63 protein-coding genes and 1 tRNA gene (1 of these 64 cut by a window edge) are annotated in these 57,208 nt (G+C 35.4%); 35 read left to right on the top strand and 29 right to left on the bottom strand.

Translation table 11 applies throughout. The features are described from left to right. The 5 genes from mfd to pth form a co-directional block, all read left to right on the top strand. Positions 1-456, top strand: the 3' portion of a protein-coding gene (mfd, locus tag BLT30_RS00325) for a transcription-repair coupling factor (RefSeq protein WP_089870427.1). It extends 2,892 nt beyond the left edge of the window; 456 of the gene's 3,348 nt are visible here — the last part of the coding sequence; its start codon lies beyond the left edge, outside the window; its stop codon occupies positions 454-456. 33 nt (positions 457-489) lie between these two features. Continuing rightward, positions 490-732: a hypothetical protein gene (locus tag BLT30_RS00320; RefSeq protein WP_089870426.1), complete on the top strand. Its 243-nt coding sequence runs from the start codon at positions 490-492 to the stop codon at positions 730-732. A gap of 217 nt (positions 733-949) precedes the next feature. Then, complete coding sequence (locus BLT30_RS00315) at positions 950-1,831, top strand: hypothetical protein (protein ID WP_139166543.1); 882 nt, start codon at positions 950-952, stop codon at positions 1,829-1,831. 59 nt (positions 1,832-1,890) lie between these two features. Then, positions 1,891-2,766 carry a hypothetical protein gene (locus tag BLT30_RS00310; protein ID WP_089870422.1) on the top strand — a complete coding sequence of 292 codons (876 nt, stop codon included), beginning with the start codon at positions 1,891-1,893 and terminating at the stop codon, positions 2,764-2,766. Between the two features lie 11 nt (positions 2,767-2,777). Then, a complete protein-coding gene (pth, locus tag BLT30_RS00305; protein ID WP_089870420.1) occupies positions 2,778-3,341 on the top strand; it encodes an aminoacyl-tRNA hydrolase in 564 nt (187 codons plus the stop codon). 13 nt (positions 3,342-3,354) lie between these two features. On the opposite strand, the gene BLT30_RS00300 is transcribed toward pth, so the two are convergent. From BLT30_RS00300 to BLT30_RS00280, 5 genes are all read right to left on the bottom strand, one after another. Then, positions 3,355-4,185 (bottom strand): T9SS type A sorting domain-containing protein, encoded by an 831-nt coding sequence (locus BLT30_RS00300; protein WP_089870418.1) that lies wholly within the window; start codon positions 4,183-4,185, stop codon positions 3,355-3,357. Positions 4,186-4,391: 206 nt separating this feature from the next. Further along, positions 4,392-5,027 (bottom strand): carbonic anhydrase family protein, encoded by a 636-nt coding sequence (locus BLT30_RS00295; RefSeq protein ID WP_089870416.1) that lies wholly within the window; start codon positions 5,025-5,027, stop codon positions 4,392-4,394. Positions 5,028-5,083: 56 nt separating this feature from the next. Continuing rightward, positions 5,084-6,679, bottom strand: a complete 1,596-nt coding sequence (locus BLT30_RS00290) for a SulP family inorganic anion transporter (protein WP_089870414.1) — start codon at positions 6,677-6,679, stop codon at positions 5,084-5,086. Between the two features lie 135 nt (positions 6,680-6,814). After that, the gene (locus tag BLT30_RS00285; protein WP_089872808.1) at positions 6,815-7,114 is read right to left on the bottom strand and encodes a hypothetical protein; all 300 of its coding nucleotides are present in this window, start codon (positions 7,112-7,114) and stop codon (positions 6,815-6,817) included. 17 nt (positions 7,115-7,131) lie between these two features. Then, positions 7,132-7,794, bottom strand: a complete 663-nt coding sequence (locus BLT30_RS00280) for a carbonic anhydrase (RefSeq protein ID WP_089870412.1) — start codon at positions 7,792-7,794, stop codon at positions 7,132-7,134. Positions 7,795-8,164: 370 nt separating this feature from the next. Between BLT30_RS00280 and BLT30_RS00275 the strand changes: the two genes are divergently transcribed. The 3 genes from BLT30_RS00275 (at position 8,165) to BLT30_RS00265 (ending at position 11,820) form a co-directional block, all read left to right on the top strand. After that, the gene (locus BLT30_RS00275) at positions 8,165-8,803 is read left to right on the top strand and encodes a DUF4271 domain-containing protein (protein ID WP_089870410.1); all 639 of its coding nucleotides are present in this window, start codon (positions 8,165-8,167) and stop codon (positions 8,801-8,803) included. 20 nt (positions 8,804-8,823) lie between these two features. After that, positions 8,824-9,564 (top strand): uroporphyrinogen-III synthase, encoded by a 741-nt coding sequence (locus BLT30_RS00270; protein ID WP_089870408.1) that lies wholly within the window; start codon positions 8,824-8,826, stop codon positions 9,562-9,564. A 219-nt stretch (positions 9,565-9,783) separates the two neighbouring features. Next, complete coding sequence (locus tag BLT30_RS00265) at positions 9,784-11,820, top strand: S9 family peptidase (protein ID WP_089870406.1); 2,037 nt, start codon at positions 9,784-9,786, stop codon at positions 11,818-11,820. On the opposite strand, the gene BLT30_RS00260 is transcribed toward BLT30_RS00265, so the two are convergent. Next, positions 11,803-12,591 carry a LytR/AlgR family response regulator transcription factor gene (locus BLT30_RS00260; RefSeq protein ID WP_175487109.1) on the bottom strand — a complete coding sequence of 263 codons (789 nt, stop codon included), beginning with the start codon at positions 12,589-12,591 and terminating at the stop codon, positions 11,803-11,805. The genes BLT30_RS00265 and BLT30_RS00260 overlap by 18 nt on opposite strands. 196 nt (positions 12,592-12,787) lie before the next feature. On the opposite strand from BLT30_RS00260, the gene BLT30_RS18305 reads away from it, so the two are divergent. From BLT30_RS18305 to BLT30_RS00240, 4 genes are all read left to right on the top strand, one after another. Next, positions 12,788-14,785 (top strand): alpha/beta hydrolase, encoded by a 1,998-nt coding sequence (locus BLT30_RS18305; protein ID WP_245707081.1) that lies wholly within the window; start codon positions 12,788-12,790, stop codon positions 14,783-14,785. A 22-nt stretch (positions 14,786-14,807) separates the two neighbouring features. After that, positions 14,808-16,664, top strand: coding sequence for a glycoside hydrolase family 13 protein (locus BLT30_RS00250; RefSeq protein ID WP_089870403.1), 1,857 nt, complete (start codon positions 14,808-14,810; stop codon positions 16,662-16,664). 125 nt (positions 16,665-16,789) lie between these two features. After that, positions 16,790-17,137, top strand: a complete 348-nt coding sequence (locus tag BLT30_RS00245) for a DUF2200 domain-containing protein (protein ID WP_089870401.1) — start codon at positions 16,790-16,792, stop codon at positions 17,135-17,137. Positions 17,138-17,140: 3 nt separating this feature from the next. After that, positions 17,141-17,485, top strand: coding sequence for a hypothetical protein (locus BLT30_RS00240; protein ID WP_089870399.1), 345 nt, complete (start codon positions 17,141-17,143; stop codon positions 17,483-17,485). Positions 17,486-17,570: 85 nt separating this feature from the next. On the opposite strand, the gene BLT30_RS00235 is transcribed toward BLT30_RS00240, so the two are convergent. Then, a complete protein-coding gene (locus BLT30_RS00235; protein ID WP_089870397.1) occupies positions 17,571-18,065 on the bottom strand; it encodes an SRPBCC family protein in 495 nt (164 codons plus the stop codon). A gap of 190 nt (positions 18,066-18,255) precedes the next feature. Between BLT30_RS00235 and BLT30_RS00230 the strand changes: the two genes are divergently transcribed. Together BLT30_RS00230 and BLT30_RS00225 are read left to right on the top strand one after the other, a co-directional pair. Further along, positions 18,256-19,797: a sensor histidine kinase gene (locus BLT30_RS00230; RefSeq protein WP_089870395.1), complete on the top strand. Its 1,542-nt coding sequence runs from the start codon at positions 18,256-18,258 to the stop codon at positions 19,795-19,797. A gap of 136 nt (positions 19,798-19,933) precedes the next feature. After that, on the top strand, positions 19,934-20,623 hold the full coding sequence (locus BLT30_RS00225; RefSeq protein ID WP_089870393.1) for a response regulator transcription factor: 690 nt from the start codon (positions 19,934-19,936) through the stop codon (positions 20,621-20,623). Between the two features lie 100 nt (positions 20,624-20,723). Here BLT30_RS00225 and BLT30_RS00220 read toward each other — a convergent pair whose 3' ends face one another. Beyond that, the gene (locus BLT30_RS00220; protein ID WP_089870390.1) at positions 20,724-21,518 is read right to left on the bottom strand and encodes a murein L,D-transpeptidase catalytic domain family protein; all 795 of its coding nucleotides are present in this window, start codon (positions 21,516-21,518) and stop codon (positions 20,724-20,726) included. A gap of 193 nt (positions 21,519-21,711) precedes the next feature. Between BLT30_RS00220 and BLT30_RS00215 the strand changes: the two genes are divergently transcribed. After that, a complete protein-coding gene (locus BLT30_RS00215) occupies positions 21,712-22,479 on the top strand; it encodes an amidohydrolase (RefSeq protein ID WP_089870388.1) in 768 nt (255 codons plus the stop codon). A gap of 98 nt (positions 22,480-22,577) precedes the next feature. On the opposite strand, the gene BLT30_RS00210 is transcribed toward BLT30_RS00215, so the two are convergent. The 3 genes from BLT30_RS00210 to BLT30_RS00200 form a co-directional block, all read right to left on the bottom strand. Continuing rightward, positions 22,578-22,880: a thioredoxin family protein gene (locus BLT30_RS00210; RefSeq protein ID WP_089870386.1), complete on the bottom strand. Its 303-nt coding sequence runs from the start codon at positions 22,878-22,880 to the stop codon at positions 22,578-22,580. 142 nt (positions 22,881-23,022) lie between these two features. Beyond that, positions 23,023-24,432 carry an MBL fold metallo-hydrolase gene (locus BLT30_RS00205; RefSeq protein ID WP_089870384.1) on the bottom strand — a complete coding sequence of 470 codons (1,410 nt, stop codon included), beginning with the start codon at positions 24,430-24,432 and terminating at the stop codon, positions 23,023-23,025. Between the two features lie 238 nt (positions 24,433-24,670). Beyond that, positions 24,671-25,171 (bottom strand): hypothetical protein, encoded by a 501-nt coding sequence (locus BLT30_RS00200; protein ID WP_089870382.1) that lies wholly within the window; start codon positions 25,169-25,171, stop codon positions 24,671-24,673. A 277-nt stretch (positions 25,172-25,448) separates the two neighbouring features. Between BLT30_RS00200 and BLT30_RS00195 the strand changes: the two genes are divergently transcribed. Continuing rightward, positions 25,449-26,321 carry a cupin-like domain-containing protein gene (locus tag BLT30_RS00195; protein WP_089870380.1) on the top strand — a complete coding sequence of 291 codons (873 nt, stop codon included), beginning with the start codon at positions 25,449-25,451 and terminating at the stop codon, positions 26,319-26,321. 93 nt (positions 26,322-26,414) lie between these two features. Continuing rightward, on the top strand, positions 26,415-28,970 hold the full coding sequence (gene mutS / locus BLT30_RS00190; RefSeq protein WP_089870378.1) for a DNA mismatch repair protein MutS: 2,556 nt from the start codon (positions 26,415-26,417) through the stop codon (positions 28,968-28,970). Positions 28,971-28,972: 2 nt separating this feature from the next. Here mutS and BLT30_RS18130 read toward each other — a convergent pair whose 3' ends face one another. Next, on the bottom strand, positions 28,973-29,149 hold the full coding sequence (locus BLT30_RS18130) for a hypothetical protein (RefSeq protein WP_175487108.1): 177 nt from the start codon (positions 29,147-29,149) through the stop codon (positions 28,973-28,975). 86 nt (positions 29,150-29,235) lie between these two features. Between BLT30_RS18130 and BLT30_RS00185 the strand changes: the two genes are divergently transcribed. From BLT30_RS00185 to BLT30_RS00175, 3 genes are read left to right on the top strand one after another with little or no spacing between them, the layout of a single operon-like run. Beyond that, the gene (locus BLT30_RS00185; RefSeq protein WP_089870377.1) at positions 29,236-29,727 is read left to right on the top strand and encodes a TlpA family protein disulfide reductase; all 492 of its coding nucleotides are present in this window, start codon (positions 29,236-29,238) and stop codon (positions 29,725-29,727) included. A 12-nt stretch (positions 29,728-29,739) separates the two neighbouring features. Next, a complete protein-coding gene (locus tag BLT30_RS00180) occupies positions 29,740-30,357 on the top strand; it encodes a thioredoxin family protein (protein ID WP_089870375.1) in 618 nt (205 codons plus the stop codon). Between the two features lie 56 nt (positions 30,358-30,413). Then, positions 30,414-30,794: a ribosomal maturation YjgA family protein gene (locus tag BLT30_RS00175; RefSeq protein WP_245707080.1), complete on the top strand. Its 381-nt coding sequence runs from the start codon at positions 30,414-30,416 to the stop codon at positions 30,792-30,794. Here BLT30_RS00175 and BLT30_RS00170 read toward each other — a convergent pair. Continuing rightward, positions 30,781-31,107, bottom strand: a complete 327-nt coding sequence (locus tag BLT30_RS00170) for a bacteriophage spanin2 family protein (protein ID WP_089870371.1) — start codon at positions 31,105-31,107, stop codon at positions 30,781-30,783. The genes BLT30_RS00175 and BLT30_RS00170 overlap by 14 nt on opposite strands. 49 nt (positions 31,108-31,156) lie before the next feature. Next, the gene (locus BLT30_RS00165; protein ID WP_089870369.1) at positions 31,157-32,368 is read right to left on the bottom strand and encodes a BaiN/RdsA family NAD(P)/FAD-dependent oxidoreductase; all 1,212 of its coding nucleotides are present in this window, start codon (positions 32,366-32,368) and stop codon (positions 31,157-31,159) included. Between the two features lie 111 nt (positions 32,369-32,479). Between BLT30_RS00165 and BLT30_RS00160 the strand changes: the two genes are divergently transcribed. The 4 genes from BLT30_RS00160 (at position 32,480) to BLT30_RS00145 (ending at position 35,264) form a co-directional block, all read left to right on the top strand. Continuing rightward, positions 32,480-32,983 carry an acyl-CoA thioesterase gene (locus BLT30_RS00160; protein ID WP_089870367.1) on the top strand — a complete coding sequence of 168 codons (504 nt, stop codon included), beginning with the start codon at positions 32,480-32,482 and terminating at the stop codon, positions 32,981-32,983. A 61-nt stretch (positions 32,984-33,044) separates the two neighbouring features. After that, a complete protein-coding gene (gene thiL, locus BLT30_RS00155) occupies positions 33,045-34,100 on the top strand; it encodes a thiamine-phosphate kinase (protein WP_089870365.1) in 1,056 nt (351 codons plus the stop codon). Positions 34,101-34,146: 46 nt separating this feature from the next. Then, the gene (locus BLT30_RS00150; protein WP_089870363.1) at positions 34,147-34,953 is read left to right on the top strand and encodes a M48 family metallopeptidase; all 807 of its coding nucleotides are present in this window, start codon (positions 34,147-34,149) and stop codon (positions 34,951-34,953) included. A gap of 35 nt (positions 34,954-34,988) precedes the next feature. Then, positions 34,989-35,264 carry a hypothetical protein gene (locus BLT30_RS00145; protein ID WP_245707079.1) on the top strand — a complete coding sequence of 92 codons (276 nt, stop codon included), beginning with the start codon at positions 34,989-34,991 and terminating at the stop codon, positions 35,262-35,264. Here BLT30_RS00145 and BLT30_RS00140 read toward each other — a convergent pair whose 3' ends face one another. The 7 genes from BLT30_RS00140 to pgi all read right to left on the bottom strand — a co-directional run bounded on the left by BLT30_RS00140 (position 35,265) and on the right by pgi (position 41,860). Then, positions 35,265-36,110 carry an AraC family transcriptional regulator gene (locus BLT30_RS00140; protein ID WP_089870361.1) on the bottom strand — a complete coding sequence of 282 codons (846 nt, stop codon included), beginning with the start codon at positions 36,108-36,110 and terminating at the stop codon, positions 35,265-35,267. A gap of 218 nt (positions 36,111-36,328) precedes the next feature. Continuing rightward, positions 36,329-36,952, bottom strand: a complete 624-nt coding sequence (locus BLT30_RS00135) for an outer membrane beta-barrel protein (protein WP_221405565.1) — start codon at positions 36,950-36,952, stop codon at positions 36,329-36,331. A gap of 7 nt (positions 36,953-36,959) precedes the next feature. Next, positions 36,960-37,793, bottom strand: a complete 834-nt coding sequence (locus BLT30_RS00130) for an ABC transporter ATP-binding protein (protein WP_089870357.1) — start codon at positions 37,791-37,793, stop codon at positions 36,960-36,962. After that, entirely contained in the window at positions 37,793-38,545 is a 753-nt protein-coding gene (locus BLT30_RS00125) for an MlaE family ABC transporter permease (RefSeq protein ID WP_089870355.1), read from the bottom strand. Before BLT30_RS00125 ends, BLT30_RS00130 begins: the two co-directional genes overlap by 1 nt. 90 nt (positions 38,546-38,635) lie before the next feature. Next, entirely contained in the window at positions 38,636-39,268 is a 633-nt protein-coding gene (locus BLT30_RS00120) for a 7-carboxy-7-deazaguanine synthase QueE (RefSeq protein WP_089870354.1), read from the bottom strand. Further along, entirely contained in the window at positions 39,261-40,145 is an 885-nt protein-coding gene (locus BLT30_RS00115) for a bifunctional 5,10-methylenetetrahydrofolate dehydrogenase/5,10-methenyltetrahydrofolate cyclohydrolase (RefSeq protein WP_089870353.1), read from the bottom strand. Before BLT30_RS00115 ends, BLT30_RS00120 begins: the two co-directional genes overlap by 8 nt. Before the next feature lie 71 nt (positions 40,146-40,216). Next, on the bottom strand, positions 40,217-41,860 hold the full coding sequence (pgi, locus tag BLT30_RS00110) for a glucose-6-phosphate isomerase (RefSeq protein WP_089870351.1): 1,644 nt from the start codon (positions 41,858-41,860) through the stop codon (positions 40,217-40,219). A 996-nt stretch (positions 41,861-42,856) separates the two neighbouring features. Between pgi and BLT30_RS00100 the strand changes: the two genes are divergently transcribed. From BLT30_RS00100 to BLT30_RS00090, 3 genes are all read left to right on the top strand, one after another. Next, entirely contained in the window at positions 42,857-44,200 is a 1,344-nt protein-coding gene (locus BLT30_RS00100; RefSeq protein WP_089870347.1) for a cytochrome ubiquinol oxidase subunit I, read from the top strand. Further along, positions 44,197-45,216 carry a cytochrome d ubiquinol oxidase subunit II gene (locus BLT30_RS00095; protein ID WP_089870345.1) on the top strand — a complete coding sequence of 340 codons (1,020 nt, stop codon included), beginning with the start codon at positions 44,197-44,199 and terminating at the stop codon, positions 45,214-45,216. The genes BLT30_RS00100 and BLT30_RS00095 overlap by 4 nt, the downstream gene beginning before the upstream one ends. A gap of 86 nt (positions 45,217-45,302) precedes the next feature. Next, a complete protein-coding gene (locus BLT30_RS00090) occupies positions 45,303-45,725 on the top strand; it encodes a DUF6646 family protein (protein WP_089870343.1) in 423 nt (140 codons plus the stop codon). Positions 45,726-45,794: 69 nt separating this feature from the next. Here BLT30_RS00090 and BLT30_RS00085 read toward each other — a convergent pair whose 3' ends face one another. Together BLT30_RS00085 and BLT30_RS00080 are read right to left on the bottom strand one after the other, a co-directional pair. Beyond that, on the bottom strand, positions 45,795-47,300 hold the full coding sequence (locus tag BLT30_RS00085) for a serine hydrolase domain-containing protein (RefSeq protein ID WP_089870341.1): 1,506 nt from the start codon (positions 47,298-47,300) through the stop codon (positions 45,795-45,797). 152 nt (positions 47,301-47,452) lie between these two features. Then, positions 47,453-48,355: a pirin family protein gene (locus tag BLT30_RS00080; RefSeq protein ID WP_089870339.1), complete on the bottom strand. Its 903-nt coding sequence runs from the start codon at positions 48,353-48,355 to the stop codon at positions 47,453-47,455. Positions 48,356-48,809: 454 nt separating this feature from the next. On the opposite strand from BLT30_RS00080, the gene rseP reads away from it, so the two are divergent. The 3 genes from rseP (at position 48,810) to BLT30_RS00065 (ending at position 51,372) form a co-directional block, all read left to right on the top strand. Then, positions 48,810-50,309 (top strand): RIP metalloprotease RseP, encoded by a 1,500-nt coding sequence (rseP, locus tag BLT30_RS00075; RefSeq protein WP_089870337.1) that lies wholly within the window; start codon positions 48,810-48,812, stop codon positions 50,307-50,309. 85 nt (positions 50,310-50,394) lie between these two features. After that, positions 50,395-50,468, top strand: a tRNA-Asn gene (locus BLT30_RS00070). 379 nt (positions 50,469-50,847) lie between these two features. Beyond that, positions 50,848-51,372 carry a hypothetical protein gene (locus BLT30_RS00065; RefSeq protein WP_089870335.1) on the top strand — a complete coding sequence of 175 codons (525 nt, stop codon included), beginning with the start codon at positions 50,848-50,850 and terminating at the stop codon, positions 51,370-51,372. 17 nt (positions 51,373-51,389) lie between these two features. On the opposite strand, the gene BLT30_RS00060 is transcribed toward BLT30_RS00065, so the two are convergent. From BLT30_RS00060 to BLT30_RS00035, 5 genes are all read right to left on the bottom strand, one after another. Then, on the bottom strand, positions 51,390-51,941 hold the full coding sequence (locus BLT30_RS00060) for a hypothetical protein (RefSeq protein ID WP_089870334.1): 552 nt from the start codon (positions 51,939-51,941) through the stop codon (positions 51,390-51,392). A gap of 256 nt (positions 51,942-52,197) precedes the next feature. Further along, entirely contained in the window at positions 52,198-52,383 is a 186-nt protein-coding gene (locus tag BLT30_RS00050; RefSeq protein ID WP_089870330.1) for a hypothetical protein, read from the bottom strand. 17 nt (positions 52,384-52,400) lie between these two features. Further along, positions 52,401-52,733 carry a hypothetical protein gene (locus tag BLT30_RS00045; RefSeq protein ID WP_089870329.1) on the bottom strand — a complete coding sequence of 111 codons (333 nt, stop codon included), beginning with the start codon at positions 52,731-52,733 and terminating at the stop codon, positions 52,401-52,403. A 273-nt stretch (positions 52,734-53,006) separates the two neighbouring features. Continuing rightward, the gene (locus tag BLT30_RS00040; RefSeq protein ID WP_089870327.1) at positions 53,007-53,201 is read right to left on the bottom strand and encodes a hypothetical protein; all 195 of its coding nucleotides are present in this window, start codon (positions 53,199-53,201) and stop codon (positions 53,007-53,009) included. Positions 53,202-53,261: 60 nt separating this feature from the next. Continuing rightward, on the bottom strand, positions 53,262-53,546 hold the full coding sequence (locus tag BLT30_RS00035; RefSeq protein WP_089872802.1) for a helix-turn-helix domain-containing protein: 285 nt from the start codon (positions 53,544-53,546) through the stop codon (positions 53,262-53,264). A gap of 347 nt (positions 53,547-53,893) precedes the next feature. Between BLT30_RS00035 and BLT30_RS00030 the strand changes: the two genes are divergently transcribed. The 5 genes from BLT30_RS00030 to BLT30_RS00010 all read left to right on the top strand — a co-directional run bounded on the left by BLT30_RS00030 (position 53,894) and on the right by BLT30_RS00010 (position 56,556). Next, positions 53,894-54,112 carry a hypothetical protein gene (locus BLT30_RS00030; RefSeq protein WP_089870325.1) on the top strand — a complete coding sequence of 73 codons (219 nt, stop codon included), beginning with the start codon at positions 53,894-53,896 and terminating at the stop codon, positions 54,110-54,112. A 23-nt stretch (positions 54,113-54,135) separates the two neighbouring features. Next, entirely contained in the window at positions 54,136-54,459 is a 324-nt protein-coding gene (locus BLT30_RS00025) for an SH3 beta-barrel fold-containing protein (protein ID WP_245707078.1), read from the top strand. A 55-nt stretch (positions 54,460-54,514) separates the two neighbouring features. Further along, positions 54,515-54,775, top strand: coding sequence for a hypothetical protein (locus BLT30_RS00020; protein ID WP_089870323.1), 261 nt, complete (start codon positions 54,515-54,517; stop codon positions 54,773-54,775). 843 nt (positions 54,776-55,618) lie between these two features. Further along, complete coding sequence (locus tag BLT30_RS00015; protein ID WP_089870321.1) at positions 55,619-56,152, top strand: Panacea domain-containing protein; 534 nt, start codon at positions 55,619-55,621, stop codon at positions 56,150-56,152. Beyond that, entirely contained in the window at positions 56,152-56,556 is a 405-nt protein-coding gene (locus BLT30_RS00010) for a hypothetical protein (protein ID WP_089870319.1), read from the top strand. Before BLT30_RS00015 ends, BLT30_RS00010 begins: the two co-directional genes overlap by 1 nt. 26 nt (positions 56,557-56,582) lie before the next feature. Here BLT30_RS00010 and BLT30_RS00005 read toward each other — a convergent pair whose 3' ends face one another. Next, entirely contained in the window at positions 56,583-57,056 is a 474-nt protein-coding gene (locus BLT30_RS00005; RefSeq protein WP_089870318.1) for a hypothetical protein, read from the bottom strand. Between the last annotated feature and the right edge of the window lie 152 nt (positions 57,057-57,208).

Below are 57,208 nucleotides of genomic sequence, written 5' to 3'. Positions count from 1 at the left end.
TCGACCAAAGAAGTCAACATCGATACAGATTTGGAATTGATGTTGCCTGATGATTATGTGAGCTCGACAGAAGAACGTTTGTCGCTTTATCAAAAACTCGCAGACATCCAGAATGCGAAAGAGTTACAAGCTTTTGAAAATGAACTGAAAGACCGATTTGGAGAATTGCCAAGTGAAGCGATTAATCTTCTGAAATCTGTAGAACTGAAATGGCTCGCGGCGGAAATTGGATTTGATAGATTGGTGGTGAAGAACAAAGTTTTCTTAGGCTATTTCCCTGCGAATCCTCAGGACAAATTCTATCAAAGTGAAAAATTCAAAAAAATCATATCTTATCTTACACAAAATCCGGCAGAAGCCACGTTAAAAGAAAAGAATAATCAGCTGATGATGAGGAAAGATAATGTGAAAAATGTAGATGACGTGAATCTGGTTTTGAATAGGATTTTGGGTTAAAATTGATTATATTTGATTAATAAAATTTTAGAAATGAATACTGATTTACAGATACAAAATAAAAAACTGGAGCTAATTCAATGGTTATCTACAATTGAAGATTTGAGTTTTCTTGAAAAGATCTCAGATTTGATTTCCCGTGAAAGAAAAAAAGACTGGGCGGATGAAATTTCTGATGTTGAAAAACAATCTATAGAAAAAGGAATTGCTCAAGCGAATGAAGGAAAACTAAATCCACATTCCAAAGCAAGGGAAATCTATGGAAAAAGGCCTTGAAATTCTATGGACGGATTTGGCTCTGGAAGAACTTGCCCAGACTGTTGAATATTTGGAACAAAATCCAGATAATAGAAACGTATAACTTCTTTGAAATTTAGATTTAATGACTATTTTCCCCTTCAATCTAATCAAACAGAAATTTATACTACTAATTTTCATAATATCCATTAGTTGTTACAATGCCCAAACCCTGAAATACCACTACGATAAGGAAATGACTTTTCTAAGCGAGACAGATAATGAAGCGGGGATTTCGGTAAAATTTAATTCTAAGGATAAATCAGTTCCCGTTTATTCCATTGAATTTAATTCTGAGAAAAAATCCATTAGAAATACAATTAATTTCTATTATGCTTATCGGAAAAATATCTACAGAATGGATGGTTTGCTTTATAACAAAAAGTATGTTTCTGGTAATGGTTTCCGGACTTACAGTGCAGAATCGCCCATCCGCTATTTCAAAAAAGCTTCGGACACTTTGTATGAATACCAATTTTATCGAGATTTGGAAAAAAGAATCGCCACAGACAAAGATGGAACAAAAATCGAACTGTTTGTCGCAAATCTAAAAGACAATATCGATTACTCTGAGCCGGCTCTGTTTTATCTTTCAGAACGCTATGGGATCTCGCCAGGCTTGGGAAAAGGTGAAATTGTGGTTTATGCGAATTATCGTTTTAATAATAATTACAGTTCCGGAGATTTTGTAAAGATGAAAGACATTGATGAAGATATCTACTTCAACAAAGAACAAATCGAATCTCTGATTGACGACAAGTACCGCGAGTTTATGACCAAAACGGAACCGGATAGAAAACCCATCTATTGTTCGGTAAAGGCTTTTGGCAAAAATACAGACGAAAAAACAACCGAAGAGCTAAATGACCTCCTTGGCAATATCTGCGAATACTATGATCTGTGGAACAAGAAGGAAACGATTGAAAGCTTCAAAACCTATTTTGATTCTGAAGTCAAAAGAAGAGTTGAGATTTATAAGAAAAACGGAACTCTAAACGAAAAACAACTTACGACTTATCTAGAAGAATTGAATCAGCTTAAAAGTCAAAATTCTTTAGAAAGTTTTGATTACAAATAGTTTCCATCAAAAAATAATTAATTTTAAAAAATTAACTTTGCAACCAGAAAAAAGAAATAATGAAAAACATTTTATATTATATTACAATTGCCTTCGGGATCTTTACATTGTCCTCTTGTGACCCTAGTCAGGATGCGAACGGCGATTTTCTGAATGGTGTGGAATATACCGACGGAAGCTCTTCTGGGGGTTCAAATAATTCGACTGTTAAAAACATTAGGAAGGTTACAACCGTGGATATGGATGGCGAAAAAATCGTTGCCACCTATAATTATTCCGGCACTAAGCTAACTAGTGTGACATCTAGTGATAATTCTTTTTCCTATAATCTGACCTATACAGGAGATAATATTACTAAAATCATATACAGATCTGTAGATGATATGGGGACAGAGATTACAAATACTCAAAACTTATCTTATACGGGCGGGAAATTGACAAAGTCAGAGGGTAATTCTACTTCTGGCGGGGGTATAATTTATGTATCATCAACGACTTATACATACAATTCGGACAAAATTAAAAGCATTGTTACAAAAATAAAAGACGAGACCAATACAGAAGATCTGTACAATCTTCAAACAGATTATACATTCTCCGGAAATAATGTTTCAGCTTACAAATACACCTTAAAAACAGTTATTTCAGGTCCTGTTACTGTTACACCCATTATATTTGACATGTCTTTTAGTGGTTATGATACTAAGAAAAACCCTCTGGGAAATCTACCAACAGCTTTCAAACTGGTAAGCTCACATTTTGATGTAACCAACAATATTGTCTATAGTTTCTCAGCCAATAATTATAAAACTAGCAAAATTACCACAAATGCAGAATCGTTAACCTCAAATATGAGCTATGTTTATGATGCGGACGCCTATCCAACAATTGGAACTTCTGCATATGGAACGGTTACTTTTGAATACGTAAAATAATTTTTTTCCAAATGAAATATCTACTTGTTGGAATCGGGAACAAAGGGGAAGAATATGCAGAAACACGACATAATATCGGTTTCAAAGTGGCAGAGAAAATTGCCGAAAAGATAGAAGCTCCTTTCAGATCTTCCAATTTCGGACTACTTGCTGAAGGCAAATATAAGGGCAGAAAAGTATTTGTACTGAAGCCCGACACATACGTAAACCTCTCGGGCAATGCTGTCAAATTCTGGATGCAGAAAGAAAATATTCCGTTGGAAAATATTTTAATTATTACTGATGATCTGGCATTACCTTTTGGTTCATTGAGAATGAAAATGAAAGGAAGTCCAGCCGGACACAACGGATTGAAAAATATAGAAGCCGTTCTTAATACCAATCAATATGCTAGATTGAGATTCGGGATCTCTGCAGAGTTCAAAGATGGTCAACAAATAGATTATGTGCTTGGAAAGTGGAATGAAGAGGAGTACTCAAAATTGCCGGAACGAATCGAGAAGTTTTCCCAAGCTGCTTTATCTTTTGTATTTGCGGGTGTTCAGAATACAATGAGTGCTTTCAATGGAAAGTGAGCTCTCTAGCTTCTTATTCTTTTATAAATTTATTGATGTAGGAAGCTAGTTTAGTATTTATTTTTATAAAATAAACGCCTGATTTTAACCCTTCCAAATCTACTTTATTATTTTTAAATTTTACCTGATGTTTTCTTCCAGAAATATCTATCACTTCCACGTTCTGTACTGTCTCGGTTTTTAGATCAATTTGGATAAAACGTTTTGTCGGATTAGGAAAAATTACTGTTTTGTTTTTCAGTACCACATCATTGGTAGACATTGTAAAATTATAATTGATGATATCGTCTATGACCAGCGCTTTCTGATTGGGACTATTATAATGTCTGAAATATAATCTTACCTCCTGACCAAAAGTGTCCCAGTCCCATTTTTCAACCAATATATTCTTGGAAGTTGTTCCAGAATCCAATGTCTCAAAAAACACAGGTGTTTCGTTTCCTGTAAAAGTTTGTGTTGCTGGTAAAAGATACAACGCATAAGTTTCAGAATACCTGACGGGATCTGAAGCTGATATTTTAAATGAAATTCCTAATAAAGCATTGCCATTTTTTATTCTTGGGTATTCATAAATAAAAGTTGGGGAAACTAATACATTATCCGGATTTAAGGGTTGATTGGCTGTACTGTCATATGAATCAGAAACATACACATACCCACTAAATCCTAATGCCGTGGTCCAATCCTGAGGTGATTGGAGTTTCCAGGTTTTATCGTCTCCATCTAGATCCAATGTGGACCATGATGGCGAACTGCTTTCATTCTCGAAGTTTTCATTGAGACCATAGTTTTGTGCAGACATAATCCCGATGCTTAAAATACAAAGGTGTAAAATTCTTCTCATAGTTTTTTTCAAATATAGTTAATATCAATAAAATTTTGATATATATGTAATAATTATTTTATAGTGTTGCTGGTTTTTACTATAAACTCCTGCCAGATTATTATTTTTTTAATTTGAATAAAATTCATTTTTCCTGAAGCAAATAAGTAGGCCGGATAATAAATTATCCGGCCTACCACCCTAATTGTATGAAGAAAAAATATTTTCTATAACCAAGTTACAACGCCGGTTTCTACGTCGTAATTTGCGCCAACGATCTTGATCTTACCTTCGTCCTCCAGCCTTTTCAAAGTTGCGCTTTGTTTACGAATATCTTCTATGGCATGTTTTACATTGTGATGGTTCAATCTTTCTAGAAGATCTTCGTTCTTAGAAGAGCGTTCTTCACCATCTTTAATGATATTTTTGATGATCGGGTCAAAATGTCCGATCAAATGATTGAGATTATCCATTCCCAGACCTTCTATCTTTGCGGCATCCAATCCTCCTTTCAATGCGCCGCATTTGGTATGGCCTAAAACTACAACTAGTTTAGAGCCTGCAACGTTGCAGCCAAATTCCATAGATCCAAGAATATCCTGATTTACAAAATTACCCGCAATTCTTACACTGAAGATATCGCCAAGGCCTTGATCAAAGATCAGTTCAGCAGATGTACGGCTATCGATACAGCTTAATACCACCGCAAATGGCCATTGCCCCTCACGGGTGTCATTCACCTGCGCCAAAAGATCTCTATTTGCTTTCAGATTGTTCACAAATCTCTGATTCCCTTCTTTTAGAATCTCTAATGCTTTTTCTGGGTTGATAGTAGATTGTGTTTCCGATGTATGTGCTTTCATATTTTTTAAATTTTAAGTGCGTTTTTTTAATTGTTAATAATTAAAAATTTGATAATTTACATGGCTCTTTTATGTGTTACCACCACATGAGAATCCTGATCGCTCGCATAATCTCTATACGAAGTTTTGAATCCTATCAGTTCAACATCAATGTCTTCTTCTTTTGCTCTTACGTTGGCAAAATCCTGGATCATTTCCAGTACATCTGTTGTTATATAAGAAGTCGTTTTTGCATCGATGATTACTTTCGAGCCAGACTTGATGTTCTTCAATGTTTTCTTGATTGCCGCTTTATTTAGAAAGGAAACTTCCTCCGCCAATTTTATCGTGATCTCGTCGGCGTCGTTCAATGTTTCTCTGCTAAGGTAGTAGGCACGTTTCATATTCCCTTGTAAGATATAAACAATAGAGATCAGCAATCCAATTCCTACACCTTTCAAAAGATCGGTTGCCACAACGGCTACAACAGTTGCCACAAAAGGAATGAATTGGTACTTCCCATTGTGCCAAAAATGCTTGAACGTTGCAGGTTTTGCCAATTTATAACCTACCAAGATCAGAACGGCCGCTAATGTTGCCAATGGAATCAAATTCAATATAACAGGGATTGTCAATACACAGATCAATAATAAAATACCATGTATGATTGCTGATACTTTGGACGTTGCCCCTGCATTGGCATTGGCGGAACTTCTTACAACGACGGATGTCATTGGTAATCCTCCAATAAATGAACTGACCAGATTCCCGATTCCCTGCGCTTTCAGTTCCAGATTCGTATCTGTGATCCTTCTTCTAACGTCCAATCTGTCAGATGCTTCTATACAAAGTAACGTTTCGATAGATGCTACTATTGCAATGGTTGCCCCGGTGACCCAAACCTTAGGATTTGTAAAGCCTGCAAAATCAGGAAATGTCACTAGATTTTGAAACTCCTCCAAAGAAGTAGGAACAGGCAGATTAACCAGGTGTTCCGGCGAAACAGCTAATGAGCTTTCGGAAATCTGGAAAAATTCGTTGATCAAAATTCCAGCAATAACTGCGACCAAGGCACCAGGCAATAACTTCAATCTTTTAAGGGACGGAATCTGGTCCCAGGCCAGTAAGATCCCCATCGATATCAAAGTGATAATGATCGCTCCCGGATGTATCGCCCCCAATAGTTCAGTAAAATATCCGATATTGAATCCGTTATCGAAAAGAGATTCGTGTCCTTCATAATCTTTGTCAAACCCTACTGCGTGAGAGACTTGCTTTAGAATGATAATGATCCCTATACCTGCAAGCATTCCTTCTATGACATTATTCGGGAAATAATTGGATATACTGCCGGCCCTTATAAAGCCAAGGATCAACTGAATGATACCGGCAATAATCCCTGCGCAAAGAAATAATTCAAAAGCGCCAATATCAGTAATGGCGACTAAGACAATTGCGGTAAGGCCCGCAGCAGGTCCGGATACAGAAATATTAGAATTACTGAGAGACCCAACTACGATTCCTCCAACAATTCCTGAAATGATACCTGATAATGGTGGTGCTCCCGAGGCTAATGCGATACCGAGGCATAATGGTAGTGCCACAAGGAATACGACCAATCCGGATGGGAAATTTTCTTTTATCCCTCCCAGCAAAGATTTTGATTTTTGCATAATAAAATAGCAGAAGTCATTGATAACGAATATCAATTATTCTTTAAAATGTTGATTGACTTAATACGAAATTTAGTTGCTGAGAATTAAATAACAGCACAAAGAAAACGTTTGTAGAAAAACGATTACGGTATATTAAGCTTCGGGTGGAGGGGAGAATATACTGAGTGACGGTGGAAAATATAATGTAGATTCCCAGTTCACAGTGATCTTATTATGAGTGTCCGCTTCATAAAACTTAAGGAAATCATGGATATCCATCGGTTTAGGAATTGTTTTTTCGTAGATTATGATCGTATTATTCGAGTGGGAATGTTCCTCTTCGCTGACCAAAACATTGGTTCTCGGCAATTCCCAACCAAATAGTGCGGCAATTCCCGGAAGAGCCGTAAAGTTTAGAAAAACCATTAATGTTATGATACTTAGATACTTCATATACTTTCTTGATGCGCTTATTTTTTTCTGCTCATCACCCAATCAGAGTCTGTCAGGTTATAGATCTTCTGAATGTCCTTTAATATTTTTTCAAAATCGATCTCGAGGTCGATTATTTTTCCCGTTCTAAGGTCGAAGACCCAGCCATGAACAACTGGAAACTCTTCCAAGATATAACGTTCCTGCACGCAGGCCATTTTGATGACGTTGATACATTGCTCCTGAACATTCAGTTCCACAAGGCGGTCGTATTTTTTATCTTCATCTATAGAATCCAATTCTTCCTGATGCAGTCTGTAAACATCCCGGATATTTCTCAACCATGGATTCAATAGACCAAGGTCCTGAGATGTCATCGCTGCTTTTACGCCACCACAATTATAATGTCCGCAAACAATAATGTGCTTCACTTTCAAATGTTCCACGGCATATTGGATAACAGCTGTAGAACTCATGTCCAGAGTGTTTACAACGTTGGCAATATTTCTGTGCACAAATACCTCGCCTGGCCCTAATCCCATCAGCTCCTCAGCCGTTGCACGACTATCAGAACATCCAATATAGAGATAATCGGGATGTTGTGTTTTGGCAAGATTGTGAAAATATTCCGGGTCATCCGAAATCTTTGACTCAACCCACTTTTTATTATTTTCGAAAATAGCTTTGTATGAGTGCGCCATAACGATAAGATTATATCAACAATGATTATCAGTTTTCTTGAAATCATTTTCAAAACTAATAGACCAAATCAATAATTATACAAAAATAGTGGTTTAATCATGAAAAAAAGAATATTTAACATACTTTTAATATTAACAATGTGAAATGTCGGAAAATTGAAAAATATTAGCTTTTATTTTTTGATAGACCCAGGCCAATAAAAAAACATTCATTTTTCCACTCATCATAACACGATGTTTCATAGATTTCTTTATCATCAATTATGTTATTTTAAACATCACGAAAGCATTACAAAGAAAAATGAATTTTTATTGACCAATAAACAAATCTGTCCGTTCTAATTCTTATTTTTGCAAAAATTTTTGACCGTTGGTAAGAATCGCAGAGCATAATGATTGGGTGGTATATTGTATTCTTGGGAGTATCTTTATATATATTATTCTTTTGTCTGTTTTCCAAAGAGATGCCAATATCAAGGACTTTTTGCTACAAAAAATAGAAGACTCCAACAATCTTACACCGTCCTGGCTGATCATCTCTACCGTGAAATGTGTAATGACGGCACTTCTATTATCACAATTTGTCCCGATTGTTCCAAAGCAGTTTTCCATTGATGTATTCGGGTTTCAGATCAACAAATTCGGTTTTACATTTTTGACGTTGTTGAGTTTTGACATCATCAAAAATATACTGACCTTCCTCTTCTACTCCAGTGTTGGCAGCGGTAAAAATCTGAAAGGATTGACCTTGGTCTCAAGCAAATTCTATTTTTTGGAATCCATTGCTTTTATTGTTGCTGCATTTGCCCTTTATTTTTTCCCAATTGACTTGGTAAAATATTTCTATTTCATTATTGGTCTGGTTGTTGGCTCATTCATTTTGAAAAATTTAATATATATTTTCCATAACCAGTCTATTTTACCCGAAAAATGGTATTATAAATTTTTGTATATTTGCACGCTTCAAATAGTACCCGTTTTGGTGCTTTGGAAGTTCTTATTTTATTAATATAACATACACGTTATAAGATGAAAATCAAATCTATTTTAGTTTCGCAACCTGCTCCGAATGAATCATCACCTTATTTGGAAATTGCAAAAAAAGAGAAAATCAAAATCGATTTTCGTCCTTTTATTCACGTAGAAGGTGTGGATGCGAAAGAACTCAGAACCCAGAAAATTGACCTGGCCCAATATACCGGGATAATTTTCACGAGTAAAAATGCAATCGACCATTATTTTCGTCTTGCTGAGGAAATGAGATTCTCTGTTCCAGATTCTATGAGATACATCTGCCAGTCAGAAGCGATTGCCAATTATCTGCAGAAACACATTGTTTACAGGAAAAGAAAAATCAGTTTCGGAGAGAAGAATTTCTCTGACTTGGCTGCTCTATTCAAAAAATATCCTTCCGAAAAATATCTTTTGCCTTCTTCCGATGTTCTAGGCCCGGAAATTCCAAAAGTTCTGGATGCCGCTAATGTGGATTGGACCAAAGCAATAATGTACAAAACCGTTGCAAGTGATTTGACCGATATCAATATCAAGGATTATGATATGTTGGTGTTTTTCAGCCATCAGGGAATAAAATCATTAGGAATCAATTTTCCTGATTTTAAACAAAATGATACCAAAATTGCGGTTTTTGGAACAACAACCCAGGCCGCTGCAGAAGAAGCAGGATTGACCGTCAATGTAATGGCACCAACCAAAGAAACACCATCTATGACAATGGCCATAGAAAAATATGTCAGAAGCATCAATAAATAATTGTTGACCACATAATCAAAACCGTCTTCTTTCTGAGAAGATGGTTTTTTGTTTACTTTTGTTAAATCTGCAAATCACTTCAGAAAACTTTAACCACATAGACACATCGTTTTTCTGAATAATTAATTGAATGTTAAAGTTTAAATAGACGATATTTATTCTCCCTCAGATAAAAATTTAATCTATGTGTCTATATGGTTTTAATTAATACAATTTCAAATGAACGCTCCAAAAGCTAAAAAAATAGATAAAACTCTCGAAATTCACAACGATAAAAGAAACGACCCTTTTTTCTGGATGAATGAACGTGAAAATCCAGAGGTTATAAAATACCTCGAAGAAGAAAACGCTTACACCGATTTTGTAATGAAGGACACGGAAGACCTTCAAAACGAATTATATGAGGAAATGAAATCCCGTTACAAAAAAGACGACCAGTCTTTGCCTTATTTTTTTAATCAATATTGGTATATCGTCCGTTATGAAGATGGGAAAGAATATCCGATCTTCTCAAGGAAGTTTCAAACTTTGGAAAATGAAGAAGAAGTTCTTTTAGATGTGAACATTCTGGCAGAAGGCGAAGAATATTTTGATATCGGAAGCGTTTCTGTCAGTGTAAACAATGATTTCATTGCATATTCTTCTGATAAAACCGGGCGAAGAATTTATACCATTTTCTTCAAAAATCTCAAAACCGGAAAAATCCTCGAAGATAAAATCGAAAACACAACCGGAAAAGCTGTTTGGGCAGGTGATAACCAACACGTTTTCTACATCAGAAAAGATGAAAGTCTGAGAGCCTTTCAAATCCATAGACACGAAATAGGGACCAATACGGAAAAAGACTTTCTGATATTCCACGAGGAAGATGAAACCTTTGACGTTAATGTTTTCAAGACCAAATCATTACAATACATCTTTATTTCTTCGTCAAGTACGAATGAAGATGAACACAGATTCATTCCAGCTGATAATGTTTTTGCAGATTGGAAAATTATTCAGGAAAGAACAGAGGATCTGGAATATTCTGTAGAGCATTATCAGAATGATTTTTATATCATTACAAACGCTGATGATTCCATAAATTTCAAAATAGTAAAGACGAAAGTTTCTCAACCAGAAATTGAAAACTGGGTAGATTTCATTCCGCACAGAGAAAATGTATTACTGGAAGGTTTTGAGATTTTCAATGATTATTTTGTCATAGAAGAACGGGAAAAAGGGCTTCTTCAAATCAAGATCATAGAAAGCAAAACCGGAGATTCTCATTATCTGCCATTTTCGGACCCGACTTACACAGCTTACATCGGAACGAATATGGAATTCGATACAGAAAAACTACGTTTCGGATATACATCATTGACAAAACCCTCTTCCACTTACGAATACGATATGAAGGAAAAAACCATCAAACTTCTGAAAGAACAGGAAGTTTTGGGCGGAAAATTCTTCTCAGAAAATTATATCTCGGAAAGAATCTGGGCAAATGCAAGGGACGGAAAAGAAATTGCCATTTCTTTGGTCTATCACAAAGACACCAAAAAATCTGCAGATACACCGCTTCTACTCTACGGTTACGGGAGTTATGGCCACACCGTTGATGCAAGCTTTTCTAGTACAAGATTATCACTATTAGACCGAGGTTATATTTTTGCAATCGCACACATAAGAGGCGGAGAATACCTTGGAAGAGAATGGTACGAAGACGGAAAAATGCTTCAGAAGAAAAACACGTTTTTTGATTTCATCGATGCTGCAAAACACTTAATATCAGAAAATTACACTTCGCCAAAACATCTTTATGCAATGGGCGGAAGTGCCGGCGGACTTTTGGTGGGTGCAGTGATGAATTACAATCCGGAACTTTTCAATGGAGTTGTGGCGCAGGTTCCTTTCGTAGATGTTGTGACGACAATGTTGGACGAGACAATTCCTTTGACAACCGGAGAGTACGATGAATGGGGAAATCCGAATGAGAAGGAATATTATGATTATATGAAATCCTATTCGCCATATGATAATATCGAAGCTAAAAATTACCCTAATACCTTAATTACCACAGGATTTCACGACTCCCAGGTTCAATATTGGGAACCAGCAAAATGGACAGCGAAATTAAGAGAATTGAAAACGGATAATAATATTCTGATTTTTAAAACCGATATGAGTTCTGGTCACGGCGGTGCAAGCGGGCGTTTCGAAAGTTTGAAGGAAATTGCGTTGGAATATGCCTTTTTGTTAAAAATCGACCAATAACATCTTCTTTTTAACCTCATCTTTATACTTTCTCCCAACAGGAATCGTCATATTATTGATCTCGATCTTGCTGGGAGAAACTGAGGTAATATTATCTTTATTAACTAAAAAAGAGCGGTGGATTCTGACAAATTTGGATTCGGGCAATAATTCCTGAATTGATGTCAATGTTTTAAGAACCGTGATTTCCGAATCAATTAGTTTTATTCTGCAATAATTCCGGAGGCTTTCTACAAAAACAATATCATTGATCTTGATTTTCTTTACGCTTTTATCGACTTTCAGATTGATGTAAGAATCATCGTTATTATCCTGAATTACAGCATCTTCTTTTAACAATTTATTCTCTTCATTTAACTTTGAGTTATTTTTCTGAAGATTTTCAATTGTGGTCAGATAAGTGTAGGCAACCGGAATCATCGCTGCGATATTGATATCCAGAGCGGTATTCATAATTTCTGACAGGATGAAAAAGCCGTTATTCTTAAACTCCGGAAGAAAATTCGGTTGAATAAAATAAAGAAACAAAGGACGTTGGATAAAAACACTTATCAGTCCGACCAATATCACATAAGAGATAAAGAAACTGAAATATTTTTTCTGATTGAAGAACCTCGGAAAGAGATAAAAAAGCGTAACATAAACCAATAACATCCTCGATGGAAGACAACATATCTGAATCAAGATATTTCTCGAATAATTGTTATCCGAAACGCCCCAGACCAATCCAAAAAACAGAACGAACGCCGTCCAATATAAAACGTGTTTCATCCAAAACTTGGATTTGAAATGTTTAAAAAACGATTGGTTCATATTTTTTAATCTTCTCCAAATGTAATTATTTATCCTAAAACAATCTTCAGTAATTTCCTAGTCTGTTTTTTGTACAGAATAACCTGTCGTTTGTCCAAAAGCCTTGTAGTAAAAGGAGAGGAGGAATATTTTTGTTCAAAATTCAAATTAAAAAATGAAACTTCCAATTCAATTTTCACTTTTATTTTTAGCATTTCTTTTTCCGATTTTAGGATTCGGTCAGGAAAATAAAGCGACGCTTGAAGCTGTAGAATATCTGAAGCAACATCCAAAAAATCCAAAAGATTATCTAATTTCTAAATTCAGGAATTATCCTCTCGTTTTGTTGGGAGAAGACCACGCTGTGAAAGAAAACCTTGATTTTGTCAAGAGCATTATTCCGGATTTATATCAGGCAGGCGTTTACAATCTCTGTATGGAATTTGGTGCTTTTGAAAAGCAAAAAGAGCTGGATGAATTGCTGAATGCAGAAATATTTGATGAACGAAAAGCTAAAGATTTGTTCTTTTATTACAATGTCGGCTGGGCTTACAAAGAATATTTTGACATCTACAAAGCGGTTTGGGAATTCAATAAAACCTTAAAACCTGATGCGAAAAAATTCCGAATCGTCAATCTAAGTTATCAATACCGTTGGGAAAACTTCAAAGGTGGCGCAAGAACGCCCGAGAATATGAAAGCGGTTTTCAATCTTGGAACGCCTGACCAGTTCCGAACTGAAATTATCAAAAAGGAAATCATTGATAAAAATGAAAAAGCTTTGATTTATATGGGACACGTTCACGTTTTCACAAAGTACAGAATGCCAATCCTGAAAGTAAACAATGATGATTTCTGTGATTATGATGACGGAATGGTCGGAAATCGTCTGTATAAATTAATGCCCGATAAGGTTTTCAATATGATGTTCCACACACCGATGTTTTCCAAAACGCAATACAATCCGGCTTATGTTTCGCCTGCGAACGGAGAACTTGAGAATGCGCTTCAGAAACTCAATTATCCGCAGATTGGATTCGATTTGATTAATACGCCAGTCGGGAAACTTTCGGACAATAGTTTCTTCAGTTTTTGTCATTCTGATTTCAAAATGGAAGATTTTTTTGACGGTTATATTTTCCTCAAACCGTTTAAAGATTTGACAGGTTGTACTTTCGATGAAGACTTTTTCACAGGAAAAGACTGGACTTACATTGAGAACAATTTTCCGGACCCGGATTGGAGAAAGCCAAAAAATCTTGACGAATATAAAACAGCCATCAAGAAATATGTCGATATCAAAGACCGCTACAAAGATGTCATTCAGACTTCGATTCCTGCTGTGAGTTCTGGTAAAATCCTAATAATCAATCAATTTCCTTCGAAATATGTTGCTCCGAGAAATGTAGATATCTGGTTGCCTGAGAATTTTAACCCGAATAAAAAATATGCTGTTCTCTATATGCACGACGGACAAATGCTTTTTGACGGTTCAATCAATTGGAATAATTCCGAATGGAAAGTGGATGAAAATTACACAGAACTCAGAAAAAAAATCAAACTGAAAGACTGCATCATTGTCGGATTATGGAATACCGGAGCAACCCGACATTCAGAATATTTTCCGCAAAAAGCTTTTGAAAGTTTATCTGAAGAATTGCAAAATCAAACGCTTGAAAAATATTTTCTGGGAAAAATTCAGTCGGATAACTATTTGAAATTCATTGTACAAGAGGTGAAACCTTTTATTGATAAAAATTATCCAACTCTGAAAGACAGAGACAATACTTACATCGCCGGTTCCAGTATGGGCGGACTGATATCCATGTATGCGATTTGCGAATATCCAGAGATTTTTGGTGGTTCAGCTAGTCTTTCGACTCATTGGATTGGAATCACAGACCTTTTGAATGACGAAATCCCTTCTGCTTTCGAAAATTATCTCAGACAAAAACTTCCAACCCCGAAAACGCACAAAATCTATTTCGATTTTGGAACGGAAGGATTGGACGGTCATTACGAAAAATATCAGAACAAAGTTGATTTGATAATGAAAGGAAAAGGCTTTAACAAAAATAATTGGACAACCAGAAAATTCGAATCGGCTGACCACAGCGAAAATTCCTGGAGCAAAAGATTCTCAATCCCATTGGATTTTCTTCTGAAAAAATAACAATCTCAAATTCAATTATAAAATGAAAAAATCACTTGTAATACTTTTACTCTTCATCAGTTTCAATCTCATTCTTTCTCAAAAGATTGAACGGATTGAACCTGCCAATTGGTGGATTGGAATGAAAAATAATTCGGTCACTTTATTAATTTATGGCAAAGATATTTCAGATTTACAGACTGAGATTTCTTATCCCGGAGTTACTATTACTGAAAATAAAACGGTTGAAAACAAGAACTATCTTTTTCTGACCTTGGAAATCAGTCCTGAAGCAAAAGCAGGAACTGTAAAAATCAAATTTTCAAAGAATAAAAAAGTAGTTCTGATAAAAGATTTCCCAATTTATGCACGGGAAACAAACAGCGCCAATCGGGAAAGTTACGGTTCAAAAGATGCGGTTCTTTTGATTGTTCCGGATAGATTTTCGAATGGTGATGAAAAAAATGACATCATAAAAACAACTTTGGAACAAAAACTTGATAGGAATAATGAAGACGCCAGACATGGCGGTGATATTCGGGGAATCATTGATCATTTGGATTATATTCAGTCTTTAGGTTATACTCAGATCTGGAACACACCTTTGATTGAAAATGATGAGCCGACCTATTCTTATCACGGTTATGCGGCGACTGAATTTTACAAGATTGACCCAAGATTTGGAAGCAATGAAGATTTAAAAAAACTGTCAACGGAAGCTAAGAAAAGAAACATCGGATTGATTTGGGATGTTGTGCTTAATCATTGTGGCTCAGAGTATTATTTTGTCAAAGACTTGCCAGAGAAAAGTTGGATCAATTATCCTGATTCGGAAAATAGAATAAGAACCAATCATCTTAAAACCACCATCACAGACATCTACGCAACCGAAATTGACAAGGAAGAATATCTCAATGGTTGGTTCGATGGCCATATGGCAGACCTCAATCAGAAAAATCCTTTGTTGGCAAAATATCTGACCCAGAATATTATTTGGTGGATAGAATATGCCGGACTTTCCGGATTGCGTGTGGATACCTACTCTTATTCTGACAAAAATTTCCTGGCGGATTGGACCAAAACCATTCTCGAAGAATACCCTAAAATGAACATCGTTGCCGAAGAAATGTCAAGAAACATCGCGCAGACCTCTTATTGGCAAATCGACAAGGAAAACAATGATGGTTACAAAAGTTATATGCCGATGATGATGGACTTTTCCATTAATGATAATATCGTTTCTGCACTTAATGAAAAAAGTGGTTGGTTTTCGTCCTGGAGAAAAGTTTATGAAGGTGTCGCAAATGATTTCCTTTTTCCACATCCTTACAATCAACTGATTTTTCCGGACAACCACGATCTGGACAGGTTCTATTCCCGTCTCAATAAAAATTTTGATGATTGGAAGCTTGGGATTGCAATGTATATGACGATGCGCGGGACACCTCAGTTTTTCTACGGAACAGAAGTTTTGATGACCAATGATAAAGCAGGAAGCGACGGACAACGAAGAAGCGATTTCTATGGAGGCTGGAAAGGTGATTCTAAAAATGCTGTGACAGAAGTAGGATTAAATAATGAAGAAAAAGAAGCGAAGAAATATTTTTCGTCTTTACTTAATTGGAGAAAAACAAGTGATGCGATTGCCAATGGAAAATTCAAACATTATGCACCTACAAATAATGATGTTTATGTTTACTTCCGATATACAGACAATCAAAAAGTGATGATTTTGCTCAATAAAAATAATGATAAAGTAACGCTTGATATTAATCGATACAAAGAAATGATTCCTAATAACTTCAATGCAAAAGATGTTATCTCCGGAAAAGATTTTAGCTTTAAGAATACAATAGATATTCCTGCCAAAACAGCGATGATTCTGGAAATCCGAAATTAAAATTCATTTTTTGTAAATTCGCAGCAAGATTACTGAAACTCTGGTTTAAATTTTAGCCAGAGTTTTGGTTTTATTTTAGTTCTTCGCTAAACGATTATTGAGTACAACATCGAATAATTAATAAGATGAAAAACACCAGAATTTACAAAATGTCTTTCGCCGGCATTTATCTGCATTACATTGCAAAGGCTGAAAAGAAAGGCAGAACCAAGGCTGAAGTTGATGAGATCATCTTTTGGCTGACAGGTTATGATTCTGAGAAACTTCAGAACATTATTGATAATAAAGTGGATTTTGAAAATTTTTTCGCTGAGACTGATATCAATCCGAATGTTTCAAAAATAACTGGTGTGATTTGTGGTTATCGTGTAGAAGATATAGAAGATGAACTGATGCAGAAGATTCGTTATCTGGATAAATTGATAGACGAATTGGCAAAAGGGAAATCTATGGACAAAATTTTAAGGAAATAAAAAATGACAGAATCCGAAATCTGGAAAAAAATAGAACACTTTTTTGAAGTTAACTTTCAAACAGAGAAAAATCCTCCAATAGAAACTTTTCTATTCATTATTGGTGTTCAGGAGTTAGGAAGTGGACAACAGAAATTTACGAAAGATGATAAAGTCAATTTGGTTCACATCGCAGTTTGCAGATTGCTGGAGCCTTTTGGTTATTACAAATTCACGCATTATGAAGATGGCTGGCCACAATTTGAAAAGTTGGACGACCTTCCTGAATTGAAACCCAATGAACAATCGCTATTAATGAAAAAAGCGATCATCCAATATTTTATTGACGAAGAGATTTCCTTGGATTAAAGTTTGATTCTCGCAGAATTAGCAGATGACACAGATTTTTTTTAAGTTATTATCTTCAAAATCTGCTTAATCTGCGAGAAAATTATCAAGATTGATTTTTTTCCAAAATATCCTCCAACTGATTCAATCCCATTTTGAAACCTTCTTCAAAACCCATTTCGAGAAGCTGATTGAGTTCTTCTTGTGAATTGAAATGCAGATTGAAAGTCATTCTTGTGCCTTCATCGATTCCTGTGAAGCCAATCAGCCAAGAAGTTTGTGGTAAATCTGTTTTAATTTTTCCTTTGTCGTCCGCAAAAGCATCTGTCCAAGCAATACTTCTGTGAGGCATTATTTCACCATAACTGGCTAAGGCAAATTCTTTTTCTCCATCGGGACCTTTCATCGCATATAACCAAATTCCATTTTCACGAAAATCCATTTTTTCGGTTTCACATTTCCAAGGTTTTGGCGCCCACCATTGGTCAATCAATTCTGACTTTGTGAAATAATCCCAAAGCGTGGAAACATCGGCTTTGTAAACTTTCATCACGTAAACTCCGGTTTCTGAGTCCTTATTAAAAACAATTTCTGAGTTCATAACTTTTGCTTTTTTATAACAACTAATTATAAAAAATCACACCAAACTTTTCTTATGGCAACATATTTGATATTCACAATAAAATGTTAAATCTTTTAATTTTAAGAAATATTTAATAATTACAGCCCGTTATTATTGTTGAGATATTCTTAAAAAGAGTAATTTTAACTTTTCAAACTTAAAAAAACATATGAATAACAAGTTTATTCCTATTATATCTGTATTTATGACAATTTCCTTGGTGGTTTTCGTCTCTTTGCAGTTATATTGGATTAAAGAATTATATACTTCGCTTGAGCAGGATTTTTCTAATAAGGTTTATTCTGCATTAGAAACTTCAACTCAGAAAGTAAATCAAATCGAGGTCAACAAATATTGGAATGAAACATATAACAATGTTGGAAAAGAGGTTTTAGCTTCTAAAAATCAACCAACTAAAACTTATATCCAGCAAAGTTCTGATTCTGCAAATCGTTCGAATATTCTTTTCCAGACGAGTATTGTTGAAAAACAGAATATTCCGGTTTCGGCCAAAGGCGATACTTTGTACACCACAAAGCTTTACAAAGACGAAGGTCAGTTAAAACTGAAAAGAAACAATCCCGAGCCACTGACAACTAACATCAGCCGAGACCTTGACAACAATTCTTATCAGATGAAGGAATTTGCGCGTCTAAGTGCAACCAATCTTCCGATAGAAAAACGTGTTGACAGCAAAACCATTGATTCCGTTATTTCAAAAGAATTGAGACTCAAAGGAATTGACACAAAATTTGGTTACGGCGTTATCAACAAAACCAATCAGTTGACGACGGTTGCAAACAATATTTACCTAGACCAAAAAGATAAAACGAATTACACTTATCCGCTTTTCACAGACAGCAAAGACAGAACGCTCTACACACTTGCAATTGTTTTTCCTAGAAAAGATTACTCTTTGGTAAAGCATAATTTGCCGATGTTGTTGGGAACTTTTATTTCGCTATTAACGATTTTGGGGATTTATATTATCTCTATCAATTATATGATGAGACAGAAAAAGATTGCTGAAGTCAAGACTGATTTCATCAACAATATGTCTCATGAGTTCAAGACACCCTTGGCGACGATTTCTGTTGCAACGGATTCTTTGGCTAATGATAAAATCGCAACTGACCCTGATAAAGTCAAATACTATTCAGGACTCATAAAACAGGAAAACCTGAGGATGAAAAAGCAAGTGGAAACAGTCCTGAATATGTCAAAACTGGAAAGAAACGAAATGCCTCTTCATCTGAAAGAAACCAACGTTCGAGAATTGATAAAAAGCGTTGCCGAATCTTTCCGATTGATTGTTGACCAGAGACAAGGAACTTTAATCACAGATTTTAATGCTACGAAATACAATTTCCTGATTGATGAGTTTCATATTTCGAATGCTTTGATCAATCTTCTTGATAATGCTAACAAATATTCTCCTGAAACACCTGAAATAAAAGTTAGCACGAGAAATGAAGGAAACTGGTACGTGATAGAAATTTCCGACAAAGGAATGGGAATGGAATCAACCAACAGAACCAAAATATTTGAAAAATTCTTCCGGGAAGAAACCGGAAATGTCCATAATGTAAAAGGACAAGGACTTGGATTGTCTTACGTGAAAAAGATTATTGAAAACCACAAAGGTCAAATCCACGTAGATTCTCACAAAGGAAAAGGAAGCACATTCACCATAAAACTTCCTATAATATAAACAACTAATTGATTTGAATGAAGCAGAACTAAAACGTAAAGGAAAAAATCGAAATCAAGTTTTAAACAACCAATCAAAATATTACTAAAACGAAGAATCAAGATTTCTTCAATTTTAATTATTAAATCAAAAAGCTATGAGCAACAGAATATTATTAGTAGAAGACGACCAGAGTTTTGGCGCAGTTCTTAAGGATTATTTGACAATCAACAACTTCGAGGTGACATTAGCAACCGATGGAGAAATAGGACTGAAAGAGTTTACGGAAAAGGAATTCGATATCTGCATTTTCGATGTAATGATGCCGAAAAAAGATGGATTTTCTTTGGCAGAAGATGTGAAGAAAATTGATAAAAACACTCCCATCATTTTCTTGACTGCAAGAAATATGCGTGAGGATATCCTGAAAGGCTATCAATTGGGAGCGGATGATTATATCACAAAACCTTTTGATACTGAGCTACTTCTTTACAAGATCAAAGCAATTCTACAAAGAAGTGCTGTTTTGGAAAATGAAGACCAAGAGCAGTTCAAAATCAGTAATATCTTCTTCGATTCTATGTTAAGACAACTAAGAGTTGGCGAAAACGAATACAAGCTTTCTCCAAAAGAAAACGAACTTCTGAAATTGCTTTGCATCCACAGAAACGACTTTATGCCGAGAGATTTGGCATTAAGAAAAATCTGGAAAAAAGAGAATTATTTCACAGCGAGAAGTATGGACGTTTACATCGCAAAACTGAGAAAACTTCTGAAAGATGACGAAGGTTTGGAAATCATCAACGTTCACGGAGAAGGTTTCAGACTATTAGTGAAAAACCCATAAAACAAAAACCCTTCAGAAATTCTGAAGGGTTTTTTATTTTTATAATCTTGCAGATTGATAATAATCGGCTAAATCTGCACAATCAACGAGAGTTTACTTTTTAATTCGTTGCCATATTCTGTTTTGGAGTATCAAGGATCGAATCGGTTTTTTCAGCATTTTTCAACCATTGAGAACTTGCCAGATAATTCTGGTCCGGGAAATAAATAAACAGACACGTTCTGTTTTTTATCGTATTGATGATTGGTTTTGCCAAACTAGTCGGAACCGCCGGACACCCCCAGCTTCTTCCTAATCTCTTTTCAGATTTGATGAAATCTTCGCTCACATATTTTGCACCGTGCATCACGATACATCTTTCAAGAGCCGCATCGTTATAACCTCTATCCATCCCGAACAATCGCAAAGAATAGCCGTTGTCACCGTTATAGGTCTGCTCTGTAACGTAAAAGCCCATACTCGACTGATGCGAATCTTCTGTGTTGGAAAAATTGGTAGCGAACTCCTCGCCTGTCCCTTTCCCGTGTGCAACTAATGTATTGAATAACACTTTTTTCTCACCCAAATCTATGACCCAAAGGCGCTTCCTGTTGGAAGATAAACTAAAATCACAAACCGAAAGCAATTTTGCTGACGGTTCCAGTTTTCCGGAACTTTTCAAATTTTGGAATCCTAAATAAGCTTTTTCAAAGACTTCAAAATTCAATGTTTCATCGGTGAACTGCAGTTCTTTATAGATTTCTTCTGCTGGGTTTTGTGGTGAGAAATTCTTTTTTGGACTTAGTTTGATTTCTTTTATCATCGTTTTGGAGTAAGAATGGTTCTCAGAACTCGCAGGATAAAACGAAGTGGTTATTAAATAAACTAAGCATAACAATAATGGGAATTTCTTCATTAATTAATAATATTAGGTTTTTATTTTAGTGGGTCAAAATTATATATAAATCATTTTCAATAGATTACAAAATTATTTTTTAACGATTTTTTAGTAAACTTTAACGCAATTGCTTATTTTTTGAACGATTTTTATTAAGACTTTATTATGATTAAGATTTTTAAAATGATAAATTGCATTAAACTTTCGAAGTATGTCAACACTTAAAATTGCAGGTCTCAACCTCGATATTTCTTGGAAAAATAAAGAACAGAATTTCAAACAAATTGAAGAACAATTCGCTTCAACTGAAGCAGATTTGTTTCTACTTCCTGAGATGTTTTCTACAGGATTTTGCATGGAAGCCGAAGAAGTTGCGGACAGGAATGAGGAATCCCTAACCTGGATGAAATCCTTTGCTAAAAGCAAAAATTCGGCAGTTGCAGGAAGTGTTTCCGTGGAAGAAAATGGGAAATTCTATAACCGATTTTACTTTGTTTTTCCCGATGGAAGTTTTGAATATTACGACAAAAGACATTTGTTTTCTTATTCCGGAGAAGATAAAATCTACACCGCTGGAACAGAGCGAAAAATTATTGATTATAAAGGGTTTAAAATTCTTCTGCAGGTTTGTTTTGATTTGCGTTTTCCAGTTTTTTCTAGAAATAAGAATGACTATGATGCAGTTTTTTATGTTGCTAATTGGCCTAAATCCAGAGTTGAAGCTTGGAAAGCTCTTTTAAAAGCACGTTCGATTGAAAATCAAGCTTTTCTATTTGGATTAAATCGAATTGGAACAGACGGCTATAATCTTAAATATGAAGAAAGTTCATTAGTCTATTTCCCTGACGGAAAAGAAATCTTCGAACGAAAACATAACCTCATCATAACCGAATGGAATTTGGATGAATTAAAGGAATTTAGAAACAGATTTCCTTTTTTGAATGAAAGAGATGAATTTGGGATAATTTATAACAAATAATTATTTCACAATATTTGTCATTCCGTAGGAATCTAAACTGTTGAATTTGCATTTGTTTGAGATTCCCTAAGGAATGACAAACTTTATGTCTTTTATTTTTAACTAGAATATTGCTCCAGCAACCCCACCAGCGAATTAACATCGTGGACTCCACTTTCTTTCCAAAGCAGTTCTCCCTTTTTGAAAATCGCTAAAGTTGGGACTCCACGAACACCATTTTCTGATGCAATAGACGGAAATTGGTCAACATCAATTTTTACGATTCTTGCTTTTTCTCCAACTTGTTCTTTTACAGAATTCAAAACAGAAGACTGCACTTTGCAAGGTTGACACCAAGTGGCAAAAAAATCAATCAGAACCGGACGTTCAGATTGAATTAGTTCTTGAAATTTTTGTGACATAAGAAAAGATGTTATAAGTTGTATTTGATAAAATCTACAATTTTGTCATTCTGAGCGAAGTGAAGAATCTCTATTCTGCGACATAGATTCTTCATTCCACTTTGTTGCATTCAGAATGACAAAACGCGAAATAAATTTGTTTCTACAAAGTTTTACTTTGGCAGACAAAATTGCTCAAAGGAAACTTCTCTGTTTTCTTAATCGCATTGAATCCGCCATCAACCTCAGTGAAATTCCTATAACCTCTTGACTGCAATATACTTGCCGCAATCATACTTCTGTAACCTCCAGCACAATGAATATAAAAATGCTCGGCATTATCTAACGAATTAACCCAGTCATTGATGTAAGCCAAAGGTTTGCTGTAAGCTTCGTTGATATGTTCTGCTTCATATTCCGTTTCTTTTCTAACATCGATAACTTTCACATTTTCAGAAAATTCATTAGCAAATTCTTCCGCTGAGATTCTTCTGATTTCGTCGGTTTCTTTTCCGGAATTTTTCCAAGCGTCGAAGCTTCCGTCCAAAAATCCTAAAACATTATCAAATCCAACTCTGCTCAATCTCGTTATCACTTCCTCTTCTGTTCCTTCGTCAGAAACCAAAAGAATAGGCTGTTGAACATCCACAATCATCGCTCCAACCCAAGGCGCAAAATCACCTTTGATTCCGATATTGATAGAATTCGGAACAAAACCTTTATGAAAAACAGATGCACTTCTTGTGTCCAGAATCAAAGCTCCGGTTTCTTCTGCTAAAGTTTCAAAATCTTCAACAGACAAAGGATTATTTCCTTTTTTCAGAACTTGGTCAAAACTTTCGTAACCGCCTTTGTTCATTGCGACATTCATCCCAAAATATTTTGGTGGTGCAGTTAATCCGTCAAGAACTTCATTAATAAAAGATTCTTTATCTGGTTGATTCAGAGCATAATTGGTTCTTTTTTGATTTCCCAAAGTGTCAACAGTTTCCTTCTGCATATTCTTTCCGCAAGCAGAGCCAGCACCATGAGCAGGATAAACCGTGATAGAATCATCTAAAGGTAAAATCTTGGTTTGAAGACTCTCATAAAGCATTCCAGCCAAATCTTTTTCATCGATTTCGCCAGCTTTTTGAGCCAAATCAGGTCTTCCAACATCACCTAAAAATAAGGTATCACCAGAGAAAATAGCCGTTTCTTTTCCATCTTCATCTATCAGAAGAAAAGTCGAACTTTCCAAAGTATGTCCTGGCGTATGAAGAACTTTAATTTTGATTTTTCCTATCTTGAAAACCTGATTATCTTCTGCAATAATTGCATCAAATTCTGGTTTCGCCGTTGGTCCGAAAACAATTGGAGCATTGGTTTTTTTAGATAGATCCAAATGTCCCGAAACAAAATCGGCATGAAAATGCGTCTCAAAAATATATTTGAGTTTGACTTTATCTTTCTCCAAACGTTCAAGATAAGGTTTCACTTCTCTTAGCGGGTCAATGATCGCCGCTTCATTTTCAGAAACAATGTAATATGCTCCTTGCGCAAGACAGCCTGTATATATTTGTTCAACCTTCATTTGGATATCTATAGATTTTAATCAAACTTTTATTTGGGATGTTATTTTGGGTTACAGTTTATAATACAAATATGAGGTTATTTGGATTAACTATAAATAATTTTTTGAAAGATATTATGAATAATTTCGATTTGAAATTAAACAAACGTTCAAACTCCTGCTGATCATCAAAAAATAAGCCGCATGAAATTGCGGCTTTATGATATATGGCAGATTTTAATTTAAAAAACTTTCATTATTATCGTACCAATGCCCAAATTCCAATACCAACGCCGGCATAAGCCACAACAGTAATGATATCAGCCACTGGCTGGGAGAAACGTCTTTCTGCTATCGTTGACTGGTCAATCTGGTTCTTATGGAATTTGAGGATCTTTTTTGGCTTATGGATAACGTGGGCAACTAAAGTATCACTTTCCCATTTATCAACCTGGATCTTATACGGCTTACCTCCAACTTCTATTTTAAAGTATTTATTGATCTCCAACTTTTCCTGAATGCTCATCGATCTAGGAGCCTTATCTATTGTAGTTCTATTTTTTTTCGTGCTACCCGGTTCAATCGCAGATACATTTGCCTGAACATTTGCAATAGCTTTTGTTGCAACAGGTTCATCCATTTGTTTTGTACGTATTTGCTGCGTATTTTTTGCTGTTGTTTCATTTTCTGATTTAACCCTATAGGTATAACAGCTTATCAGAGAAAATGATAATATAAGGAGGTAAAGATGTTTTTTCATTAGCCAAATTTAAGAATTAAACGTATAATTTTTGATTTTCTTTTAATGAAACCTATTTTTTAGTCACTTAAAATAAAAATATTTTCAGTTCAATTGGGATTGAAAATATAAGGATTTTCGGAATTTGAGTGTTCTCATGTCACTTTTAAGGCTGATGATCTCAACATTTGGGGTTTTATTTTAAACAGCATTTAGAATTTTGATTTTTATTAATTTTTAAAAAGAACATTTTATTAGAATTCATTTTTATTATTTTTATTGAATCAAAACAATTAATATGATCCTGAATCCTGTTGACGTTGTAGAACACATTGATAAAGAAGACTTTCAAAAGAAATATTTCAAACCCCACAAACCGCTTTTGATAAAAGGTTTCGCAAAGCAATGGGGGGCTTATGAGAAATGGAATCTTGATTACATCCGGGAAAAAGCGGGCGAACAAATTGTTCCAATATATGACAACAAGCCCGCCGATGCCAACAAAAGTTCTGATACGCCAGCAACGGAGATGAAAATGAAGGATTATATCGATACCATAAAAAATAAACCTTCTGACCTTAGGATCTTTTTTTACATCATCACTGACAAATTACCAGAATTATTAGAAGACTTCACTTATCCAGATTTGGGAATGAAGTTTTTCAAACGGCTTCCCACCCTATTTTTCGGAGGAAGTGAAGCGCATGTTCTGATGCATTACGACGTTGATCTGGGGGATTTTTTCCATATTCATTTTGGAGGAAAGAAAAGGATTTTACTTTTTGACCAGACTCAAAACGAATTGCTTTACAAAGTTCCCTTGTCTGTCCATACGATAGAAGATATTGATTACGACAATCCGGACTACGAAAAATATCCTGCTTTGAAATATGCCGCAGGAACAGAAATCCTGATGGAACACGGCGACGCTTTGTTTATTCCTGGTGCTTTCTGGCATTACAACCGTTACCTGGAACCAGGTTTTTCCTTATCTATCAGGGCGTTGCCTAATCGTCCTTCAAAGTTTCTGAGTATGCTTTATCACGTTTTCATTATGCGATACACGGATAAGCTGATGCGAAAAATCTTCAAGGCAAAATGGGTAAAATATAAAGAAGAATGGGCCTACAGAAAAAGTTCCAAAGCTTTGGAAAAGTTGAATAAAAAATAAATTTCCGCAAAATATCCTTCTCTTTTCTGCATATTAATTTCGTATTTTAGCGCTTCTAAAATCAGGAAATTGGCAAAGAAAGAAACTCCGTTAATGACGCAATACAATACCATCAAAGGAAAATATCCTGATGCATTATTGCTGTTCCGCGTGGGCGATTTCTACGAAACTTTTGGACAGGATGCGATAAAGACTTCGCAGATCCTTGGAATCGTTCTGACCAAAAGAGCCAATGGCGAAGGTCATATTGAACTGGCCGGATTTCCGCATCATTCGGTGGATTCTTATCTTCCAAAATTGGTAAGAGCGGGAATGCGTGTTGCCATATGTGACCAATTGGAAGACCCAAAATCGGTAAAAGGCATTGTAAAACGTGGTGTTACGGAATTGGTGACTCCAGGAGTTACTTTTAATGACCAGGTTCTGACTTCTAAGAAGAATAATTTCCTGCTTTCTCTTCATAAAGAAAAAGAAAAGTATGGAATGGCGCTTGTGGATGTTTCAACAGGTGAATTTCTTGTGAGCGAGGGAAATTTGGAGAAATTACTTCACATTGTTCACACCTTCGACCCGAACGAGATCATTTATCAGAGAACTCTGGAGATTCCAAATCAGTTGAAAAATAAAAATGTTTTCAAGCTGGAGGATTGGGCGTTCAAATATCCTTATGCTTACGAAAAACTGACTTCGCATTTTAAGACACAATCTCTGAAAGGCTTTGGAATAGAGGAACATAAACTGGGAATCACTGCTGCTGGAGCGATTTTCGCTTATTTGGTTGAAGACACACATCATTCACTTTTACAACATATTACAAGAATCCAAGTGATTCCTCAGGATGATTATCTGATGATGGACAACTTCACACTAAGGAATCTTGAAATCGTTTATTCTGCCAATCATCAGGGGAAATCGCTTCTCGATATTATTGACAAAACCTGCACGCCAATGGGCGGAAGATTGTTGAGAAGACGTCTGATCTTACCTTTAAAAAATATTGGTGATATCAACCGAAGACTGAATCTGATTGAATTTCTGAATAAAGAAGATTCTTTAAAATATGACATCAAGGATTTGCTGAAAGGCATTTCTGATCTGGATAGATTAATAGGAAAATTGGCCGCCGAAAAGATTTCACCGAAAGAATTAGGTTATCTCCGTCAAAGTATCATTAACATTAATGAAATAAGAAAAAAACTTCTGAATTTTCCGGATGTTCTGGCCTGGATTGACCCTTTTATCAACTTGGAAGAATTAATCCATCTGATCAATGGCCATTTGAATGACGAACTTCCTGTGAATATTAATAAAGGGAACGTTATCAAGGAAGGAATTTCGGAAGAACTCGACCATTTGAGAAATCTTCAAAGCAAAGGCCGTGGTTTCCTGGACGAAATGTGCCAACGTGAAATCGAAAGAACTGGAATCACAAGTTTGAAAATTGACTTCAATGGTGTTTTCGGTTATTATATCGAGGTCAGAAACACCCATAAAGATAAAGTTCCGGAAGACTGGATTCGGAAACAGACTTTGGTCAATGCCGAACGATACATTACCGAAGAACTTAAGGAATACGAAAGCCAAATCCTAGGCGCTGAAGAAAAGATCGGAAAGCTGGAATTGGAACTTTACCGAAATGTCTGCGAAAATGTTCTGATCTACATCGACCAATTGCAGGAAAACTCGAAACTGATTGGCGAATTGGATTGTGCCGCCGGATTATCAGAATTGTCTGTTGAAGATAATTACACCAAACCGATTCTGAATGATTCTTTCTCGATTGATATCCAGGAAGGACGACATCCAATCATTGAAAAATCGCTTCCACTTGGCGAATCTTATATCCCGAATGATGTTTTTCTGGACAGGGATTCTCAGCAGATCATAATGGTTACCGGACCGAATATGGCCGGAAAGTCCGCAATTCTGAGACAAACTGCGATTATTTCTCTACTGGCCCAGATCGGAAGTTTTGTTCCTGCGAAACACGCTGAGATTGGAACATTGGATAAAATTTTCACAAGAGTTGGTGCGACGGATAATTTGTCTGCCGGTGAATCGACTTTTATGGTAGAAATGAATGAAGCGGCGAATATCCTTAATAATATCTCAGACAGAAGTTTGATTTTGCTAGACGAAATCGGGCGTGGAACTTCCACTTACGACGGTGTTTCCATTGCGTGGGCCATTGCTGAATATCTTCATCAGCATCCGACCCAGCCAAAAACTTTGTTTGCAACCCATTACCACGAACTGAACGAAATGTCAGTCAACTTCGAGAGAATCAAAAATTTTCATGTTTCAATCCAAGAAGCGAAAGGCAATATTATTTTCCTCAGAAAATTGATTTCCGGCGGAAGTGAGCATAGTTTTGGTATTCACGTGGCGAAGTTGGCAGGAATGCCTTCCAAAGTGGTCAATCGTGCGAATGAAATTCTCAAAACGTTGGAGTCCAACAGAACAACTCAGGATTCCGGAGAGAAAATAAAACGAGTGACCGAAGAAAATCTTCAGCTTTCATTCTTTCAATTGGATGACCCTGTACTGGAAAACATCCGTGAAGAATTGACTAAAATCGACATCAATACGTTGACACCTATTGAAGCGTTGATGAAGCTCAATGCAATCAAAAAGATGATTGGGAAGTAATATTATTTTACGCCTACCGTATCCACTTTTTTGTCCGTTGAAAGTGCTGCAGAATCTACACCTTTATTTCTCATATGTTCTGCGCTATGGTCGTCTTTCCGTTGTTCACGTTTGTCTTTATCCGGAACACAACTGATAATTGATGATGACAATATTCCGATGAATAATAGCTTTTTCATAATCATAAGATTTGGTTGATAATTAATGGTCAAAAATCAAACCGAAACAATTTTTTCTTAATTAAATTCTTTTATTACCTTTGAGTATGAAGACTTTAGTAAAAATTCTCATATTAATTTTCCCTTTTGTGATGAATGCTCAGATTCAAACTGATGTTTCTTTGATCAAATATGAAGATTTGGAAAAACGCATCAATCAGGAAAAAGATAAGTTTCTTGTTGTTAATTTCTGGGCAACGACCTGTGCGCCTTGTGTTAAAGAATTACCACATTTCATCGAGGTTAACAACAAATATTCTAAGAATCTTAATTTCAAAATGCTTTTGGTTTCCTTGGACATGGCGAGAGATAAGGCAAAGGTCATCAACTTCATCAAAAATAAAAATCTGAACGCTGAAGTTGTGATTCTGGATGATAATAAAAGAATGAACACTTGGATTCCGAAATTCCAGGACAATTGGGAAGGCGAGATCCCGGTAACTTTTTTCTATAAAAATGGGAAAAAAGTGTTCTTCAACAATGGCGAAATATCTTTGGAAGAATTAGAGTCTGCAATTACTAAATATTACAATCCATAAAATATTAATATTATGAAAAAAATAAAATGGTTTTCGTTTGGTTTAATCTTGATTTTGGGGTTACTGAGTTTCACAAAAGTTTATGATTCTGGTTACAAGATTGGCGATGAAGCCACAGATTTTAAACTGAAAAACGTGGACGGAAAAATGGTTTCCTTAAGCGATTATAAATCTGCAAAAGGTTTTATTGTGATTTTCACTTGTAATCATTGTCCATACGCCAAGAAATATGAAGACAGGATCATTGCGCTTGATAAAATGTACAAAGACAAAGGTTATCCTGTGATTGCCATCAATCCAAACGACCCGGCAGTTCAGCCACAGGACAGCTTTGCGGAGATGCAGACCCGAGCAAAGGAAAAAGGATTCACGTTTCCTTATTTGGTGGATGAAGGTCAGAAAATCTATCCGATCTACGGTGCTACAAAAACGCCACATGTTTATATTTTGAAAAAAGAGAACGGAAAAAATATTGTGAAATACATTGGAACGATCGATAACAATTATGAAAATCCAAATGACGTTTCTGATTATTATGTTCAAGATGCTGTGAACCAGCTTTTGAAAAATGAACCTGTCAAGACCGAGAAAACAGTCGCGATTGGCTGTACGATCAAAGTAAAGAAATAAAAAAACCGAGGTAATAATTACCTCGGTTTTTTGTTATGACTTATAAAAACAATTCCGTGAAAATTAATTTTAAATTCGACTACAAAAACCTTATCATCGCCGTTTTCATTTTTCTTGTAGAAATTCTGATTGCAACAAAACTCAAAGATCTGTTTTTTGTAAGAGCATATCTTGGCGACGTTTTTGTTGTAATGTTGATATACTATTTCATCAAAGCCTTTTTTGGCTTTAATTCAACAAAACTGATCATCGGAATTTTTATTTTTTCCTGTATGATCGAGTTTGCCCAGTATTTTCACTTCGGAGAATTGATGGGCTTCAAAGATAATCGGATCATGATGATCGTCCTTGGTAACTCTTTCAGTTGGCTGGATATTCTTTGCTATTTCGCAGGATGTCTGATTTTATACCTCATTACAAAAATTAAATTGGAATAAAAATAACAGCCGCAACAGCTGCAAGACCAATTAAAACAGATAAGATAACATCCGGTTTCTTGATGTCTCTTACTTCGCTTCGTTCGATTTCTACCATCTCTCCAGCTTTGTTCTTACCATAGATCTTCGTCGCATCTACTTTTATGATCTCAAGTTTTTGAGATTTGGCATCTTTGGTCTGAATCGTATATTTTTTATAAAGCTCTAAAGTATTGTCATACATGGGCTTATTAGGTGTTACAACTCTGGTCTGGCAAGAGATCATTGTAATAAGAATTGATAAAACCAAAAAAATTGTTTTAGGAAATTTCATTATGTTATAAAATAAATAAATATGGGTTCAAATTTAATAAAATATTTCATCATCTAATATTAATATGTTGAGCAATCAACCAAGCTTCGCTCCAACATGCCTGGAAGTTAAAACCTCCGGTAACAGCATCTATATCAAGAACTTCGCCGGCAATATAAAAATCTGGAAGGATCTTTGACGACATATTTTTAAAATTAATTTCTTTCAGGTCCACGCCTCCTGCTGTCACAAACTCATCTTTAAAAGTTGATTTTTCGATAACCGAAAATCTTTTTTGACAAATATACTCAAAGATCTGATCCATTTCCTTTTTTGAAAGATTTGCCATTTGCTTTTCAGGGTTTATTTTGTTAACCTCAAGAACCTTATTCCAGAAACGGTTCGTTATATCATATATTTTGGACTGGCCAACAGATTTTTTAGGATTATCATTCTTAAAGTTTTTCAGTATTTCTTCTGCCTCAGAAATCGACTTTGAAATAAAATTGACCTCAATATCAAATTTATATTTCAGTTTGGCAAGAGTTCTTGCTTCCCAAGCAGAAAGTTTTAGAACGGCAGGACCGGAAAGACCCCAATGCGTTATCAAAAGAGGGCCGGATTCCTCAGTTTTAAGGCTCGGGATTTTGATCTCAGCATTGTCGAAACTTGTTCCCGGAAGATCTTTTAAAAGGTCGTCTTTGATGTTAAATGTAAAAAGAGACGGAACAGGTTCTATGATGTTGTGCCCAAGATTTTCAATAATCCTCAACGATTTTGGAGAACTACCAGTTGTATAAACGACAACCTCAGCTGTGTAGCTTTCCGATTTTGTTTTAATGAAATAAAGATCTTCATCTTTGATGATCTCAGAAACAGAAACTTGATTCTTGATCTCAAAACCTTTATTTCTTACCTCATTGATCAAAGCGTTCATTATACTTTGAGAAGAATCTGTCGTTGGGAAGATCCTGTTATCCTTTTCAATTTTCAAGGGAACGTTTCTGGATTCAAACCAATCCATTGTATCACCAGGCTGAAATTTGGTAAACACACTCAGCAGCTCTCGATTCCCTCTCGGGTAAAAACCGACCAGCTCTCTTGGGTCAAAACAAGCATGGGTCACATTGCAACGTCCGCCTCCGGAGATCTTAACCTTTTGTAAAACATCCGAATTTTGTTCGAGAATTGTGACATAGAATTTTTTCTCGTCAAGATTGGCAGCTGTGAAAAAACCGGCAGCCCCTCCTCCAATAATGATTACTCTTTTCTTCTTTGACATTAATTACAATTTCTATAAAACCAATATGTCGTTTTGTATTCGATGCACAAAATTACATTTTTAATATCCACCTCAAATGGTTATTTTTGAAGAATATTAAAATCGAAAAGAATGTCTGTTTATTACCATAAATTCGAAGTAAGATGGAGCGATATAGATGCCAACCGTCATCTTGGAAACTCTACTTATGTTGACTATTGCTCGCAAACGAGAATGGCTTTCCTTAATAAAAATAAAATCGGCTTGACGCAGCTTAATCGTTGGGGCGTTGGTCCTGTAATGTTGCACGAGAGGTATTCGTTCTTCAAAGAGATCTATGCCGATCAGACGGTTTTTGTAGGGTTGGAGGTCGCAGCGATGTCAGAGGACGGGATGATCTATCAATTCGTTCACAAGTTTTATTTGCCAGACGGAACACACTGTGCAACAGCCGAAGCAACTGGCGTTTGGATCGATATGATGCTGAGAAAAACAACAACGCCGCCCGAAGACATTATTTTGGTCATGAATGAGTTCAAATCTGAAAATGTGCAGACCATCTCCAGAGAATTCTTGAAGACATTGCCTTTCCGTCCAGAAAATATTGATACATCTCTTTTAGAGAATTTTAAATAAATTTTCAAATCAATGATATTTAGTTTATCATTAACCACCTATAATTCATCATTAACTAATTATGCTCGAAGATAAATCACAACAATTAACGCCCATTTCCAAGCTTGGAGAATTTGGATTGATAAAACATTTGACAGAGAACTTCCCAATCGTTCAGAGCTCTACAAAACTTTCAATCGGAGACGATGCGGCCATTATTGATCCTGAAAATCAAAAAATTGTAGTATCAACGGATATGCTGGCAGAAGGTGTCCATTTCAATTTGGGTTATGTTCCGTTAAAACATTTGGGTTACAAAGCAGTTGTTGTCAACCTCAGCGATATTGCTGCGATGAATGCTACTCCGACTCAGATTTTAGTTTCTGTTGCTGTTTCCAATCGTTTTCCTGTGGAAGCTTTGGAAGAGATCTATGAAGGAATTGCATTGGCTTGCAACAGATACAAAGTTGACTTAATTGGCGGAGATACAACGAGTTCAAATGCCGGACTAGTGATAAGCGTTACAGCTATCGGACTTGAAAATGAAGAAAAAATTGTTAAAAGAAGTGGCGCAAAACCAAACGATCTTCTTGTTGTGACCGGAGACCTTGGAGGTGCTTATCTTGGTCTTCAGATCTTGGAGAGAGAACATTCTGTATATTTGGCAAATCCGAATATGCAGCCTGAAATGGAAGGCTATGATTATATCCTCGAAAGACAATTAAAACCTGAGGCAAGAACCGACATCAAGAAAAAATTAGAAGAACTGGATATCTTACCAACTTCTATGATCGATATTTCTGATGGATTGGCTTCGGAAGTTTTACATCTTTCCGATCGATCGAAAGTCAGTTTCAATGTCTATGAAGAGAAATTGCCAATGGATGAGACCACGATCCATACGGCCGATGAATTGAACCTTAACCCTGCAATGGCAGCACTTAACGGAGGCGAAGATTATGAGTTGTTGTTCACAATCTCTCCTGAGGACTTCGATAAGATCAGGAATCATCCGGATTTTACAATTATTGGCCATGCAACAGAAGATGGGCAAGGTAATTTCCTTGTCGCAAGAGGTTCTAATCAATTGATCCCATTGACTGCACAAGGCTGGGACGCTTTCCTCAATAAAGAATAACTTTTGGAATAAAACTTGTAAAACACATTCATATTAAAAAAAAACGATGAAAATTTTAAAAATTTCTTTTTATGCTTTGTTTGTATTGGGTCTCACTGCTTGTGTTACCAATCCGATCACGGGCAGATCTTCTATCCAGATCGCAAATAATTCTGAGATAGCAACAGCTGCCGCATCAGAATACAAAACCACCTTATCTAGTTCTAAGGTCATTACCGGAACAGCAGATGCCAATAGAGTGAAAAATGTGGGTGCGAGGATTAAAAATGCGGCCTATACCTATTATAAAAGTATCGGTAGAGAAGCTGATCTTGCAAATTACAGTTGGGAGTTCAATCTGATTCAAGATGCGCAACTGAATGCCTGGTGTATGCCTGGCGGAAAGGTGGCTTTCTATACGGGAATAATGCCTGTTTGTAAAGATGATAACGGTGTCGCTGTAGTAATGGGTCATGAGGTGTCACACGCTTTGGCAGGACACGGAAATGAAAGAATCTCTCAGGCCATGATTGCCCAATATGGAGGAAGTATCCTTAGTGGATCGATGTCCAACAGCCAATGGGCTGGTGTTTTTGAAAAAGTTTATCCTGTAGGTGCGCAAGTCGGACTTTTGGCCTATGGAAGAAAACAAGAGTCTGAAGCTGATAAGATGGGATTAATATTGATGTCGATAGCAGGTTATGACCCTAGAAGTTCAACATCTTTCTGGCAAAGAATGCAAGCTTCATCATCAGGCAGCAAAACTCCGGAATTCTTATCTACCCACCCAAATCCAGAGAACAGAATCGCCGACCTGAATGCAGAAATGCCAAAAGCTCTCGAATATTATAAGAAAGCCGGCGGAAAGCTATAAATTTTTGCTTAATTTTAAACTAACAAAAATTTAAAATGATGAAAAGTTTAGTTGTAATTGGGCTGGTATTATTAGGGCTTGGAGCATTGCTCTTTTATCTGAATGATATGGCCATTGACCTAAGAGTCGTTTATGGCGCCCTTTCCGGAATAGGGATCGGATTGATTATTGGAGGCCTTGTAGGCTATGTCAGTAAAGGAAATGCCGTAAAGGAAGCCAAGATTCGACAAGAATTCAAACTTTTACAAAAAGAAAAAGCTGAATTGGAAAAACAACAGTTAGATAATAATCTAAACAGTGGAAATATATAGTTAAAGACTTCTTATGAACTGACCGGGTGTAGTCTTGGTATATTTCTTAAATATCTTATTGAAATAAGTAATATTATTAAAACCTGTAGCATAGCAGCTTTCTGCTATGCTTTTTTCTTGCGACAACAATATGCAAGCTTTGTCGATTCTATATCTGTTGACAAACTCAACAAAAGTTAGTGATGTTGCCTTTTTGAAAAAATTGCAGAAAGCGGGTTTAGTAAGGTTGGCAAGTTCCGCCGCTTGTTGTATATCCACTTCATTCTGATACCCATTTTCCACATAGGTGAAAACAGCTTCCAATCTTGTTCTGTTTCTTGAAACAATGGTATATGGCATTATTTCAGTATTCATTAATTCAAAATCTTCTGTTTTTGACAACTCAAAAAGAAGATCAAGTAACAAAAGATATCTTGTATAACCACCTGCTTGGGTAATCAATTCCAGTTTCGGAATGATCTTCTTTTTAACATCAGAAGAAAACAGAACTCCATATCTTGACATTTCCAAGAGCTTTTTTATCAAGCTACTATCAGGTTCACCTTCTGGCAATGATAAAATCTCTTCCCGAAACTGAATCACGATCTCTTCATGAGGATCGGTCGCATTAAGGCCTAATCCAGAGTGGGGAATATTGGAACCGATCAATGCTAAAGCCCCATCTTCGAAATGGCTTTTATGGTAACCTACGTGTCTTGTCCCTTTGCCCTTCAACACACAAACAATCTCAATTTCAGGATGATAATGGTATTGCCAGTTAAGTTCTGAGATGGGAATATCCTTGATGTGTAATACTCGGAAAGAGCTATTTTCGTCTGGCGAAATATGTTCAAGAATGACTTTCATTCCAGTTAATATTAATTTTAAGCAAAAATAAGCAAAACATATTAATATTGTTCTGTTTTTTATTTATTATGTTAAAAGAAAATTGAAGTATAGCTTATACATTTGTATAACAAAATCAATCTCTCACAAGAATTGACTTTGTAAATTTTTAAGGTCTATATATGAAGAAGGCTGGAAAGTTAATTTCCAGCCTTCTTATTTTATGGGTCAAAGCAGAATTAGTTAAAATTATAACCAATACCTAGGATGAACATACTTGGTCTGTTATCGTATCTGATTTCAGTATTATCTCCAGCTACAGTGCTGATGAATTTTCTCGAATCTTTAGAAAACGCACCTTCAAATCTTGCATTAACTACAAATTTAGATAAAGTAGCCTGCGCTCCAAACTGGTAACCTACTGTAAATTCTTTGGTTGCATTTTCCTTAAAATCTTGGAAGGTATTATCCGTTGTAAGGTTATAAGATGCAACAGGACCTGCAAATGCAGCGAGTTTCCCCAATAGGAAATTATGTCCTACCATTACAGGAACATCAATTCTGTTACTTTTGGCTTCGATGTTTACAGAGGCTCCATTAACATTAGCAGTTGCTTCATTTTTAATAGAAGTGTAATAAATTTCTGGCATTACAAACCAACCGCCAACAGGTGACCCAATTTTAAAAGCAAGACCCGCATTGAAACCGGTGTTTTCCTTCTCGCCGTTTACAGTTCCTTTAAAATTATCCCAGCTTGCTGAGGAAGTATTGAAAAGCGCATTGGCCCTCAGTCCTACTGTAATTTGCGAATAAGCCATTATTCCTAAAAATACGGCTAGTGTACTAATTAGTTTTTTACTCATTTTAATTTTATTTTTGTTTTGGAATTCGTGAATCTTCGATCTCATTGTCTTCGGGTTTATCATTAATTAAACTTGTTTGATTATTTTCTAGCATAAAATCGCGTAACTGCTTAAACAGTTCTGAGGAATAAACGAAATCTATCAGATGTTTATTCTTTGCGGTTGCCAATATGTCTTTGTCTCCTTCCCATTCTTTGATCCCCAGTCTCAGATAAAGGATCTTTTCACCAATTGTCATCACAGAGTTCATATCGTGTGTATTGATGATCGTTGTCGTATTATATTCTTTGGTGATCTCCAGAAGAAGATCGTCTATTACATTCGAAGTGTATGGGTCTAATCCCGAATTGGGCTCATCACAAAAGAGATATTTGGGATTATTTACAATTGCTCTTGCAATAGCAACCCTTTTCTGCATTCCTCCGGATATCTCAGAAGGATATTTTTTATTAGCATTCTGAAGGTTCACTCTACCGATCACTTCCAGAACTTTTCTTTTTTTCTCGCGAAAACTAAGATTAGTGAACATATCCAAAGGAAAGCTGATATTCTCTTCTACGGTCATAGAATCGAAAAGTGCACTTCCCTGGAAAACCGTACCGATCTCTGAGCGAAGAGTCTGCTTTTCTTCCGGGGACATCTTCATAATATCGCGTCCATCAAACAAAATACTTCCGCTTGAGGGTTCATAGACATTCAGAAGAGATTTTAAAAAAACTGTCTTCCCTGATCCACTCTGTCCAATGATCAGATTGACCTTCCCTGTATCAAATGATGTATTGATACCTTTCAGAACTTCAACCTCTTCAAAGCTTTTTCTCAATTCTTTAACTTCTATCATTAGCTTAGGAACATTTGGGTTAATAATAAATTCATTATGATCACAGAGATCATTGTCCAAACTACAGCCTGCGTACTGGCACGACCTACCTCCAAAGATCCTCCTTTTACATTATATCCAAAATAGGCAGGAATAGTTGCAATTAGAAATGCAAAAACCGCCGTCTTCAAAAAAGCATACCAAATAAAATAAGAGGGCATGTACATTTGGATTCCAGTGATGTAATCGGCTGTTGTCCAGTTTCCTGTCGCTACACCCGCTATATAACCTCCCCAGATCCCTATAACAATACTTATGGCAATTAATATCGGATTGAAAACTACGCTGGCCACTATTTTTGGTAAGATCAAGAAATTTGGAGAGTTGACCCCCATAATATCTAATGCATCAATTTGTTCTGTAACACGCATTGTACCAATGCTAGATGCAATATAAGAACCTACTTTACCTGCAAGGATAACAGAGATGATGGTGGGAGAAAACTCCAGAATCAAAACTGTTTTTGTAGCATAGCCGACAAAACTATTAGGGATAGGGAATGATGATGCATCAAAATTATTAAACATTTGAATGGCTACGACCGCCCCTACAAAAAAAGAGGTAAACAATACCAATCCAAAAGAGTTAACCCCCAGATCATAAAATTCCCTTACGAGAAGTTTCATATAGACATTTCTTTTCTGTGGTTTGCTTATAGCCTTTCCCAGCAGCAAAAAATATTCTCCAATAGATTCAAATAATCTTTTTAACATAAAGCTAAATTAGTTTTTTTTATCATAAGCTTCTATTTTCTAGCAATATTTGAATCAAAATAACTAAAAAAATATGCTCATTGATAAAAATTAAGGGATATTAAGATACTTGTGTGTTTGTATAGAAGACCTCCATTTTGGATTCTCTAATATAAAATCTGTGATCTTTGGATACATCGCATCACGTTTGCTCCATTCGCTCTGAAGATAAAGCTCGCAGTCGCCATTTACTTTTTCACCTTGTTCCTGAGCAAATTTAAAATCATTATTATTGAATATGATCATTTTAAGTTCACTTGCCTTGGAATAGATCTCCTCCAAAGGAAGACCTGTTTTCTTGGGAGAAAGCGTGATCCAGTCCAGATGGCCGCTCATGGGATAAGCCCCGGAAGTCTCAATATGGATCGTACAACCCAATTCTTTCAGTTTTGAAGTTAAGATTTCGAGATTCCACATCAACGGCTCCCCTCCTGTAAGAACGATCGTCTTACAATATTTCGCTGCCGTTTCTGCAATTTCAACAGTATTCATCAAAGGATGGAGCTTTGGGTCCCAACTTTCTTTTACGTCGCACCAATGGCAGCCCACGTCACATCCACCTAGACGAATGAAATACGCCGCCTTCCCAGCGTGGTATCCCTCGCCTTGAATAGTGTAAAAATGCTCCATTACGGGGAGCATTTTACCTTCATTTAATAAAATATTTTCTTCTTCCTTAGTCATTATAAACCGAAGTTTTATAGGCAATAATGGTATTTTTCATCAGCATTGCCCGCGTCATTGGACCAACTCCTCCGGGAACCGGTGTAATCCAACTTGCTTTTTCTGCGCAGCTTTCAAAATCTACATCGCCCGCAAGATGATATCCTTTTTCAGAATCATCATCTACTCTTGTGATTCCTACATCTACAATAACTGCTCCATCTTTGATCATCTCTTTTTTCAAGAAATTCGGATCTCCCAAAGCAGTTATTACAATGTCTGCCTGTTTTGTATATTCCTCTATATGTTGGGTGTAAGAGTGCGTCAGCGTCACCGTAGAATTTCCCGGAAAATCTTTTCTTCCCATCAGGATGCTCATTGGCTTTCCAACTATCCTGCTTCTCCCGATGATCACACAGTTCTTACCTTTTGTCTCGATATTATACCGTTCTAATAGTGTCAAAATTCCAAATGGCGTTGCCGGCAGAAAAGTATCCATTTCCAAAGCCATTTTTCCAAAATTCTCTGGATGAAAACCATCTACATCTTTTCTCGGATCGATGGCCATAATGATTTTTTCCTGATCGATCTGCTTAGGCAAAGGCAACTGGACTATAAAACCATCCACAGCTTTTGACTTGTTCAGCTCATCGATCTTCTCCAATAATTCCGATTCCGAAACGGTGCTTGGAAATTTGACCAGCGAAGAACTGAATCCAACTTCCTCACAATCTTTCACTTTGCTATTTACATAAGCTTTGCTTGCGCCATTGTTCCCAACCAAAATCGCAACCAAATGTGGCGCTCTTCTATTGTTGGCAAGAATTTTTTGAACCTCTTCTTTAATTTCAGCTTTTACCTCTTTTGAGACTTTGAGTCCATCTAGAATTTGTGCCATTTTTTCTTTCTTTTTACTTTTTAGATTTATTTGAAAATACCGTGTTCCTTTCCCAACACGATAGTTATATTTTACCGGTTTGATTTATAAAAATTGATCAATCCGTTCGTAGAGCTGTCATGTGTTTCTACCTGACCTTCTGCTTCCAGTTCCGGAAGGATTTTTCCTGCCAAAACTTTTCCCAGTTCCACGCCAAACTGGTCAAAACTGAAGATATTCCAGATCACACCCTGAACAAAGATCTTGTGCTCATACAATGCGATCAGCTGACCCAATGTAAAAGGTGTCAATTCTTTGAATAGGAATGAGTTGGTTGGTGTATTTCCAGCGAATATTTTGTAATTCAACAATTTTTCGACCTCCTCTTCTGACTTGCCAGATGATCTCAACTCAGCAAAAACCTCATCTTCTGTTTTCCCAAAAGCCAGGGCTTCTGTCTGTGCAAAATAGTTGGCCAAAAGAATATCCTGATGTTCACCCACTTCATTCGGAGATTTTGCATAAGCGATGAAATCTGCGGGAATCAATTCCGTTCCCTGATGAATGAGTTGATAAAAAGCATGCTGACCATTGGTTCCTGGCTCGCCCCAGATGATGGGTCCCGTTTCATATTCCACGAATTCGCCATTTCTATCTACAGATTTTCCGTTGCTTTCCATATCGCCTTGCTGCAAATAAGCTGAAAAACGGTCAAGATACTGGGAATAAGGCAAAATCGCATAAGTTCCTGTTGCATAGAAATTTCGATACCAAACCCCTAGAACACCCATCAAAACAGGGACATTTTCTTTGAGATCTTTGGTTTGGAAATGAACATCTGTATCGTTCGCACCTTTTAATAATTGTTCAAAATTATCATAACCCACAGACAAAACGATGCTTAATCCAATGGCACTCCAAAGTGAATAACGACCGCCAACCCAATCCCAGAATTCGAAGATATTATCTTCTGCAATTCCGAAATTTTTTACAGCATCGATATTGGTAGAAAGTGCTACGAAATGTTTTGCAACATCTTCATTTTTAGCACCCGATTTCAGGAACCATTCTTTTGCAGAATTGGCATTGGTCATGGTTTCCTGAGTGGTAAAAGTCTTAGAAGCAATGATGAATAAAGTGGTTTCCGGATCTAGGTCTTTTACAACCTCTGCCATATGATTCCCATCCACATTGGACACGAAATGAACATCCAGTCTTGTCTTGAAATGCTTAAGCGCCGAGCAAACCATCACTGGCCCAAGGTCAGAACCTCCAATGCCGATGTTTACGACATCCGTGATCTCTTTTCCTGTAAATCCTTTATGAGAACCAGAAATGACGGATTCTGAGAAGGCTTTCATATGTTCCAAAACCTTTTTGATTCCAGGTTTGATGTTTTCTCCATCGACCAAAATCTCTTTATCAGAAAAATCTCTCAAGGCTGTATGAAGAACAGCCCTTCCTTCAGTTTCGTTGATCTTGTCACCCGAGAACATTTTCCCGATTGCTTCTTTCAACTGCGTTTCTTCAGCCAATTGCAACAATAACTCCAGCGTTTTAGCATCCACTAAGTTTTTAGAATAATCGAAAAGATAGTTTTCTGTTTCTAATGAAAACTCTTTGAAACGATTCGGGTTATATTGGAACAACGTCCTCAATTCGAAATCGTTATTGGCAAATTGCTGATCAAGAGCTTTCCATGCAGAAGTTTGGATTGGATTTATTTTTGGTAACATTCTTTAAGGTTTTTAAATTTAAATAAACCTTATTAGAAACTCTAATAAGACCTGCAAATTTAAGAAAAATTAGCCAGTTGATTTCAATTAGTTTTTTAACATAATGTAACTATTGTCTTGAGAAAAAGAATAGCGTTTTCGAGGATTATTTCTCATCACTAATTCTGTTACACCTGTTATGACACTCAATCATTTGCGATATGTTTTTTCTTTAAAAATAAACGAGGATAGACTTATCTACCCCCGTTTTCTAAATTTTTTATTTATTACTTTACTTGATTTTCAATAATTTATAATTTAAAACCATATCTACCACTAACTTTGGAACATGACCGCTCACCTTTTGGGCATGGACATGGCACAGGACAAGAATGCCCAAGCCGATGCTGAGTCTTTTCATGTTATGAGTTTTTTTAATTGTTATTCTCTCGATGCAATGATAGCAAGGAGATGCGACAAAACGTGTCGCTTTTTATTTTTTCCTAAAATTAATTGTTTTTTTACTGGATCCAAAATATTTTCCATGCTTTTTTATTATGTTAAATGGATTTAATAGCATTTTTTTATAAAAAGATAACATTTGACAACAATCATCGAACGAGCATCGAACAAGGGATATACAACGGATATAGAATAGATATAAATTGGATATAGAATGGATATACATGGGATATACAAACTCCATATTATGTTAACATAAAATCATAGAAACAAATAGATCTGCCCAGATCATGGAGATCTGCGGGAAAACAAAACCAGTGACCTGTTAAAACTTCATGTGCCTTTCATAAAAAAATCCAAAATAAAAAAATAACACGTCAACTTCTGTCGTATCACCATAATACATTTGCAACATCAGTTGATAGAAAACAATTAACTATGATTTGGAATTTTATTTTCCATTATTTTTTAGTTTTAGAAATATGACTTTTCTCTTCCCTTTTTAGAAGAGAATCTAAACATAAAAAACTTAACTTTACAATCAAAATAGGGATTATGGATGATTTTCTAGCCGCCAGGTCTCAAATGGCTGTGTCTCTCGGGTTTCACATTATATTTTCCTGTGTCGGGATGGTGATGCCTTTTCTAATGGCGTTTTCACATTACAAATATCTTACGACCAAAGACGAAGTCTATAAAGGGCTTACAAAAGCATGGAGCAAAGGGGTGGCAATCCTTTTTGCAACAGGTGCCGTTTCTGGGACGATGCTGTCTTTCGAGCTCGGTCTGCTTTGGCCAAAATTCATGGAACATGCCGGTCCTATCTTTGGGATGCCTTTTTCCCTGGAAGGAACTGCCTTTTTCATTGAGGCCATTGCCATTGGATTTTTTCTTTATGGCTGGGAAAAATTCAATAAATGGTTTCACTGGTTCTGTGGCGTTGTAGTCGGAGTGAGTGGATTGGCTTCGGGGATTCTGGTTGTTGCTGCCAATGCCTGGATGAACAGTCCGGCTGGTTTCGATCACATCAATGGAAAATATCTGAACATCGACCCTATAAAAGCAATGTTCAACGAAGCTTGGTTTCCACAGGCTTTTCACATGACTGTTGCCGCATTTGCTGCTACCGGATTTGCCGTGGCTGGGATCCACGCTCTAATGGTGTTAAAAAAACGAAACGTCAATTTCCACACAAAAGCGTTTAGGATCTCTGCCGGATTTGCGATTATCGGAGCTTTGCTGGCTCCTATCAGTGGTGATATCGCTGCCAAATCTGTTGCCGTAAGACAACCAATAAAACTGGCCGCAATGGAAGCCCATTTCGAGACCGAAAAAGGAGCTAGTTTTGTAATTGGAGGTATTCCTGATGAAGAAAATGAACAAATAAAATATGCCATAAAAGTTCCTAAAGTACTAAGCTTTCTCGCTTGGGGCGACTTTGATGCGGAAGTAAAAGGGCTCAAAGATTTTCCGAAAGACCATTGGCCTCCGGTTGCGGTCGTTCATTATGCCTTTCAGATCATGATATTTTTCGGAAGTGTGATGATGGTGATCGGGTTTCTGTACCTCATCGCCAACTTTTGGAAAAGAGATTGGCTTACGAAAACTTGGTATCTGAAAACTTTCGTTGCGGCAATCCCATTTGGATATATTGCATTGGAAGCAGGCTGGACAGTAACAGAGGTTGGAAGACAGCCTTGGATCATTTACGGAATCATGAAAACCATAGATGCAGTAACCCCAATGCCGGGAATCCAGTATTCATTTTACTTTTTTACATTGATTTTCATATCTTTATCATTGATCATCATTTTCTTATTGCTTCGCCAGATCAAGATGGTCCCGAAGTTATACGATCCAACTGACCCTAATTATAATCCTAAAAACAAGAAATTATGATCTACGTAGTTATTGCATTTCTTTGGGTTTCAATTTGTTTGTATGTGATCACAGGAGGCGCAGATTTCGGAGCAGGAATCATCGAGTTGTTTTCTAAAAGATCTTACCGTGACAAAACGAAAAAGATCATGTCCAAATCCATCGCTCCTATTTGGGAGGCTAATCATATGTGGCTGATCATTGCAGTTGTGATTTTGTTTGTTGGATTTCCCACCATTTATACGACTGTTTCTACTTACCTTCACATCCCTTTGGTTTTAATGCTGATCGGAATTATTGCAAGGGGAACTGCTTTTACTTTTCGGAATTATGATGCGGTAGATGACAGCTGGCAAAAAATATACACACAGATCTTCTATTACTCCAGTCTGTTGACACCTTTCTTTTTAGGAATTATTGCAGCTGCAACCATTTCCAGAAGCATCGATACAGATGCGAAGGATTTTTTAGGTCTTTATATTTTTAGCTGGCTAAATCTTTTCGGAGTTTGTGTCGGGTTTTTCACAGTAGCTCTTTGCGCTTATCTGGCTTCATTATTTTCCCTTCACGAAGCCAGATTCAGTGATGCTCTACCAATTATGATAAAAAAATCGAGAGAAACCGCTATTTATGTAGTTGCCATGGGGATTTTGGTTTTTGTAAGTGCTTATTATTCTGATATCCCTTTACTGAAATGGATATTTTCCAAAGCTTTAGGAATCATCGTAATTACTGCCGCGACGATCAGTCTTCTTTTTACGAATGAGGCCATCAAAAGAAGTAACTTTCTCCTTGTGAGGTTTCTTGGAGGCTTTCAGATCGTAATGATTCTGGTGGCAGCCACTTATCAGCACAACCCCAACATCATTCTTTTCGCAAATGGAACCCATCTTTCCTTATTTGACTCCAGTGCTGCTCCCAAAACCATCGAAGCTTTGGGCTGGGCTCTTCTTTTGGGAAGTATTTTTATCCTGCCTTTTCTTTTTTATCTGTTACTCTCTTTTGGAAACCAGAGCAAGGAGAATCATCAAGAATAATAAATGTCTTTTATCAGTCGTTCTTCTTACACTGTGGTTTTATTTTTGATGTAGAGAAGCCATTGAAAATTTAATAAAATAAGTTTATGAAGAAATTGCTATTGACACTTGGTTTGTTTGCCGGCGTTTTATCTTATGCTCAAGCTTGGACCGGTGCTGGCGACCAAAAGGCACAAGCCGGAATTAATGTTTGGGGATTTGGGACCGGACCTACTGCAAGTTATGATTATGGGCTTTCTAACCTCATCTCTGTTGGTGGTGGTGCCAATGTTTATTTCAATGAGGATGATGACAATCCTTTCGTTTTTGGGCGTGTTGGATTTCACCTGCAGGAAGCATTAGCTTTACCTTCGGAATTTGATATTTATCCTGGCGTTAATGTCGGGGTTGCTGGTAGAAATTTCGGTTTGGGTGTTTATCTTGGAGCCAGATATTTTTTCACAGAAAACTGGGGCGCTTTTGTAGAAGCTGGGAATAACGGAAGCTTCGGAGTTTCTTATTCTTTCTAAATATCAAGCTTAAAAATAAAAAAGCTTCTGAAAATTCAGAAGCTTTTTGCTTTATAGATTTTGATAATCTTATTTTCCACTTCCCTTATCTATTTTCAAGAGCATTTCCTTCGCGTTGTTATTAGAAGGGTCTAAATCTAATGATTTCTGATAATCGTTTTTTGACAATGCATATTCTTTCTTATTAAAATAAGCCTCTCCACGACTGTCATACACATTTCCTGACTTTGGAAACTCATTGACATTTAAATCGAAAATCTTAAGTGCTGCATCTAATTGATTATCTCTTAGAAACTCATAGCCAAGCTCGTTCAATTCGTTTTCATTGGCGAAGTTATAGCCATTTGGATTATTCTTTTTCAGTTCTTTGTACAATGCAATTCCTTTGTCAACATTTTTTAAACATTCTTTTCTAATGGTTAAAGCAATAGATTCTTTTTGAGGCTCAATAGGATAATTCTTCCATTGGTTCAAACTGGCAATACTTAAAAGGATTTCATCGATTAATTTAAAATTATTACCGTTAGTCATTACAACCAGACCGTTTCCGTCTTCAACACTTCCAATATAGTAGCAAACAAAACCTTCGTTTCCACCACTATGGCTGAAATATTTTGTGCCTTTGAAATCATTCATAAATACTCCGTAATTATTCTCAATTCTCTTTACAGACATTTCCTTTGATAAGACTTTATTTGATTTACCTAATAATGATAATTGAGTTTCGATAATGTATTTTGCCAGATCATTTGGGTTGGTCCATAGACCAGCTGCAGCTTTTTCAGGATAGATATGATATTTGCCCTTTACTTCTTTTCCGTTATTATAAGCCGTTGCAAGTAATTTTTCTTTATCCTGAGAAGGTGGCTGATTGTGAGAACTTTCGTTCATTCCCAATGGTAGAAGAATATTTTTCAGCATATAATCTTCATATCTTTCTCCTGTAGTATTTTCAAGAATTAATTGTGAAATGGTTGTTCCGCCACCCGAATATTGAAATTTGAGATTGGGTTCAAACACAGACCGAACTGCAGGAGAATTGGCTGGTTTTTGTCCATCGAGAATTTGTATTATGGTAGGTAATTCTTTTCCTTGTTGATAACCTCCGAAACCATGAACAGATAAACCCGCCTTATGACTCAACAGATTTGCAAGGGTGATTTTTTTCCCTTTTGAAAGCGAATCGTATGGGAATTTCCAAGTTTTTAAATAATTATTGATGTCATCGTCCAAACCCAATTTTCCTTGTTCCACCAATTTTAAAATACCGAGACTGTTGATAGTTTTGCTGATAGACGCAGCCTGAAACAGTGTTTGCGGAGTTGCTTTTCTGTTTTCAGCAACATCTGCATAACCATAAGCTTTTGACCATTCTATCTTATAATCTTTGATGACCGCAATGCTTACCGCATTCATATTGTAGAAGGCCATTCTTTCTTTTAGGGTCCATTTTTTTGTTTTCGTTTTATCCCAACTGAACAGATTGTCTTCGAATGATTTTATTTTATCGTTCACATTTTGTGCAAAAACATTCAATGATAAAGAAAGCAGTAGGATTAGATTTAGTTTTTTCATATATAAATAATTGATTTTCTAATTAATAAGACAACTCAGAAAAATGGTTGTTACATATAGATGTACAAACTTTTTATTTCATTATTGATTTTCAAAACAATATGACTGGAAAAAAGAAAAGCATTCCGACGTTTCGGAATGCTTTTTATAATCTATTCTTTTAATTTAAGATTCTTATTCTGTGGTGGAAGCGGAACATAACCATCATCATTGATGACTTTTGGGAACTCGTGGTTTTCCCATCTTGTTTTGGCATCTTCTATCATTTCTCTGGAAGTGGCAACAAAGTTCCAATAGATGAATCTCGGTTCTGGAAACGGCTCTCCGCCAAAAATATAAACCGTGGAATTCGGTTTCAAAACAAAATGACAAAGCTTGGAATCCTTAGCAATCAGAATATGTTTTGGGTTATAAAGATTGCCTTCGCTTTCGATGTTCCCTTCCAAGATGTAAAGTGATGATTCTCCAAAAAGGTAATCGCCGAGAATGATTTCTCTGTCTTCCTGAAGCGTATTTTTGACCTCAAGGAAATAAAGCGGCGAATAAACGGGAACCGGAGATTTGCGGCCGAGGATTTCTCCAGCTATTAATTTGTAATCTACACCATTGTCTTTCCAGCTTGGTATGTCTTCTTTGTTGATGTGGAAAAACTCAGGTTCAATTGTTTCCAGTTCTTTTGGAAGTGCGACCCAAATCTGTAATCCGTGGAGATTCTTATCGGTTGTTCGCAGATATTCCGGGGTTCTTTCGGAATGGGCTACGCCTTTTCCTGCTGTCATCCAATTCACTGCACCTTCTTTGATCTCGATTTCTGTCCCGATGGAATCTCTGTGCATTATACTTCCCTCAAACAAAAAAGTCAAAGTTGAAAGTCCTATATGCGGATGTGGCGGAACATCCATATTTTCATAATCTTTGAGCGCAGCTGGTCCCATATGGTCGATGAACACAAATGGACCAACACTTCTCTTCTGAGAGAACGGCAGCAATCTACCAACCAAAAAGTTACCAATATCGGCCGCTCTTTCCTCTATTATCATCTGAATATTTGACATAATTTCATTTTAAATTTGATTTAAAATTAAGGATTTAAGTTGTAAAAATCAATCAATAATTTTTTAACCTAAGGGGTTTAAATCTTTTAAAGTTCTTTTGTCATTCCGTAGGAATCTCGACAGCATTAGTTAGATCTACGGAATGACAAACATAGTGATTATAACCTTATTTTATGTTGAATCTCGCAGCCCGACTTATCTCAATTTGATAAATCCTTTTATTTGAATCGATGAACCACTTCGTTAGGTTTGAGCGGAATCCTTTTTTGCTTCTACAAAAGTTCTATTTAATGTGAAATCTTCCTGCAAAAAAGATTGGGAGCGGAAGGCGGATTAGCTGCCCAAATAAATTTAATATTTCGACAATTAATGACTTTTTGACAAAGATATTTCATTGGTACAGTTTATGACTGAAATGATTACCTTTGCGTACCTATAATTTTAAAACATATTAATGGAATTAGCATTAAAGATATTTCAGTTTATCCTGAGCATCTCTATCCTTGTAACTTTACACGAAATCGGGCATTTTTTGCCTGCGAAATGGTTCAAAACCAAAGTAGACAAATTCTTTTTATTCTTTGATCCGTATTTTTCCATCTTCGCAATGAAGAAAATCAATGGAAAATGGCAATATAGATTCCTTTCAAAAAACGACCCAACTGAAGAAGAAGTTGAAATAGACGGAAAAAAAGTTCTTCAGCCTATCGATATTTCTACACTCCCTGATTCGGATTGGAGAAAACACGAAGGTGTGAAGTACGGAATCGGATGGCTTCCTTTTGGAGGTTATGTGAAAATCGCCGGAATGGTGGATGAAAGTATGGACACCGAACAACTGAAAAAACCGGCACAACCTTGGGAGTTCCGTGCAAAACCGGCTTGGCAGCGATTGATCATTATGCTTGGTGGCGTGACGGTCAATTTCTTTTTGGCTTGGGCGATCTATTCCTCACTTTCTTACTTCAATGGTGAAACTTATCACGATAATTCGAAATTCGAAAATGGAATCGCGGTTTCTGAACCAGCACAGCTATTAGGTTTCAAAAACGGTGATAAGATCTTAAAAATTGATGGCAAACCAGAAGAAAGATTGGAAGATAGTTTCCTTGATATTCTTTTGAGTAATGAAATAACGGTTTTAAGAGATGGAAAAGAAGTTGATTTTGCTCCGAATGAGGATGGAATTGCGCACATCTTAGGTGCTAATGAAGCTAAGGCTTATATCACTCCAAGATTCCCGGCTGTAGTTGACAGTCTTGCTCCAAATATGCCCGCCATAAAAGCAGGATTGAAAAAAGGAGATAAAATAGTTGGAATCAATGGTCAAAAAATCGGATTCTATGACCAGATCGGAGATATTCTTAAAGCAAGTAAAGGTGGAAAAGTTTCTCTGGATGTTGTTAGAAATGACCAAACTTTGACTATCATTTCAGATGTTGACAAAGACGGCAAAATCGGTTTTACGCCAAACTTAAAGCTCGCTCAAAGCTATCTTGACAAAACTGAGGTAATAAAAAAATATACTTTCTTACAGGCGATTCCAAGAGGTTTTGACAGAAGTATTGCTTCTTTGACAAAGCAGGTAAAGCAATTCAAACTTATCTTCCACAAAAAAATACAAGGTTATAAAAAAGTAGGAGGTCCGATTGCGATTGTAAACAATATGCACGTTGACAAAAGCAAAGACGGAAGTTTATCCATCAATTGGGAGTTTTTCTGGAGCTTTACGGCCATGTTCTCTGTTTGGCTGGCGTTCCTTAATTTGATACCGATTCCGGGCTTAGATGGCGGTCACGTATTGTTTACATTGTGGGAGATCATCACAAGAAAACCAGTGCCACAGAAAATTTTGGAAAACGCACAAATGGTGGGCGTCATTTTCTTATTGGGGCTTATGGCGTTAATATTTGGAAATGATATAGTTAAGCTGATAGTGCAAGCTTTGGGCTGAAAAATTTAAAAAAAGTTTCAAAAAAAGTTTTGGAGTTTTTAAAAAAGTTTCTATATTTGCACACGCTTAAAGCAAAAAGAAACATTCCTCTTTAGCTCAGTTGGTTAGAGCATCTGACTGTTAATCAGAGGGTCGCTGGTTCGAGCCCAGCAAGAGGAGCTTGTTAATGAAAGACTTACAGAAATGTAGGTCTTTTTTCATTTTATACTTACAACATTTTTACAACATTAAGGCTTTTATATTAACGATTTGGCGATTTATGCCTAAACAGGTTTTCCATAAAATTGTGGAAACGGTCTTTGATTAATTTCAGCCAATCGAAATTTAGTTCCGTTAACTTTTCCCCCACATGAATTAAAAGACAGACAGAAGAATTTATCAATAGACTTATAACTAAATTGAAGTATTGATGTTTTCAACAAAATTGTTGAAAACCTGCTCCATATATTTGTGGAGCAGAATCGGAGGCAAACGTTAACACTATTATATTTTTTACCTTTGATTATTAATCTATTTATATTTGTGGAAACTATCGTATATGACTAATTCTACTGCCGCAAATACCATGAGCTCTCTTCTAGATTTTTTAAAATATTTAATACCTGTGCTGTCAGCATTCTTAGCATCATTTTTAACCTATAGATTTTCTAAAAAAGATAAAATTAGAGACCATCTATTCACTTATAAAGTGAAAGCCTACCTGAGTCTTGCCGAGGATGTATCTAAAATTCAAAAAGATATTATAAAACTTAAAAATAACATTCATTTTTCCAGGAGGGAAATCGGGGAGCTTTCCCCGTTTACAATTACTGATGATTTAAAGGAATCGATTAATAGGCAGTCTCTTTTTCTTAGTGATAAAATAAAAAAGGATTCAAAAAATCTTGAAACAGCTGTTTATAGTTTAGCAACTATTGAAGAGTATGTAGGGAAAATAAATACCAATCCAAAAAAAGAAACTCTTGATAAATATCAAAGAGCGTATATTGAGTGCGGTATATTAATCGAAAAGCTTCAGAGCGACTTAGGAATGCATCAGATTGGAACCGGTAATAAGAAATAGAGACAATCAGTAATGTATTAAAGTTTCACTATCTTTCTAAACTCCTTAAACTCGTTGGCTGTTATAGAGGTTTTTTCTAAAGCTTTTAGAAATCTCGAGTAATTCTTTGTTAGTTTTCCATTATAGTATTCTCTTTTGTATTCCGGTATATCCAAGCCTTGCTCCCTTCTAAACAATTGCCTTACAAACCTCCAGTTTTTGCCATAATTCTGAGCTGCATAATTATAAGGTACTCCTTTTCGGTGAACAAACTTACCTTTATGTAAATATAGTTTCCTACCATTTAAGCCAGTTTCTGAACATTCAAAAAACCATATTAATCCGGCACCTAAATTTGATTTTTTTGATACAATTTGTATAATCTGCTTATAATCTCCGAAATTAAGCACCAAAACACCAGTTTTCTTGCCTATTTTCATAGCAAAATCAATATTTAATGAGCTGAAATTTATTTCTCCATTTGTATAATGGTATTGCTTTAAATATCCTTTTTCATTAAATTTTCTGATATTGAGACATTTTAAATCGTGTATTTCTGTCGGAAAAGTTGGCTTTCTACCTCTTGCCATTAGCCTAAATTATTAGAAAATTCGCCTATTCATAATTTATGAAAAACATTTTGGAATTGCATTTATCTTTTGATTAACTCCAATCTCGCAGCAACCTTCTTAACTAATTCGAGGCTTATATCTGTATTTTGTATCATTTCATTTGCTTTTTTGGCAAAGTCTTTATCTCCTTTATAACCTCCGGCGATTATGTCAGATACTATGATTAGTACTTTGTGCAGTTTCATGTATTCGTTATCTGTTAATAGCATAATAATTAATTTAGATTATTAGTTAAAATTACGAATCTTGGTTTTAAATTTCTAATTTTATCTGCTGTCTTCTGTCTATCATTTACTTCTTTTATACCTTTCGGAAAATTAGTTATTTTGACAAGACAGATTGCAATTACGACCATTACGATTATTGCCATAACTACAGTAATTATGTTTGGTTTTTTCATTTGTGTTTCTATTTTTTTTATTCTATAAATATTTTCAATAATGTTTCTTTATCATTGTCTGACATTTTATCAAATTCCAATTTTTTAATATTCAACCTCTTTAAGTTTTTCCGAACATATTCATCATAAATTCTATTGTTTTCAACAATCAGGTCATCAATAAATAAACTAGTTTTTAATTCTAGGTATCCAGTTAAAAGACTTAAATATGTCTTGTAATCTTCTTTAGTTTTTAGACCGACAATTAAATTATTTTTTCCGGAATCTTTATCATAGAATAGATATGAGTATTTATCTCTATAATCTTTTATTAAAGCCTTTTGTATGGAAACTGAAGGTAATTCATTCATATTTAATATCTTATTGTAGGCTGGATATAATTCATCAATTGCCTCTAAATAATCCTGTACTATTATATTGAATTACTCTTTTATACTCTTTTACGCTGGTTAAAAATTGTTCGTGAGAATCTATTTCTTGTGAAAATGCATCATTGGAGAATATTACAAGTAATATCAGTAGAAAATTTTTCATGGTGTAATTTTAGAACCTAAAAATACAAGTTTTATTAATTTCAATTTTACTGTTTTCCGTAATTTTCCTATTTAAAAATTCCTTACTCACTAGAGATTATTGGCTATTCTGAATTTCGCCCTGATCTCTCTTTCAAAATTGGAGCGGGATTTTTTGCCCACACCCGCCCCATTTTGCAACTGATGTTGTATATCTTCCTGGATGGCTATTTCTTTAATGACCTTTTCAAGTTCATTGTATAGCCTATTTTTTTTCTGTTGTAATTTCTCAATATTGGTTTCCATATCCAAAATATTTGTAATTCATAGAGTAATATTATACCCAAAAAGAACCATCAGCCTTATTTAGCCTTTATTTAAGGCAATATGGAACTTTTCAAAATTGATGGTTCCAATCTCGCTAAATCCAGCACCTTCCTTAATGTAAATAGGTGTTGTTTCTTGATCTTTTGTTGATATAAACAATTCTTTTACATCGACATCAAGAGCCTCTGCTATTTTCAATAGCGTTTCTGCAGTTGGATTGCCATTTATTATTTTATTAAGTCCGACGGTGGTGATTTCTAATTTTTCAGCAAGATCAATTTGACTTAATTTCTTCTCTTTCAAAATTTCTTTGATTCTCAACATAATTTTCAATTGTTAATTTTTCATTTATTCATCGTTGTTTGTTGCAAATATAACATTAAAGTTTAATATAAAACAAAAAAATCATACAAAAAAGTTTAATAAAAATTTGCGTGACTAAATATTTATGTATAATATTGCATTATAAAATTAAACCTTAAAGTATAATATCATGAAAACAGAAACATTATTAAAAAGAGTAGAAGCAAAATTACTACAGTACAATAATCAATCTGACGTAAAGAAAATGCTTGAAACTCATTTCGAGTATGCTTCAAGAAAGTACACTACCGTTAAAAGTATCTGTGAATGTATTGTAACAATCTACTAGTTAAAGTAAATACAAAGCAATGAAAACAATATCTCAAGAAAGAGCCGAAAAGTTAGCAAGAAATATCAACGCAATGGACACTAACTATCAATACTGCAATGATATGAGTTCAATCAAATTCTGGTCAAATCTTAAAGATAAGCTGAAGGCCAAACTTGCAACGCTTACAGATGAAGATAAGAGCATTTTAATCCCTTTATGTAACGAAACAGAAGCAAAATTTTTCAATTTAATTTAACAACAATCAAATACCACAATATTATGAAAATCTCAACACCATCATTTAGAAAAACGATAATGTCAACAGCTTGGCAATTCTTGAGGCAAACCGGTTTAAGCTTCTCAGAATGCTTAAAAAAGGCCTGGGCGAACTTCAAGCTTCAGCAAAAGATGCAGACTGAAATAGTGAAATTCTACTTTCAAAAAGTAGATGGTTCTGTACGCGAAGCCTGGGGTACTTTAAGAGCTGATATGTTACCAGAAATAGGCGAAGGCAACCGCAAAAAAAATGATACTGTACAAACTTACTTTGACACCGAAGTAAATGCATTCAGATGTTTTAAGAAATTCAACTTAGTAGCATAATTACAAACCAACATGATATTAATAAAATAAAAAAACAACATTAAATCCATTTACAATGAAAAAACCACTTACTTATGTCGGCGCAATCGCATTCTTAAATGAAATTAACAAGAGTATGTATGATTCAACCCAAATATCAAAACAAGAATTTTGTAAAAACTGTGATTTTTTACAAAAACTTATTTATCAGTCTGTGGTATTTGAAGAGAAAAAACCGGGCTTAATTGAAACAGTTGAAAAACTTACTCAAAAGCATAACTTAACACCTATTGCTTTTCAAAATAGCTTTATCAGTTTACAAACAAATCTTAATTAAATTTCAATTAAAATGAATGCTTTGACTGTCAAAAACATTAAGTTACCTTCTTAACTCAAATTTAGATACTGCCCTAGAATCTTTTCATAAAACTGATACAGGTAAAAATATTTTGCGTATTGAAATTTTTAAGACGCTATTCGAATACACTAGCAAACCATTTCAACCAGGTGATGTTGTAATTGCTGATAAAGTGATTTAAATAAATCCGAGGCTTAACTCTAGATTTTATCTAACCTATAAAAATGGTAATAAAGGACTTTTTTTTGTAACCATAACAGAACATAGTGATTATTACAGTAATTGCAGAACACGAAACTGAGCCTATCTGTATCTGTAAAGAGCATCTATTTGAAGCCGTTGACGTTTATGAGGTTCTACGTTTTGAACGTAAATTATAACTGTGTGAAAATCCTTTTAATGTCCAAAAGGATTTTTTTATATTTACTTAACTAATAACTGCATAAAATGTCAAAAGAAACCAAAACCTATACAGATACTTCGAAACCTGTAAAACCTCGAAAGAACTTCTTTTAAAAGTTAGAAATATTCGGCAAAAAAATAAGTAGACCTTTTGAACTTTTGACCCCTTTATCAAATAAGACATTATTATTCAACATATTATATCGTTTTAATAGAGTTCATCATAGTTCAGTAAAGTTCAATGTAAATTTTATTTTAATACGTCAAGTTTTGACGTTATGCGACACGATATTTGTTGATAAATAGCAATTAATGCTATTGCGTACTAAAATATTAATAATTACTTTTGCAGACTTTTTTTGGAGAATTCATTTATATGTATTAGCTTTACTGCAAGGTATTTGATATCAAAAAATTATAATGATTATAGAACATTTGCAAACATACATTCAGCCTATTTTATACGTGTTAAATAAAGCTGGAAAAGCTTTAGACACTCATAAAATTAGCAAGATTCTTTATTTTGCTGATAGAGAGCATTTGGCAAAATATGGAACATCTATATCAAATGATACTTACATGAAAATGCAATATGGCCCCGTGCCTTCTACTATTTATGATATCATAAAAGCAGTTCAGGGCAAAGGCGGAGTAATTTCAAAATCTGATATCGAGTCATTTTTTGAAATCTCTGAGGAAGATAAAATTATAGCTAAAGTGAATTTCGATGAAGATGAATTTTCAAAATCAGAAATGGAATGCTTAGATAATTCTATTAACGAGCACTTATCAAAATCTTTCGGATATCTTTCGGATAAATCTCATGATGATGCTTGGAAAGATGCGATTTACTCAATGGATGATATTAAAATTGCTAAAGCTGGTGGCGCTGACGAAAATATGATTAAATATATCATGCATTACAATGAATTGATCAATTCAAAGTTTATCTAATGGTTTCAGTTGGTGATGTTTTATATTTATTCGTCGAAGATACCGACCCACCTAAAAAAAAATATTTTTTTGTACTAGGCATGACAGAAAATGAGGTTTCAATCGCTTCATTTTATGTAAACTCTGAAATCAATTTAAATGTTAACAATAATCCAGTTTTGGTAAAGTATAATATTGAAATTAATCCATCAGATTATCCATTCCTAAGCTATAAATCATATTTAGATTGTACAAAAATGGTTATTCGGGATAAAAAAGAATTTGATGAAATTGTGCGAAATCGTCCTGAAGCAGTGGTTTATAAATTAACAGATATTCAGTTGCATCATCTTAGATCCATTATTCGTGAAGTTCCAACCTTTAAAGGCAAAATAATCAATAAATTTGGGTTTTATGACAATTAAAAACCTCCCATTTCTGAGAGGTTTTTTTATTTTCCGTATTTAAACGTGGAGGGAGCGAACGTTGTTCCATCTAAATTATAATTCACAAGCCAAGCAGAAGTTATAGTACTTGCGCCCGTATTTTTTCTGATATCCTCGGACAATGAATTTAGTTCTTCTATAATCTTTTTATGACGATTATAAAGGTCAATTTCTTTTGCTGTTGAAATATAATAACTATAAGTTTCTTCTATAGTCTTATAAGCATTTTCTTTAATAAGAATTTCTCCATTTTCACAGTAGACATAATAGGAAAATATAATATACTGTAACCCTGAATATAATTTAAAGGCAAGTTTTATATCTTCCACTACTGATTGGAATTCTTCTAGTTGATCTTTTCTCCGAAGATTCTCAGATCTTGAAGATGCAATTTTTTCAATTGACGAATCACTAAAAGAAGATTTGATAAGAGAATTTATTTCCTCATCGGTAAATTCCAATTTTTCTTCTTTCCACATAATTAATATATCACTCAATACCTTAATCGAATGGGTTATTTTGTTTTGTTCTTCCGATGTAAATCGTCAGCGAAAAGTGGACATTAGATATTAAAAAGTTAAGGAGTGTTTTCATAAAAAGAGTAATTTTAATTATGGCAGCACCGAAAAAG

Origin of the sequence: Epilithonimonas hungarica, from assembly GCF_900102265.1 — a bacterium.
Taxonomy (GTDB): domain Bacteria; phylum Bacteroidota; class Bacteroidia; order Flavobacteriales; family Weeksellaceae; genus Epilithonimonas; species Epilithonimonas hungarica.
This window is presented reverse-complemented; position numbering and strand designations above follow the sequence as displayed.

Coding starts and splice junctions, on each gene's coding strand:
- BLT30_RS00120 (WP_089870354.1), bottom strand. CDS start 39,268: ATGACTAAGGAAGAAGAAAATATTTTATTAAATGAAGGTAAAATGCTC.
- BLT30_RS00265 (WP_089870406.1), top strand. CDS start 9,784: ATGAACGCTCCAAAAGCTAAAAAAATAGATAAAACTCTCGAAATTCAC.
- BLT30_RS00115 (WP_089870353.1), bottom strand. CDS start 40,145: ATGGCACAAATTCTAGATGGACTCAAAGTCTCAAAAGAGGTAAAAGCT.
- thiL (WP_089870365.1), top strand. CDS start 33,045: ATGCTCGAAGATAAATCACAACAATTAACGCCCATTTCCAAGCTTGGA.
- BLT30_RS18305 (WP_245707081.1), top strand. CDS start 12,788: ATGAAACTTCCAATTCAATTTTCACTTTTATTTTTAGCATTTCTTTTT.
- BLT30_RS00095 (WP_089870345.1), top strand. CDS start 44,197: ATGATCTACGTAGTTATTGCATTTCTTTGGGTTTCAATTTGTTTGTAT.
- pth (WP_089870420.1), top strand. CDS start 2,778: ATGAAATATCTACTTGTTGGAATCGGGAACAAAGGGGAAGAATATGCA.
- BLT30_RS00170 (WP_089870371.1), bottom strand. CDS start 31,107: ATGAAATTTCCTAAAACAATTTTTTTGGTTTTATCAATTCTTATTACA.
- BLT30_RS00240 (WP_089870399.1), top strand. CDS start 17,141: ATGACAGAATCCGAAATCTGGAAAAAAATAGAACACTTTTTTGAAGTT.
- pgi (WP_089870351.1), bottom strand. CDS start 41,860: ATGTTACCAAAAATAAATCCAATCCAAACTTCTGCATGGAAAGCTCTT.
- BLT30_RS00250 (WP_089870403.1), top strand. CDS start 14,808: ATGAAAAAATCACTTGTAATACTTTTACTCTTCATCAGTTTCAATCTC.
- BLT30_RS00300 (WP_089870418.1), bottom strand. CDS start 4,185: ATGAGAAGAATTTTACACCTTTGTATTTTAAGCATCGGGATTATGTCT.
- rseP (WP_089870337.1), top strand. CDS start 48,810: ATGGAATTAGCATTAAAGATATTTCAGTTTATCCTGAGCATCTCTATC.
- BLT30_RS00285 (WP_089872808.1), bottom strand. CDS start 7,114: ATGAAGTATCTAAGTATCATAACATTAATGGTTTTTCTAAACTTTACG.
- BLT30_RS00180 (WP_089870375.1), top strand. CDS start 29,740: ATGAAAAAAATAAAATGGTTTTCGTTTGGTTTAATCTTGATTTTGGGG.
- BLT30_RS00230 (WP_089870395.1), top strand. CDS start 18,256: ATGAATAACAAGTTTATTCCTATTATATCTGTATTTATGACAATTTCC.
- BLT30_RS00140 (WP_089870361.1), bottom strand. CDS start 36,110: ATGAAAGTCATTCTTGAACATATTTCGCCAGACGAAAATAGCTCTTTC.
- BLT30_RS00200 (WP_089870382.1), bottom strand. CDS start 25,171: ATGAAAAAACATCTTTACCTCCTTATATTATCATTTTCTCTGATAAGC.
- BLT30_RS00035 (WP_089872802.1), bottom strand. CDS start 53,546: ATGTTGAGAATCAAAGAAATTTTGAAAGAGAAGAAATTAAGTCAAATT.
- BLT30_RS00205 (WP_089870384.1), bottom strand. CDS start 24,432: ATGAAGGTTGAACAAATATATACAGGCTGTCTTGCGCAAGGAGCATAT.
- BLT30_RS00310 (WP_089870422.1), top strand. CDS start 1,891: ATGAAAAACATTTTATATTATATTACAATTGCCTTCGGGATCTTTACA.
- BLT30_RS00030 (WP_089870325.1), top strand. CDS start 53,894: ATGAAAACAATATCTCAAGAAAGAGCCGAAAAGTTAGCAAGAAATATC.
- BLT30_RS18130 (WP_175487108.1), bottom strand. CDS start 29,149: ATGAAAAAGCTATTATTCATCGGAATATTGTCATCATCAATTATCAGT.
- BLT30_RS00125 (WP_089870355.1), bottom strand. CDS start 38,545: ATGTTAAAAAGATTATTTGAATCTATTGGAGAATATTTTTTGCTGCTG.
- BLT30_RS00005 (WP_089870318.1), bottom strand. CDS start 57,056: ATGTGGAAAGAAGAAAAATTGGAATTTACCGATGAGGAAATAAATTCT.
- BLT30_RS00025 (WP_245707078.1), top strand. CDS start 54,136: ATGAAAATCTCAACACCATCATTTAGAAAAACGATAATGTCAACAGCT.
- mutS (WP_089870378.1), top strand. CDS start 26,415: ATGACGCAATACAATACCATCAAAGGAAAATATCCTGATGCATTATTG.
- BLT30_RS00270 (WP_089870408.1), top strand. CDS start 8,824: ATGAAAATCAAATCTATTTTAGTTTCGCAACCTGCTCCGAATGAATCA.
- BLT30_RS00130 (WP_089870357.1), bottom strand. CDS start 37,793: ATGATAGAAGTTAAAGAATTGAGAAAAAGCTTTGAAGAGGTTGAAGTT.
- BLT30_RS00050 (WP_089870330.1), bottom strand. CDS start 52,383: ATGAAAAAACCAAACATAATTACTGTAGTTATGGCAATAATCGTAATG.
- BLT30_RS00080 (WP_089870339.1), bottom strand. CDS start 48,355: ATGTCAAATATTCAGATGATAATAGAGGAAAGAGCGGCCGATATTGGT.
- BLT30_RS00135 (WP_221405565.1), bottom strand. CDS start 36,952: ATGAGTAAAAAACTAATTAGTACACTAGCCGTATTTTTAGGAATAATG.
- BLT30_RS00150 (WP_089870363.1), top strand. CDS start 34,147: ATGAAAATTTTAAAAATTTCTTTTTATGCTTTGTTTGTATTGGGTCTC.
- BLT30_RS00245 (WP_089870401.1), top strand. CDS start 16,790: ATGAAAAACACCAGAATTTACAAAATGTCTTTCGCCGGCATTTATCTG.
- BLT30_RS00290 (WP_089870414.1), bottom strand. CDS start 6,679: ATGCAAAAATCAAAATCTTTGCTGGGAGGGATAAAAGAAAATTTCCCA.
- BLT30_RS00145 (WP_245707079.1), top strand. CDS start 34,989: ATGATGAAAAGTTTAGTTGTAATTGGGCTGGTATTATTAGGGCTTGGA.
- BLT30_RS00090 (WP_089870343.1), top strand. CDS start 45,303: ATGAAGAAATTGCTATTGACACTTGGTTTGTTTGCCGGCGTTTTATCT.
- BLT30_RS00045 (WP_089870329.1), bottom strand. CDS start 52,733: ATGAATGAATTACCTTCAGTTTCCATACAAAAGGCTTTAATAAAAGAT.
- BLT30_RS00065 (WP_089870335.1), top strand. CDS start 50,848: ATGACTAATTCTACTGCCGCAAATACCATGAGCTCTCTTCTAGATTTT.
- BLT30_RS00225 (WP_089870393.1), top strand. CDS start 19,934: ATGAGCAACAGAATATTATTAGTAGAAGACGACCAGAGTTTTGGCGCA.
- BLT30_RS00185 (WP_089870377.1), top strand. CDS start 29,236: ATGAAGACTTTAGTAAAAATTCTCATATTAATTTTCCCTTTTGTGATG.
- BLT30_RS00040 (WP_089870327.1), bottom strand. CDS start 53,201: ATGGAAACCAATATTGAGAAATTACAACAGAAAAAAAATAGGCTATAC.
- BLT30_RS00085 (WP_089870341.1), bottom strand. CDS start 47,300: ATGAAAAAACTAAATCTAATCCTACTGCTTTCTTTATCATTGAATGTT.
- BLT30_RS00100 (WP_089870347.1), top strand. CDS start 42,857: ATGGATGATTTTCTAGCCGCCAGGTCTCAAATGGCTGTGTCTCTCGGG.
- BLT30_RS00160 (WP_089870367.1), top strand. CDS start 32,480: ATGTCTGTTTATTACCATAAATTCGAAGTAAGATGGAGCGATATAGAT.
- BLT30_RS00195 (WP_089870380.1), top strand. CDS start 25,449: ATGATCCTGAATCCTGTTGACGTTGTAGAACACATTGATAAAGAAGAC.
- BLT30_RS00295 (WP_089870416.1), bottom strand. CDS start 5,027: ATGAAAGCACATACATCGGAAACACAATCTACTATCAACCCAGAAAAA.
- BLT30_RS00260 (WP_175487109.1), bottom strand. CDS start 12,591: ATGAAACACGTTTTATATTGGACGGCGTTCGTTCTGTTTTTTGGATTG.
- BLT30_RS00235 (WP_089870397.1), bottom strand. CDS start 18,065: ATGAACTCAGAAATTGTTTTTAATAAGGACTCAGAAACCGGAGTTTAC.
- BLT30_RS00220 (WP_089870390.1), bottom strand. CDS start 21,518: ATGAAGAAATTCCCATTATTGTTATGCTTAGTTTATTTAATAACCACT.
- BLT30_RS00020 (WP_089870323.1), top strand. CDS start 54,515: ATGAAAAAACCACTTACTTATGTCGGCGCAATCGCATTCTTAAATGAA.
- BLT30_RS00215 (WP_089870388.1), top strand. CDS start 21,712: ATGTCAACACTTAAAATTGCAGGTCTCAACCTCGATATTTCTTGGAAA.
- BLT30_RS00320 (WP_089870426.1), top strand. CDS start 490: ATGAATACTGATTTACAGATACAAAATAAAAAACTGGAGCTAATTCAA.
- BLT30_RS00060 (WP_089870334.1), bottom strand. CDS start 51,941: ATGGCAAGAGGTAGAAAGCCAACTTTTCCGACAGAAATACACGATTTA.
- BLT30_RS00010 (WP_089870319.1), top strand. CDS start 56,152: ATGGTTTCAGTTGGTGATGTTTTATATTTATTCGTCGAAGATACCGAC.
- BLT30_RS00315 (WP_139166543.1), top strand. CDS start 950: ATGACTTTTCTAAGCGAGACAGATAATGAAGCGGGGATTTCGGTAAAA.
- BLT30_RS00280 (WP_089870412.1), bottom strand. CDS start 7,794: ATGGCGCACTCATACAAAGCTATTTTCGAAAATAATAAAAAGTGGGTT.
- BLT30_RS00210 (WP_089870386.1), bottom strand. CDS start 22,880: ATGTCACAAAAATTTCAAGAACTAATTCAATCTGAACGTCCGGTTCTG.
- BLT30_RS00165 (WP_089870369.1), bottom strand. CDS start 32,368: ATGTCAAAGAAGAAAAGAGTAATCATTATTGGAGGAGGGGCTGCCGGT.
- BLT30_RS00015 (WP_089870321.1), top strand. CDS start 55,619: ATGATTATAGAACATTTGCAAACATACATTCAGCCTATTTTATACGTG.